54 protein-coding genes, 1 tRNA gene and 1 pseudogene (1 of these 56 only partly in view) are annotated in these 55419 nt (G+C 65.5%); 30 read left to right on the top strand and 26 right to left on the bottom strand.

All coding sequences use genetic code 11. From position 1 onward, the window contains the following. A protein-coding gene (locus CI41S_RS30480; protein ID WP_139862883.1) for a hypothetical protein crosses the window boundary here: on the bottom strand, window positions 1-638 show its 5' portion. Its footprint begins 40 nt before the window's first position; 638 of the gene's 678 nt are visible here — the first part of the coding sequence; it begins with the start codon at window positions 636-638; its stop codon lies off the left edge, out of view. Between the two features lie 27 nt (window positions 639-665). On the opposite strand from CI41S_RS30480, the gene CI41S_RS30475 reads away from it, so the two are divergent. The 5 genes and pseudogenes from CI41S_RS30475 (at window position 666) to CI41S_RS30455 (ending at window position 7868) form a co-directional block, all read left to right on the top strand. Beyond that, a complete protein-coding gene (locus CI41S_RS30475; protein WP_139862882.1) occupies window positions 666-899 on the top strand; it encodes a hypothetical protein in 234 nt (77 codons plus the stop codon). Window positions 900-976: 77 nt separating this feature from the next. After that, window positions 977-1339: a hypothetical protein gene (locus CI41S_RS30470; RefSeq protein WP_139862881.1), complete on the top strand. Its 363-nt coding sequence runs from the start codon at window positions 977-979 to the stop codon at window positions 1337-1339. Window positions 1340-1453: 114 nt separating this feature from the next. Then, window positions 1454-2674, top strand: coding sequence for an efflux RND transporter periplasmic adaptor subunit (locus CI41S_RS30465; RefSeq protein WP_139862880.1), 1221 nt, complete (start codon window positions 1454-1456; stop codon window positions 2672-2674). After that, entirely contained in the window at window positions 2667-5891 is a 3225-nt protein-coding gene (locus CI41S_RS30460; RefSeq protein WP_139862879.1) for an efflux RND transporter permease subunit, read from the top strand. The genes CI41S_RS30465 and CI41S_RS30460 overlap by 8 nt, the downstream gene beginning before the upstream one ends. A gap of 138 nt (window positions 5892-6029) precedes the next feature. Continuing rightward, window positions 6030-7868, top strand: a pseudogene (locus tag CI41S_RS30455) (alkaline phosphatase family protein). A 41-nt stretch (window positions 7869-7909) separates the two neighbouring features. Here the strand turns inward: CI41S_RS30455 and CI41S_RS30450 are convergent. Then, window positions 7910-8491, bottom strand: a complete 582-nt coding sequence (locus tag CI41S_RS30450; protein WP_139862878.1) for a hypothetical protein — start codon at window positions 8489-8491, stop codon at window positions 7910-7912. Between the two features lie 388 nt (window positions 8492-8879). Here CI41S_RS30450 and CI41S_RS30445 point away from each other — a divergent pair, with 388 nt between their 5' ends. After that, entirely contained in the window at window positions 8880-9539 is a 660-nt protein-coding gene (locus CI41S_RS30445; RefSeq protein ID WP_139862877.1) for a peroxiredoxin, read from the top strand. A gap of 33 nt (window positions 9540-9572) precedes the next feature. Here the strand turns inward: CI41S_RS30445 and CI41S_RS30440 are convergent, their stop codons facing one another. After that, complete coding sequence (locus tag CI41S_RS30440; RefSeq protein ID WP_139862876.1) at window positions 9573-10445, bottom strand: DMT family transporter; 873 nt, start codon at window positions 10443-10445, stop codon at window positions 9573-9575. Window positions 10446-10981: 536 nt separating this feature from the next. Here CI41S_RS30440 and CI41S_RS30435 point away from each other — a divergent pair. Then, window positions 10982-11809 (top strand): YkgJ family cysteine cluster protein, encoded by an 828-nt coding sequence (locus tag CI41S_RS30435; protein ID WP_139862875.1) that lies wholly within the window; start codon window positions 10982-10984, stop codon window positions 11807-11809. A gap of 104 nt (window positions 11810-11913) precedes the next feature. Here CI41S_RS30435 and CI41S_RS30430 read toward each other — a convergent pair whose 3' ends face one another. Beyond that, complete coding sequence (locus tag CI41S_RS30430) at window positions 11914-13584, bottom strand: L,D-transpeptidase (protein WP_139862874.1); 1671 nt, start codon at window positions 13582-13584, stop codon at window positions 11914-11916. A 361-nt stretch (window positions 13585-13945) separates the two neighbouring features. Here CI41S_RS30430 and CI41S_RS30425 point away from each other — a divergent pair, with 361 nt between their 5' ends. The 3 genes from CI41S_RS30425 (at window position 13946) to CI41S_RS30415 (ending at window position 14794) form a co-directional block, all read left to right on the top strand. Continuing rightward, window positions 13946-14170, top strand: coding sequence for a hypothetical protein (locus CI41S_RS30425; RefSeq protein ID WP_139484428.1), 225 nt, complete (start codon window positions 13946-13948; stop codon window positions 14168-14170). Between the two features lie 92 nt (window positions 14171-14262). Continuing rightward, entirely contained in the window at window positions 14263-14469 is a 207-nt protein-coding gene (locus tag CI41S_RS30420) for a hypothetical protein (protein WP_139484427.1), read from the top strand. Next, entirely contained in the window at window positions 14438-14794 is a 357-nt protein-coding gene (locus CI41S_RS30415; RefSeq protein WP_139862873.1) for a plasmid stabilization protein, read from the top strand. Before CI41S_RS30420 ends, CI41S_RS30415 begins: the two co-directional genes overlap by 32 nt. A 269-nt stretch (window positions 14795-15063) precedes the next feature. Here CI41S_RS30415 and CI41S_RS45070 read toward each other — a convergent pair whose 3' ends face one another. Then, window positions 15064-15186 (bottom strand): hypothetical protein, encoded by a 123-nt coding sequence (locus CI41S_RS45070; RefSeq protein ID WP_256436477.1) that lies wholly within the window; start codon window positions 15184-15186, stop codon window positions 15064-15066. A 253-nt stretch (window positions 15187-15439) separates the two neighbouring features. On the opposite strand from CI41S_RS45070, the gene CI41S_RS30410 reads away from it, so the two are divergent. After that, window positions 15440-17704, top strand: coding sequence for a cation:proton antiporter domain-containing protein (locus CI41S_RS30410; protein WP_139862872.1), 2265 nt, complete (start codon window positions 15440-15442; stop codon window positions 17702-17704). A 75-nt stretch (window positions 17705-17779) separates the two neighbouring features. Here CI41S_RS30410 and CI41S_RS30405 read toward each other — a convergent pair whose 3' ends face one another. Beyond that, entirely contained in the window at window positions 17780-18223 is a 444-nt protein-coding gene (locus CI41S_RS30405) for a hypothetical protein (RefSeq protein WP_139862871.1), read from the bottom strand. Between the two features lie 223 nt (window positions 18224-18446). Here CI41S_RS30405 and CI41S_RS30400 point away from each other — a divergent pair, with 223 nt between their 5' ends. The 3 genes from CI41S_RS30400 (at window position 18447) to CI41S_RS30390 (ending at window position 19421) form a co-directional block, all read left to right on the top strand. Next, window positions 18447-18731 carry a hypothetical protein gene (locus tag CI41S_RS30400; RefSeq protein WP_139862870.1) on the top strand — a complete coding sequence of 95 codons (285 nt, stop codon included), beginning with the start codon at window positions 18447-18449 and terminating at the stop codon, window positions 18729-18731. Between the two features lie 85 nt (window positions 18732-18816). Beyond that, window positions 18817-18893 (top strand) — tRNA-Arg (locus CI41S_RS30395). Window positions 18894-19178: 285 nt separating this feature from the next. Beyond that, window positions 19179-19421 carry a hypothetical protein gene (locus CI41S_RS30390; RefSeq protein WP_139484422.1) on the top strand — a complete coding sequence of 81 codons (243 nt, stop codon included), beginning with the start codon at window positions 19179-19181 and terminating at the stop codon, window positions 19419-19421. A gap of 119 nt (window positions 19422-19540) precedes the next feature. Here CI41S_RS30390 and CI41S_RS30385 read toward each other — a convergent pair whose 3' ends face one another. Continuing rightward, window positions 19541-20551 (bottom strand): AraC family transcriptional regulator, encoded by a 1011-nt coding sequence (locus tag CI41S_RS30385; RefSeq protein ID WP_139862869.1) that lies wholly within the window; start codon window positions 20549-20551, stop codon window positions 19541-19543. A gap of 147 nt (window positions 20552-20698) precedes the next feature. Between CI41S_RS30385 and CI41S_RS30380 the strand changes: the two genes are divergently transcribed. The 4 genes from CI41S_RS30380 to CI41S_RS30365 all read left to right on the top strand — a co-directional run bounded on the left by CI41S_RS30380 (window position 20699) and on the right by CI41S_RS30365 (window position 24355). Beyond that, a complete protein-coding gene (locus CI41S_RS30380) occupies window positions 20699-21892 on the top strand; it encodes an alkane 1-monooxygenase (protein ID WP_139862868.1) in 1194 nt (397 codons plus the stop codon). A gap of 323 nt (window positions 21893-22215) precedes the next feature. Continuing rightward, window positions 22216-22689, top strand: coding sequence for a hypothetical protein (locus CI41S_RS30375; RefSeq protein WP_139484420.1), 474 nt, complete (start codon window positions 22216-22218; stop codon window positions 22687-22689). A 197-nt stretch (window positions 22690-22886) separates the two neighbouring features. After that, a complete protein-coding gene (locus tag CI41S_RS30370; protein WP_244622343.1) occupies window positions 22887-23423 on the top strand; it encodes a TetR/AcrR family transcriptional regulator in 537 nt (178 codons plus the stop codon). A 71-nt stretch (window positions 23424-23494) separates the two neighbouring features. Further along, the gene (locus CI41S_RS30365) at window positions 23495-24355 is read left to right on the top strand and encodes a DMT family transporter (RefSeq protein ID WP_139862867.1); all 861 of its coding nucleotides are present in this window, start codon (window positions 23495-23497) and stop codon (window positions 24353-24355) included. A 26-nt stretch (window positions 24356-24381) separates the two neighbouring features. Here the strand turns inward: CI41S_RS30365 and CI41S_RS30360 are convergent, their stop codons facing one another. The 3 genes from CI41S_RS30360 to CI41S_RS30350 form a co-directional block, all read right to left on the bottom strand. After that, window positions 24382-24762: an SANT/Myb-like DNA-binding domain-containing protein gene (locus CI41S_RS30360; RefSeq protein WP_139484418.1), complete on the bottom strand. Its 381-nt coding sequence runs from the start codon at window positions 24760-24762 to the stop codon at window positions 24382-24384. Window positions 24763-25558: 796 nt separating this feature from the next. Next, entirely contained in the window at window positions 25559-25852 is a 294-nt protein-coding gene (locus CI41S_RS30355; RefSeq protein ID WP_139484417.1) for a hypothetical protein, read from the bottom strand. Between the two features lie 284 nt (window positions 25853-26136). Further along, window positions 26137-26583, bottom strand: a complete 447-nt coding sequence (locus CI41S_RS30350) for a MaoC/PaaZ C-terminal domain-containing protein (protein WP_139862866.1) — start codon at window positions 26581-26583, stop codon at window positions 26137-26139. Between the two features lie 294 nt (window positions 26584-26877). On the opposite strand from CI41S_RS30350, the gene CI41S_RS30345 reads away from it, so the two are divergent. Next, window positions 26878-27285, top strand: coding sequence for a hypothetical protein (locus tag CI41S_RS30345; RefSeq protein ID WP_139862865.1), 408 nt, complete (start codon window positions 26878-26880; stop codon window positions 27283-27285). Between the two features lie 120 nt (window positions 27286-27405). Here the strand turns inward: CI41S_RS30345 and CI41S_RS30340 are convergent, their stop codons facing one another. After that, complete coding sequence (locus CI41S_RS30340; RefSeq protein WP_139484414.1) at window positions 27406-27942, bottom strand: hypothetical protein; 537 nt, start codon at window positions 27940-27942, stop codon at window positions 27406-27408. A gap of 211 nt (window positions 27943-28153) precedes the next feature. Then, entirely contained in the window at window positions 28154-29077 is a 924-nt protein-coding gene (locus CI41S_RS30335; RefSeq protein WP_139862864.1) for a hypothetical protein, read from the bottom strand. A 25-nt stretch (window positions 29078-29102) separates the two neighbouring features. Between CI41S_RS30335 and CI41S_RS30330 the strand changes: the two genes are divergently transcribed. Then, complete coding sequence (locus CI41S_RS30330; RefSeq protein ID WP_139484412.1) at window positions 29103-29486, top strand: VOC family protein; 384 nt, start codon at window positions 29103-29105, stop codon at window positions 29484-29486. Window positions 29487-29687: 201 nt separating this feature from the next. On the opposite strand, the gene CI41S_RS30325 is transcribed toward CI41S_RS30330, so the two are convergent. Beyond that, entirely contained in the window at window positions 29688-30128 is a 441-nt protein-coding gene (locus tag CI41S_RS30325) for a hypothetical protein (protein ID WP_229178135.1), read from the bottom strand. A 238-nt stretch (window positions 30129-30366) separates the two neighbouring features. Here CI41S_RS30325 and CI41S_RS30320 point away from each other — a divergent pair, with 238 nt between their 5' ends. Further along, on the top strand, window positions 30367-30717 hold the full coding sequence (locus tag CI41S_RS30320; protein ID WP_139484411.1) for a GrlR family regulatory protein: 351 nt from the start codon (window positions 30367-30369) through the stop codon (window positions 30715-30717). A gap of 219 nt (window positions 30718-30936) precedes the next feature. On the opposite strand, the gene CI41S_RS30315 is transcribed toward CI41S_RS30320, so the two are convergent. The 9 genes from CI41S_RS30315 to CI41S_RS30275 all read right to left on the bottom strand — a co-directional run bounded on the left by CI41S_RS30315 (window position 30937) and on the right by CI41S_RS30275 (window position 44515). Beyond that, the gene (locus CI41S_RS30315; RefSeq protein ID WP_139862863.1) at window positions 30937-33618 is read right to left on the bottom strand and encodes a PAS domain S-box protein; all 2682 of its coding nucleotides are present in this window, start codon (window positions 33616-33618) and stop codon (window positions 30937-30939) included. Window positions 33619-33923: 305 nt separating this feature from the next. Continuing rightward, complete coding sequence (locus tag CI41S_RS30310; RefSeq protein ID WP_172628246.1) at window positions 33924-34832, bottom strand: DMT family transporter; 909 nt, start codon at window positions 34830-34832, stop codon at window positions 33924-33926. Window positions 34833-35002: 170 nt separating this feature from the next. Continuing rightward, window positions 35003-35803, bottom strand: coding sequence for an NUDIX hydrolase (locus CI41S_RS30305; protein ID WP_139862862.1), 801 nt, complete (start codon window positions 35801-35803; stop codon window positions 35003-35005). Window positions 35804-35806: 3 nt separating this feature from the next. Then, window positions 35807-36763 carry a dihydrodipicolinate synthase family protein gene (locus CI41S_RS30300; RefSeq protein ID WP_139862861.1) on the bottom strand — a complete coding sequence of 319 codons (957 nt, stop codon included), beginning with the start codon at window positions 36761-36763 and terminating at the stop codon, window positions 35807-35809. A gap of 107 nt (window positions 36764-36870) precedes the next feature. Beyond that, window positions 36871-37752, bottom strand: coding sequence for an SDR family oxidoreductase (locus tag CI41S_RS30295; protein ID WP_139862860.1), 882 nt, complete (start codon window positions 37750-37752; stop codon window positions 36871-36873). Window positions 37753-37939: 187 nt separating this feature from the next. Further along, window positions 37940-38800, bottom strand: coding sequence for a MaoC family dehydratase (locus tag CI41S_RS30290; RefSeq protein WP_139862859.1), 861 nt, complete (start codon window positions 38798-38800; stop codon window positions 37940-37942). 205 nt (window positions 38801-39005) lie between these two features. Continuing rightward, on the bottom strand, window positions 39006-39395 hold the full coding sequence (locus tag CI41S_RS30285) for a Zn-ribbon domain-containing OB-fold protein (protein WP_139862858.1): 390 nt from the start codon (window positions 39393-39395) through the stop codon (window positions 39006-39008). Beyond that, entirely contained in the window at window positions 39395-40552 is a 1158-nt protein-coding gene (locus CI41S_RS30280; protein WP_139862857.1) for a thiolase domain-containing protein, read from the bottom strand. The genes CI41S_RS30285 and CI41S_RS30280 overlap by 1 nt, the downstream gene beginning before the upstream one ends. Before the next feature lie 468 nt (window positions 40553-41020). Continuing rightward, window positions 41021-44515 (bottom strand): indolepyruvate ferredoxin oxidoreductase family protein, encoded by a 3495-nt coding sequence (locus tag CI41S_RS30275; protein WP_139862856.1) that lies wholly within the window; start codon window positions 44513-44515, stop codon window positions 41021-41023. Between the two features lie 232 nt (window positions 44516-44747). Here CI41S_RS30275 and CI41S_RS30270 point away from each other — a divergent pair, with 232 nt between their 5' ends. Further along, complete coding sequence (locus CI41S_RS30270; RefSeq protein ID WP_139862855.1) at window positions 44748-45986, top strand: cytochrome c; 1239 nt, start codon at window positions 44748-44750, stop codon at window positions 45984-45986. 3 nt (window positions 45987-45989) lie between these two features. Here CI41S_RS30270 and CI41S_RS30265 read toward each other — a convergent pair whose 3' ends face one another. Further along, window positions 45990-46634: a trimeric intracellular cation channel family protein gene (locus CI41S_RS30265; RefSeq protein ID WP_139484400.1), complete on the bottom strand. Its 645-nt coding sequence runs from the start codon at window positions 46632-46634 to the stop codon at window positions 45990-45992. A 146-nt stretch (window positions 46635-46780) separates the two neighbouring features. On the opposite strand from CI41S_RS30265, the gene CI41S_RS30260 reads away from it, so the two are divergent. Then, window positions 46781-47176, top strand: a complete 396-nt coding sequence (locus CI41S_RS30260) for a hypothetical protein (protein ID WP_139484399.1) — start codon at window positions 46781-46783, stop codon at window positions 47174-47176. 60 nt (window positions 47177-47236) lie between these two features. Here the strand turns inward: CI41S_RS30260 and CI41S_RS30255 are convergent, their stop codons facing one another. Together CI41S_RS30255 and CI41S_RS30250 are read right to left on the bottom strand one after the other, a co-directional pair. Beyond that, window positions 47237-48049 (bottom strand): isocitrate lyase/PEP mutase family protein, encoded by an 813-nt coding sequence (locus tag CI41S_RS30255; RefSeq protein WP_139862854.1) that lies wholly within the window; start codon window positions 48047-48049, stop codon window positions 47237-47239. A gap of 116 nt (window positions 48050-48165) precedes the next feature. Beyond that, on the bottom strand, window positions 48166-48474 hold the full coding sequence (locus CI41S_RS30250; RefSeq protein ID WP_139862853.1) for an NIPSNAP family protein: 309 nt from the start codon (window positions 48472-48474) through the stop codon (window positions 48166-48168). A 127-nt stretch (window positions 48475-48601) separates the two neighbouring features. Between CI41S_RS30250 and CI41S_RS30245 the strand changes: the two genes are divergently transcribed. After that, a complete protein-coding gene (locus tag CI41S_RS30245) occupies window positions 48602-49297 on the top strand; it encodes an ArsR/SmtB family transcription factor (RefSeq protein ID WP_172628245.1) in 696 nt (231 codons plus the stop codon). 309 nt (window positions 49298-49606) lie between these two features. Next, on the top strand, window positions 49607-49876 hold the full coding sequence (locus CI41S_RS30240) for a GCG_CRPN prefix-to-repeats domain-containing protein (RefSeq protein ID WP_139484396.1): 270 nt from the start codon (window positions 49607-49609) through the stop codon (window positions 49874-49876). Window positions 49877-49962: 86 nt separating this feature from the next. On the opposite strand, the gene CI41S_RS30235 is transcribed toward CI41S_RS30240, so the two are convergent. Further along, window positions 49963-50259: a twin-arginine translocation signal domain-containing protein gene (locus tag CI41S_RS30235; protein WP_139862851.1), complete on the bottom strand. Its 297-nt coding sequence runs from the start codon at window positions 50257-50259 to the stop codon at window positions 49963-49965. Window positions 50260-50420: 161 nt separating this feature from the next. On the opposite strand from CI41S_RS30235, the gene CI41S_RS30230 reads away from it, so the two are divergent. From CI41S_RS30230 to CI41S_RS30210, 5 genes are all read left to right on the top strand, one after another. Further along, window positions 50421-51668 carry a glycerophosphodiester phosphodiesterase family protein gene (locus tag CI41S_RS30230; protein ID WP_139862850.1) on the top strand — a complete coding sequence of 416 codons (1248 nt, stop codon included), beginning with the start codon at window positions 50421-50423 and terminating at the stop codon, window positions 51666-51668. 146 nt (window positions 51669-51814) lie between these two features. Continuing rightward, window positions 51815-52165 (top strand): cupin domain-containing protein, encoded by a 351-nt coding sequence (locus CI41S_RS30225; RefSeq protein WP_139862849.1) that lies wholly within the window; start codon window positions 51815-51817, stop codon window positions 52163-52165. A gap of 542 nt (window positions 52166-52707) precedes the next feature. Further along, window positions 52708-53067: a cupin domain-containing protein gene (locus CI41S_RS30220; RefSeq protein ID WP_139862848.1), complete on the top strand. Its 360-nt coding sequence runs from the start codon at window positions 52708-52710 to the stop codon at window positions 53065-53067. 119 nt (window positions 53068-53186) lie between these two features. Next, a complete protein-coding gene (locus CI41S_RS30215) occupies window positions 53187-54764 on the top strand; it encodes a winged helix-turn-helix domain-containing tetratricopeptide repeat protein (protein WP_139862847.1) in 1578 nt (525 codons plus the stop codon). A gap of 85 nt (window positions 54765-54849) precedes the next feature. Continuing rightward, a partial coding sequence (locus CI41S_RS30210; protein WP_139862846.1) for a transposase occupies window positions 54850-55419 on the top strand: 570 nt, incomplete at its 3' end.

The following is a 55419-nucleotide window of genomic DNA, read 5'->3' as shown; positions in this document are numbered from 1 at the left end:
CTGCACTCGATCAGCGCGCCCTCGATGGTGAACTTCGAAAACGGGGAATGCGGCGTAGCGGCCTGGAGCGGCGCGAAGAATTGCGAGTCGCCGGGGCTCTTCAGGAAGAAGCGGATGTGGTTCGCCGACAGCGCATCCCGCGAGAGCCAGATGATCCCGGAGAACAATGCCACAAGGATCTGCGCGTATTCACCGGTGTCGGCAAGGCCGAGGTCATAGATCGGAGAGACGTTGACGAAGCGCACGTTCAAGGCCGGCGTTGGATATTTGCTCATCAACAGGCGCCTGACCTGGCAGACCGCGTGAACGCGCTGATCGTCGGCCAGATAGTACAGACCCTGATTGTCGCCTTCCTTGGCGGTCAGCGCATCGAACGCCGCGATGCCGCCGAAGCTGGCAAAATCCTCGCCGACGCCTTCAGCGTCCTTCTTCCACCGTGCCTTGATGTTTCTCCAGGACCGTTCGGGGTCCTTGATTGGCAGAAGCCGCATGGTTAACCGGAGGTTCGCGCGGGGGCAGGATCGCGACGACATTATGTCGGAGGCATTAAGCCTTTGCTTACGGCGGTAGCCGGGTGCGTTGTTTGCCTGGGCATGGTCGTATCGGTTGAAGAGGCGGTCACCGGCAAGCATGCTCACACAACACGATCGAGACCGGGCCACGCGATGGATGCACTGACGCTGTTCGGATTGTTCGCGGTGACGCTGATGCTGGTCTGCTATGCGGCCGAAGACCGCAGCCCGTGGTTCATCCTGGCGTTCGCCGTCGCCTGTGCGCTCGGCTCGGCCTACGGCTTCCTGCAGGGCGCCTGGCCATTCGGCCTCGTCGAGGCGGTCTGGGCCGTGGTCGCCGCGCGCAGATGGTGGCTGCGCCGCGCTGCCGACCGCGTAACGTTATAGCATTCGCATTGTGTTCCCGGCGAATCTGCCGCGGGCGCAAGCTTGAACGGGTGCGGATGCGGCGCTAACTAGGGCGCATGGAGACGTCATCAGCCACGATTCGATCTTCCCTGCGCGGGACGCGCCGCTGGCGCAGCCTGCTCGCGGGATTGATTTCGTTTGCGCTGGTGCTGTCCTTCTTCCACGGCTGGACCTTCGACGGCGATGACGACGCGGCTTCTGCCATCGCCATTGCGCAGTCGATCAACGACACCGGCGGCAAGGCCCCGGCGCATCCGGCCGCGCTCCACGGCGATCATTGCCTGACGCACGTTGCGTCGGTCGCGCCGCTCGTGGCCGCGTTCCCCGTCGCGTACTCACTGCATGCCTATGGCGACGCCAGCATGTACCTGCCGGGCTCGGCCGACCGCCTCTCTCCGTTCAAACCGCCACGCGCCTGATCCGGTCGGCATGACCGGCCGCGTCTCGCGGCCCTCGGGGCCGCGAGACGGATTCCGCACAGATCGATGTTGCGACAGCGCGAGCCCTTTGGCCTGCGCTGCGGAGAGGCGCAGATGAAACGGATTGTTCTATTTCTCGCCGGTGTCGCCGCCGGCATCGGATTGGTTGTTCTGGCGGCCGGATCGATGGGCTGGCCGGTCACGCTGCCGGCTGCACGGCAGGACACCGCGACAGCGGGCTCGAAAGCCGAGGCCAGGCACGAAGCGCCCGGACACATCGAGCTTGCCGACGACCAGGTTCGCGACGCCGGCATCACGCTGGCGCAGGCCAGCGGCGGCATGCTGAAGCGGCATTTCCTCGCGCCGGGGTCGCTGATCCCCGACGCCGACCATATCGGCCGCGTCTCGGTGCGCGTGCTGGGAACGGTCACCGAACTGCGCAAGCGTCTCGGCGACAGTGTCGCGAAGGGCGAGATCGTCGCCGCGATCGAGAGCCGCGAGGTGGCCGACGCCAAGAGCGGATACCTCGCTGCGCTCCTGACCAACGATCTGCAGCAGACGCTCTACGTCAGGCAGAAGACGCTGGTCGAGAGCCGCACCGTGTCGGAGAACGAGTTCCTGCGCACGCGCCTGACCGCGAACGACGCCCAGATCAAACTCGACGGCGCGCGGCAAAAGCTGTTTGCGCTGGGCCTTTCGGAGAGCGAGATCGCCGACCTGCCGAACCAGCCGCCGGAAAGCCTGCGCACCCAGTTCCTGCGGGCGCCGATCTCGGGCCGGGTCTCGGAGCGGCGCGTCGATCTCGGCGGCCTGATCGGCCGCGAGGGCCAGGAAAGCGAGCTCTACGTCATCGTCAATCTCGACGACATCTGGGTCGACCTCGCGGTCTCGCCCGAGGACATCGGCGCGGTCCGCGAAGGCGTCTCGGTCAAGATCCGCGCCATCGGCACCGAGGACGAAGCCGGCGCCGACGTGATCTTCGTCAGCCCCCTGCTCGACCGTGAAACCCGCAACGCGCGCGTGATCGCGACCCTGCCCAACAAGGAGCACCGCTGGAAGCCCGGCACCTTCGTCACCGCGGAAGTGCCGCTCGCCGGCGCGCCATCGAGGGTGATCGTCTCGAAGAAGGCGCTGCAGACCATCAAGGGTACGCCGACGGTGTTCGTGCGCGACGCCGACGGCTTTGAGGCGAGGTCCGTCCGCACCGGCCGCGAGGATGATGACGATATCGAGATCGTCGCCGGCCTCGCCGCCGGCGAGACCATCGCCGTGCAAAACACTTTTACGCTGAAGGCCGAGCTCGAGAAGGACGAGGCGGAGCACAGCCATGATTGAGCGCATCATCGGTCTTGCGATCCAGCGCCGCTGGGTCGTCGTGACGCTCGCCGCCATCCTGATGCTGCTCGGCGGCGTCGCGCTGACAAAACTGCCGATCGACGCGGTGCCCGACATCACCAACAAGCAGGTGCAGATCAATACCACGGCCCCCGCGCTGTCGCCGGCGGAAATCGAGAAGCAGATCACCTTCCCGATCGAAACCGCGCTGGCGGGCGCGCCGGGACTGGAGAGCACGCGGTCGCTGTCCCGCAACGGCTTTTCGCAGATCACCGCCGTGTTCAGCGAAGGCACCGACATCTATTTCGCCCGCCAGCAGATCGGTGAGCGCCTGACCGAGGTTCGCGCGCGCCTGCCGCAGGGCATCGAGCCACGGATCGGCCCGACCTCGACCGGGCTCGGCGAAATCTACATGTGGACCGTCCACTTCTCGGGCCAGCCGGTGCAGACCGACGGCGCGCCGGGCCTGCAGAGCGACGGCCGCTTTCTCACCGCCGACGGGCAGGTCCTGCACAGCGAGGTCGAGAAGGACGCCTATCTGCGCACGGTGCAGGACTGGATCATCAAGCCGCAGATCAAGATGGTGCCCGGCGTCGCCGGCGTCGATTCGATCGGTGGCTATCTGAAGCAGTACCAGGTGCATCCCGATGCGGCCAAGCTGATCGCGCTCGGACTCACCTTCGCCGACGTCGCCAAGGCGATCGAGAGCAACAATGTCAGCCGCGGCGCGCGCTATATCGAGCGCAACGGCGAAGGCTTTGTGGTGCGCTCCGGCGGCCGCCTCGAGACCATGGATGAGCTCGGCGCCGTCGTCGTCACCACGCGTGGTGGCGTGCCGGTCCGCATCCGCGACCTCGCAACCGTGTCGATCGGCGGCGAGACCCGCACCGGCAGCGCCAGCGAGAACGGCCGCGAGGTCGTGGTCGGCACCGCGCTGATGCTGATCGGCGCCAACAGCCGCACGGTGTCGTCGGCGGTCGACGCCAAGCTGCGCGCGATTGCGCCGTCGCTGCCGGCCGGCGTCGAGGTCACGACGGTGCTCGATCGCACGCAGCTGGTCGATGCGACCATCGGCACGGTGGCGCGCAACCTCTCTGAAGGCGCGCTGCTGGTGATCGCGGTGCTGTTCCTGCTGCTCGGCAATTTTCGCGCTGCATTGATCACCGCCCTGGTGATCCCGATCGCCATGCTGATGACCGCGATCGGGATGTGGCAGGGCCGGATCAGCGCCAACCTGATGAGCCTCGGCGCGCTGGATTTCGGCCTGATCGTCGACGGCGCCGTCATCATCACCGAGAACAGCCTGCGCCACCTCGCCGAGAAGCAGCAGGCGCTCGGCCGCGTCCTCAGCCGCGACGAGCGGCTGGCCACAGTGCGCGCCTCCGCCGTCGAGATGGTGCAGCCGAGCCTCTACGGCCAGGCCATCATCCTTTTGGTCTACGTGCCGCTGCTGACCTTCACCGGCGTCGAAGGCAAGATGTTCGAGCCGATGGCGCTGACCGTGATCCTCGCGCTCGCCGCGGCCTTCGTGCTGTCGCTGACGCTGGTTCCTGCGCTGATCGCAATCGCCATCACCGGCCGCGTGCAGGAGCAGGAGAACCGTCTCGTCGCCACCTTGAAGCGCTGGTACAGCCCGCTGCTGCGGCGCTCCGTTGCAACACCCGTGCCGGTCATTGCAGTGGCGGTCGTGCTGTTCGCAACTGCCCTGTTCGGCTTCTCGCGCCTCGGCCAGGAGTTCATCCCCTCGCTCGACGAGAAAAACATCGCGATGCACGCGCTCAGAATTCCGAGCACGGCGCTGTCGCAGTCGCAGGCGATGCAGCTGTCGGTCGAGAAGACGGTCAGCCGCTTTCCGCAGGTGTCGTTCGTGTTCTCCAAGACCGGCACCGCGGAGGTGGCGAGCGATCCGATGCCGCCGAACGCCTCCGACACCTTCATCATCCTCAAGCCGCGCGAACAGTGGCCGGATCCGTCGATGACCAAGGAGCGGCTGATCGAGGACATTGCGAAGGCGGTCGGGCGCTTACCCGGCAACGTCTACGAGTTCACCCAGCCGATCCAGATGCGCTTCAACGAGCTGCTCGCCGGCGTGCGCGGCGACATCGCCGTCAAAGTGTTCGGCGACGAGTTCGAGCCGATGCAGAAGGCGGCGAACCAGATTGCGGCGGCGCTGCGCAGCGTCCGCGGCGCGAGCGACGTCAAGGTCGAGCAGGCCGGCGGCCTGCCCGTGCTCGAGATCAAGGTCGACAAGGCGGCGATCGCCCGGCGCGGGCTGAGCGTCTCGGCGGTGCAGGACGTGATCGGCGCCGCGGTCGGCGGCCAGGACGCCGGCGTCGTCTATGAGGGCGACCGCAGCTTCGACATCGTGGTGCGGCTGCCGGAGAGCGTGCGCTCCGATCTGGAGGCGCTGAGCAATCTGCCGGTCGCGCTGCCGAAGGCGACGCCGAGCTCGCCGGTGCAGAGCCTGCCGCTGAATCGTGTGGCGCAGTTCTCCTTCACCGAGGGGCCGAACCAGATCAGCCGCGAGAACGGCAAGCGCCGCATCGTGGTGACCGCCAATGTCCGTGGCCGCGATCTCGGCTCGGTGGTCGAGGAAGCCCAGGCCAAGGTCGCGCAAGCGGTCAAGCTGCCGCCCGGCTACTGGATGACCTGGGGCGGCCAATCCGAGAATCTCGCCGCCGCGCGCCAGCGCCTTGCGATCGTGGTGCCGGCCTGTTTTGCCATGATCTTTCTGTTGCTGCTGGCGGCGATGGGCTCGGCGCGCGATGCGCTTTTGGTGTTCAGCGCGGTGCCGCTGGCGCTCACCGGCGGCATCGCCGCGCTCTGGCTGCGCGGCATGCCGTTCTCGATCTCCGCCGCGGTCGGCTTCATCGCGCTGTCGGGCGTGGCGGTGCTGAACGGGCTCGTGATGCTGAGCTTCATCCGTCAGCTGCGCGATCGCGGCGTGCCGATGCGCGCGGCGATCGAGCAAGGCGCCCTCACCCGCTTCCGCCCGGTGGTGATGACGGCGCTGGTCGCCTCGCTCGGCTTCGTGCCGATGGCGTTTGCCACCGGCACCGGCGCCGAGGTGCAGAAGCCGCTCGCCACCGTCGTGATCGGCGGCCTGATCAGCGCAACGCTGCTGACGCTCGCCGTGCTGCCTGCGCTGTATGCGCGGTACGGCCATGCGGGCCGCGCCGCGCGTAATGAGAGAACGGCGATTCAGCCGGCGGAATGATGGGGTTTGCGCCGGCGCTTCGTTGGAGAAACTAAACTGTTGTCGCGGCGTGAGGACGCTGTAACAATTCTGTCATGTGGCAAAACTAAACGAAGACGGCGGCGATCTGCCGCGGGCTTGATCAGGGGGAATGAACACATGCGCCGTGCCATTACATTGCTGTCCGCGAGCATGATCGCGCTTTCTGCCGGCGCTGCGTCGGCGCAGAATGCAAAGCCCCGCAACCTCATTCTGTTCGTGCCGGACGGCCTGCGCGGTGGCATCGTGACGGCCGAGACGGCGCCGGCGATGGCCGAGATCCGCGACAAGGGCGTCAACTTCAAGAATTCGCATTCGCTGTTCCCGACCTTCACCATGGCGAACAGCTCGGCGCTGTCGACCGGCCATTACCTCGGCGACACCGGCACCTTCTCCAATACGATCTACACCGGCTACAGCTCGGCGCCGGCCGGCGATACCGTGGTGCCCTTCATCGAGAACGACGCCGTGCTCGCCGACGTCGACGACCATTTCAACGGCGACTAGCTCAACGAGGAGACGCTGCTGAAGATGGCCCGCGGCCAGGGGTTTAGCACCGCCGCCATCGGCAAGGTCGGCCCCACCCTGCTGTTCGACCACACCGATCGCGGCAAGAACACGATCGTGATCGACGATTCCACCGGCGGCAAGACCGGCGTGCCGCTCTCCGACGAGATGAAGGACGCCTTGACCAAGGCCGGCCTGCCGCTCGCCACCCCGAGCCGCGGCGACAACGCCAAGGCCGGCGATGCCAAGACCCCCGGCACCACCGTCGCCAATGTCGCGCAGCAGGTCTACATGGCCGATGTCGCGACCAAGGTGGTGCTGCCGATGTTCAAGGCGCGCAACAAGCCGTTCGTGCTGGTGTTCTGGTCGCGCGATCCCGACGGCAGCCAGCACAACACCGGCGACAGCCTCAACACCATCACCCCCGGTATCAACGGCCCGACCTCGATGGCCGGCATCAAGAACGCCGACAACAACCTCGCCCAGCTCCGCAAGGCGCTCGGCGACCTCGGCCTCGCCGACAGCACCAACATCATCGTCTCCTCCGACCACGGTTTTTCGACGATCTCGAAGGAGAGCAAGACCAGCCCGTCGGCCAAGATCGCCTACGACGACACGCCGAAGGACTTCCTGCCGATGGGTTTTCTGGCGATCGATCTCGCCAAGGCGCTGAACCTGCCGCTCTACGACCCCAACGACAAGAACGCCAAGGTCGCCGACAACGCCCACCCCAAAGCCGGCAACGGCGTGCTCGGCCAGGACCCGGCCAAGCCCGACGTCGTGATCGCGACCAATGGCGGCTCGGACCTGATCTACCTGCCGAACAAGGACAAAAAGCTTGCCGACCGCATCGTCAAGGCGCTGCTCGAGCAGGACTATGTCAGTGGCCTGTTCGTCGACGACAAGCTCGGCAAGTTTGCCGGCACGCTGCCGATGTCGAACCTCAATCTGAAGGGCAAGGCGGTGACGCCGAACCCGTCGATCGTGGTCAACTTCCGCTCCTGGTCGAGCGGCTGCGAGATCCCGACCAACTGCTCGGTCCAGATCGCCGACACCGTGCTGCGCCAGGGCCAGGGCATGCATGGCAGCTTCAGCCGTGGCGACACTTTCAACTTCACCGCGGCGATCGGCCCCGACTTCAAGTCGGGCTATGTCGACGCGCTGCCGGTCAGCAACGCCGACGTCGGCATGACCGCGGCGCAACTGCTCGGCCTGCGCGCGCCCAACAATGGCGGGCTAATCGGCCGGGTGATGTCGGAAGCGCTGCCCAACGGCATCGTGCCGAAGATGGCCGACGGCACCATCTCGTCGAAGCCGGCCGCCAACGGGCTGCGCACGGTGCTGAAATTCCAGCGCGTGCTTTCGACCCGCTATTTCGACGTCGCCGGATTCCCGGGGCGGACGCTCGGGCTCGAGGCCGAGGGCGGCAAACAGAAAACGGCGGGGAAGTGATCCCCGCCGCTCTCGAAAACCCCCAATCGGGATGATGGCCTTTACATCATCCCGATATCGAGCACGATGGGCAGCTGCGCCGCCAGCGGCAGCGCGGTAGCGCCGACCAGCGTGGCCACCAGCGCCGCCAGCGCACGGCCGGCGCGGCGCTTGCCGCGCATCTGGCCGGCGATCCATTCCAAAACCTTGGTGTCGATCTTGGCGCCCTGGGTCGGCGCCCAGCCCTCGATGTCGGTATCCGGCGACAATGCCACGGTGCGCGGCGGCACCGGCAGGCCGGACTCGGAGGCGGCATGATGGGCAATCGCCTTGGCGAGCAGGTCGTCGAATCTGCCGTCGTCCGAACGCTCGGCGGCGGCCTCGTTGATCGCGAACAGCGCCTCGATCTCGGCCCGGCTGACCGGCTGATGCTCGACAGCGGTCGCCGTCAGGATGCGCGCGCACCAGGCAGCGTCATCGGCATCGAGCGAGCGGGAGAAATGGATGCGGCCCCTGGTGGTCGGGCCTTCGCCGGTGATGACGCCGTCGCGTACAATGGTCAGCGCATGGGCGGCGGTCTTGCGGCAGGACGGTTGCAACGCACCGCTGAGAAACTCAGCGGTCTTGGTACTTGGGGCAGACATTGTTGGAGCTTTCAATTCCTATTCTGGAGCCAGCTTTTCCATGCGGGCGTAAACGAGTGGTTAATGATTCGGAACTTGCGTTCCGAGATTTTTAGATGGTTGCCATTTGGTCGCCGTGACCCCTGTCACGGTTCGGTCGTATAACAACCAGGGGCGGCGTGATGGCGGCGATAAGCGGCATTATCTGGGCATACCGAAGCTTTTCGTGCCGCCGGGGCTATTTCGCCGCACGCGCACGGATCAAAAGAAGGTGTTATGAGTTCCGCCTCTGAGAGAAGAATTTCACCTTTTTCATCAGCTAGTTCACTTGAGCCTTTGCGCGCCGTATACTGGCGCGGACGCCTCTAAAACGAATTCATCAGCAACTTCAATGAGATGAGGTAAGATCATGGCACTCCCGATTGGCACCGTTGCACCCGATTTCGAAGCTGAGACCACGGAAGGTAAAATCCGGTTCCACGACTGGATCGGCAACAGCTGGGCCCTCCTGTTCTCCCATCCGAAGGATTTCACCCCGGTCTGCACCACCGAGCTCGGCGCACTGGCGAAGCTGAAGCCCGAATTCGACAAGCGCGGCGTCAAGCTCATGGGCCTGTCGGTCGATCCGGTCGACCGCCACGCCAAATGGTCCGAGGACATCAAGGAAACCCAGGGTGCCGCGCCGAACTATCCGATGATCGGCGACACCGACTTCAACGTCTCCAAGCTCTACGAGATGCTGCCGGCCTCGACCTCCGGCGATCCCCTCACCCGCACGCCGGCCGACAACCAGACCGTCCGCAACGTGTTCGTGATCGGGCCGGACAAGAAGATCAAGCTGGTGATGGTCTATCCGATGACCACCGGCCGCAATTTCCAGGAGATCCTGCGCTCGATCGACTCGCTGCAGATGACCGCCAAGCACCGCGTCGCCACCCCCGCCGACTGGAAGCAGGGCGAGGACGTGATCATCGCGGGCTCGGTCACTGACGACGAGGCCAAGACGATCTATCCGCAGGGCTGGAAGTCGCCGAAGCCGTATATCCGCATCGTGCCGCAGCCGAAGTAACCGCCCGCGATTGCGCAGGGCGCGTGAGCGAGCCTATCCGCGGCGGTTGACCAGCAGCACCGCCGCGGCACAGGCCGCCATACCCATGATCGCGACGGTGTCGAGCCGCTCGTTGAACAGCACATAGGCCATCAGCGCGGTCACCGCCGGCACCAGATAGAAAAGGCTTGCGACCGAAGTCGCGGCATGATGGCGGATCAGCCAGTACAACAGCCCGATCGAGCCGACCGACAGCGCGAACACCAGCCAGGCCAGCGCCAGCACGAATTCGGCGTTCCAATGCACGACGTTGGTCTCGAACATATAGGCGCCGATGCCGAAGAAGATCGTCACCGCGACGTACTGCACGAGATTGCCGGCGCGCCAGTCGATCCGGTTGCAGTAGCGCCGCTGATAGAGCGTGCCGAGCGTGATTGATATCAGCGAGACGATCGAGGCGAGCCAGCCCCAGCCGGCCTCGCCGGTCAGCGGCCGGTCGTGCAGGATCAGCACGACGCCGGCGAGCCCGAGCACCAAGCCGCCCCATTGCAGCGGCGTGACGCGCTCGCCGAGCCAGCGATTTGCAATCGTCGAGGTCAGGATCGGCTGCAGTCCGGGGATCAGCGCCGACAGCCCGGCCGGAATCGAATGCGCGATCGCAATCGCAGTGCCGCCGAGATAGAAGCCGTGCACCAGAATGCCGGCCACCGCGCTGTGGAAAACGCCGATGCGGTCCGGCCATGTCGGCCGCGCCACCGCGGCAATCACCGCCATCACCACCACTACGAACGCCATCCGGATCGCCAGATAGGTCAGCGGCTCCGCGTTGTTGATGACGTATTTGGTGCCGATAAATCCGGTGCTCCACAGCACGACAAAGATCGCCGGCGCCAGACGAGCGGCAGTTGCCTCGAAGCTCTTGTTCATTTGCGGCCGTCATTGCCCGAAGATGAGGCACTCGGCAATCGCGATTTTAGCAACCTTGCTGCGCGGGTGGTTTGCGCATGGTGCCTCTTGAACCGTCATCCTGAGGTGCGAGCGTTGCGGCGCAATTGCGCCGCTGAGCGAGCCTCGAAGGATGAATCGGCCAGGCTGGTGGCCGTCGATCCTTCGAGGCTCGCAAGAGCTCGCACCTCAGGATGACGGATCTGATAGCTCTTTCAGCGACGCGTGCCGGTGATCCAGTATTCCAGAGGCTGCAGTGATTGAGCCGAGAAGCCGCGGTGTACTGGATCGCCCGGTCGAGCCGGGCGATGACAATTGTGGGTGGGGACGCAGATCCGCATTCCCCTCTCCCCTCGTCGTCCCGGGTGCCCGCCCGGAACCCGGCCCGTTGCGGCACCTTGTTCGCGCCGATAGGCTTGTGTTATCGCCGGGTTCGGCTGCAGCAATTCCGAATACGAAGACGCGAGCGGTCGCAGGCGGAGGCCCGCGACCTCACACCAGGCACAGAAGCCAGGAAAATGGATCAGGTGAACTTGGTCGTCGTTCGGGCGCTCGAAAGCGGCGCGACGACGACAAAAGCGATTATCGACGCGACCGGCTTGTCCCGATTGAAGGTCGACCGCGCATTGAGCGCGCTGGAGAAGCAGAAGCTGGTGTTTCGCGAAAGCCAGGGCTCGTGGGCGCTCGGTATTCCGGTGGCACCGACGGTCCGGCAGTGCGGAACATGCACGCTGTGCTGCAAGGTGCTCGAGGTCACCGACCTCGGCAAGCCCGTGAACACGGCGTGCAAGCACATCATGTCCGGCGGCGGCTGCGAGATCTACGCGCAGCGGCCGCGGCAGTGCCGCACCTTCAGCTGCGCCTGGCTGCAAGGGCATTTCGACGACGACTGGTTTCCCGAGAAGTCGGGCATCGTGCCGCATTTCGGCATGGACACCCTGAACATCCAGGTCGATATCGAGAATCCCGATCGCTGGCGCGAGGAGCCCTACTACAGCAAGATCGTCGAGCTGTCGCTCAACGGCATCCGGATGACCGCGGCGCGCCCCTACGCGACGCTCGTGATCGTCGGCGACAACAAATACATGATGCTCGGCCGCACCATCGTCCCCGATCCGACGCTGTTCGGCACCGCGTTCGTGCCCCTCACGCTCGACACTTTCCAATACTGGAAGGCCAAATCGCTGGAGCATCTGCAGCGCCTCAACGAGCGCGTGATGGAGATCCAGCGCATCCAGCAGGAATTCGGCTATTGCGCGATTCCTGAGGACGACGATCCCCAGCCGCCCTATCGGCCCGCGCTGCTCGAATTGTCGAAGGCGCAGGCTGCGACCTCTGCGAAATAACCTCCTGCTCGCGGTGTGACCGCTGCGGCGCTCAGTGAGCCGTGAAGGACGCAAGTTCTTGCGCCCTATTCGCCTCTGCGGTCACGCCGCCAACACGCTTGCGCCTACTGCCAGCCCCAGCCCTGTTGCTGCGGCTGCTGGTAATAGCGCTGCTGGCCATAATAATACGGCTGACCGCCGCTGCTGCGCCGGCGCGTCGTCCCCGGCTGGGGGTAGTTCGCGCTGTTGCCCTGCTGGCCCCACCAATTGCTCCCGGAGGGAGAGTCCCAGCTATTGCCCGAGTTGTAATTATTGGCCTGCGGGGAGCGCTGCGAGAAGAAGCCAAAACCGTCGTCGTCCTCGCTGCCCCAACCGCCGGTCCGCGCGATGCGGTCCTCCATCGACGGCTTGCGGGTGATGAAGCCGCCCTGCGGCTGGTTGCTCAGCACCGCGACGAACTCGGTGCGATAGTTGGTCTCGCTGCTCAGCGGCTCGTCCGAGACGATGATCGAGGAGCGCGGCATGGCGGTCGGTGCGATGCGGTCGAGCACGTCCTGCGGGATGATGACACGGTCGAGCGCATCCTTGGCGTTGTCACCCTCGTCGATCGTCACAGCGGTCCAGCGCAGCCCGGAACCGCTGCGCGCCACCGCCGTGAAGATATGCGTGCCGATCGGCCGGTTCGGATCGCGGATGGTGACCGGAACCTCGATCGAGGAATCGAACACCTCGCCGCCGTCGGGCCACGCCTTGTGGGTGTTGCGCCGGACGTAGAGCTTCTGCGTCGAGCGGCTGATGTAGACCGAGACCGGCTCGAGCGCGAGCTTGGCCTCGGTCGCCGTCTTGGCAGTGTCGGCCTTCTTGGTCTCGGCCGCCTTGGCGGCGTCCTTTGCCGCGGCGGCGGCGTCGCGCTTCGCGGTCGCATCGGCCTTAGCGGCCTCGAGCTGGGTCGCGGCTTCCTCGGCCTTGGGAGCGGCCTTCTGCTTCAGCTCCTCGGCCTTCGCCTTGGCCTGGTCGTTCTTGGCGTTGGCAATCGCCTTGTCGGCGAAGGCGAGCTCGGCGGCGGTGCGGGCCTTCTGCTGCTCCAGCTTACGCAGCGCCGCCGTGAGTGATGTGAGGTCGCGCGCGGTGGTGGCGGCGGCCTTCTTCGCCTCCTCGGCCACGCGCGCGGCTTCCGCGGCCTCGCGGCTCGCAGCCTGGGCCCGGCCCGGAGCGGCCGCAATCGCATCCTTGTTCGGCACGAACAGCGCCGGGTGAGAAAATTCGACCGGCGCCGCGTCCTCCGGCGAGATGATCACCCGCATCCCGATATAGGCCTTGTCGAACAGCTTCTCCGCAAACTCGTAGGGCATCCGGATGCAGCCATGCGACGCTGCATAGCCGGGTAGCGGGCCGCCATGCAGCGCGACCCCGTTCCACGTGATGCGCTGCATGTTCGGCATCCAGGCATCGTCATAAAGCGTCGAGTGGTGATCCTTGTCCTTTTCGATCACGGCGAACACGCCGGCCGGGGTCTCGCGTCCCTTGACGCCGGTCGACACCGGCGCGCGGTAGATCCACCCCTCGGCGTCGTAGAACGTGACCTTCTGGCTCGCGATCGAGACGATCGCCATCAGCGGCTCGCCCGACTGGCGCGGCGCCGTCGCCTCGACGGTGGCCTCGCGGCGCTGCTGCTTCGCCCCGGCGCCACTGGCAGGCGCCGCAAGTGTGACCACCATCGCCAAAGTCACAATGGCGCGAGGTCCCCAACGCCGCATCGCCGCGGTGGTTTGCGCCGTTGTCGTTCGATTTGCCATGCCATGCCCCGGTTGCAATGCCAGTCCGCGGTTTGCGTCGATCACATCAGAGATTACGCGTCTTGGATTAACCAACTGCCGCCACCTTCACATCGTCCAATCCGATCCCCGGGACAAATCAGCACATTCCAGTGACAAATTTCATATATGACGGCGTGCCGCGGCGGAAGGGTGGCGCGGGCCGATCCGAAAGGCGGCAACCCTGGACCGACAATTGGTCGCACCTCACCACAGGGGGACTGGCCGATCGCCGGCTGCCTGGCGGCGGCCGCGCGCATTAGGAACGCCCGCCAGCGGCAAGCGTTTTCAGCATGACAGGCGGCACCCTCCGCGAACCGGCATTCCATCCGAAGGAAACGAAATGCCCTACGCGTTGTTCGATCGCGACAAACAAATCGACCGCGCTTTTCCGACGGAAAAGCAAGCGTGGGAACATGCATTGATCAGCGGGCTCGTCCTCGACGTTCCCGTCGCCGACGAGGCCGGCGGTCAGGTGCTGCCCGCAGGCTATCACATGAAGCAGATTCCCGGCGACGAGGTGTTTGAACCGGCGCCTGCGTGGAAGCTGCCGAAGGAGGTCTCGTGACCGGCACGACCAGCACGTCACGATGACGGCGCGCCAGCATGGCGCATCAGACAATTGCCCGACACTTTGGCGAAACACTTGGGGATGACGGCATGGAAACCGGCAAGAATTTGCTCGTTCGATGCATCGACAACACGCTGCAGCGGGACACGCTCTCGCTGGGGCGCGTCTACGAGGTGACGCGCGATCTCGAGCGCGACGGCTATTACGAGCTGAGCGGTCTGGGCCGCTTCAGCCGGACGCGGTTCGAGGTCGTGCAGCCCAACGATGACGACGCCGACGCACCGCAAGGGTCTTGACGATAGGAGTAGGAGAGCACAATGCCCCAGAGGCGACAAGTCCAGCTACACCGACAAGCAGAAGCGCCAGGCCGAGCATATCGAGGAAGGCTACGAGAAACGCGGCGTTTCCGAGCGCGAGGCCGAGCGCCGCGCATGGGCCACCGTCAATGCGGAGACCCATGGCGGCAAGAAGAGCGGCTCCGGCCGCGGCACGCGCGAAAACCATGCCCCGTCGCGCAAGGGTGGCAAGCTGGGCGGCAAGTCCGCCGCGAAACGGCCTGCCGCGGCGCGATCGCGCTCGGCGAAGAAGGCGGCGCGCACGCGCAAGCGCCGCGCGGCTTGATCTGCAACTGACCACGTCGATTGGCGCGCCTCAACGGCGCGCCAGCAGCACCCTGATCAGGAAGGCGCACGCAAGCGCCTGCAGCGCGGCCTCCGCGTAATCGCGCGAAGCCGTTGCAGGGGCGGACGGACGCGCTAGCCTTGCGGGCCGCAGGTCTCATTCAGTTCGGTCTCGTGATTGCCGGTCATCGTGCAGATCGCCTCTGAGGCGCGCACAATCCGCGCGTCGTCGATCGCGTCGGCGGTGGACTGCCCCGGACCCTGCATAACTTACCCGCCGCTCAGATGATGGGCGACGGCAAACAGCGCCAGCCCGCTCAGGATCATTGCCGACGCCGCGCCGGCGACGCTGCGCGCGAGTTCTGCTTTCGAAAGATTGGTTCTGGTCGCCATCATGGCCTCCCGTGCATGCGAGCAGGGCTCGCGATCGCACGCGGGCCAGGCTCATCAACGGTGGGACATTCGCATCATGGAGATGCAACGCATGCGGCTGGCCTCGGTTCCAGATCACCATGCACAGCGCCGGCCTGCCGCCGTGCGAAGGCGCAATGGATCGCTTTTGGAACCCGGGCGTTGATGGGCTGATCGGGGCCACAACGCGCGGGCCTGTTGTCCGCTCGGGCCCGGATCTGGAATCGGAGACGCGATGGTGATCCGCGGGCGGCGGCTGCAACCGGCGATCTGGGCGGTGATCATTCTGCTCGCGACCGCAACCGCGGCCGGCGCCGAGGCCGGCAAGGCGGCAAAACCTTCCGAGTTCATCCTGCTGGCGCAGATCGCGCTGTTGATCGCGGTCGGGCGCGGGCTCGGCGAACTGATGCAGCGGGTCGGCCAGCCCTCCGTGATCGGCGAACTGCTCGGCGGCCTGCTGCTCGGCCCCTCGCTGTTCGGCTGGCTGTGGCCTTCGGCGCAGGCCGCGATCTTTCCGACGTCCGGCGAGCAGAAGGCGCTAATCGACGGCATCGCGCAGTTCGGCATCCTGCTGCTGCTGTTGCTGACCGGCATGGAGACCGACCTCAAGCTGGTGCGCAAGGTCGGCCGCGCCGCGACCACGATCTCGATCGCGGGCATCGCGGTGCCGTTCGTCTGCGGCTTCGCGCTCGGCGAATTCCTGCCGCAATATCTGCTGCCTCATCCGGAAGCGCGGCTGATCGCAGCGCTGTTCCTCGGCACCGCGCTGTCGATCTCGTCGGTGAAGATCGTCGCCGTGGTGGTGCGCGAGATGAACTTCATGCGCCGCAATGTCGGCCAGATCATCGTCGCGAGCGCGATCATCGACGACACCATCGGCTGGATCATCATCGCGATGATCTTCAGCCTCGCCTCGCGCGGCACGCTCGACGTCATGTCGGTGGCGCAGGCGCTGCTCGGCACCCTCGCCTTCCTCGCGGTCAGTTTTACGATCGGCCGTCGCCTGGTGTTCCGGCTGATCCGCTGGGCCAATGACAATCTGATGAGCACCGCGGCCGTCATCACCGTCATCCTGCTGCTGATGAGCGTGATGGCGATGATCACGCATCTGATCGGCGTGCACACCGTGCTCGGCGCCTTCATCGCCGGCGTGCTGGTCGGCGAATCCCCGATCCTGACCCGGCAGATCGACGAACGGCTGCGCGGGCTGATCTCGAGCCTGTTCATGCCGGTGTTCTTCGGCCTCGCCGGCTTGAGCGCCGATCTGACCGTGCTGAAGGATCCGTCGCTCTTGGCGCTGACCGCGGCGCTGGTGCTGATCGCGAGCATCGGCAAATTCGGCGGCGCCTTCGCCGGCGGCGCGCTCGGCGGGCTGACGCGGCAGGAATCCTATGCGCTGGCGAGCGGCATGAATGCGCGCGGCTCGACCGAGGTGGTCATCGCCACCATCGGCCTGTCGATGGGCGTGTTGAGCCAGACCATGTTCTCGATGATCTTGACCATGGCGGTGCTGACCACGATTGCGATGCCGCCGATGCTGCGCGCGGCATTGTCAAAACTGCCGCTCGGCCAGGACGAGAAGGAGCGGCTGGAGCGCGAGGAATACGAGCAGCGCGGTTTCGTCGCCAATCTCGAGCGGCTGCTGCTCGCGGTCGACGACAGCCTCAACGCGACATTCGCCGCCCATCTCACAGGTCTATTGGCCGGCGGGCGCGGCCTGCCGATCACCGTGCTGCACGTCGGCGCCCATCCCGGGCTTGCGGAGCAGAACCGCGGCGACGAGCAAAGCCACGAGGCCGCCGTGATCAACGCCGCCAAAGAGAGCGCAAAGGCCGATGCCGACGGCGGCGGCAATGTCGACGTCCTCACCCGCGCGCCCGAGAAGGCGGCGGCGGAGGCGATCGCCGAGGAAGCCAAAAAGGGATTTGACCTGCTGGTCGTCGGCATCGACGATGTCGCCGACCGCGACGGCGGTTTCAACAAGGGGATCGACGAATTGACCGCGGGCTTCGACGGTCCGCTGGCGATCGTCGTCGCCAAGGGCGCGCATCAGCAGCACCCGACCGCGAACCCGCGAAAAATCCTGGTGCCGGTGTCGGGCAGCAATGTGTCGCGGCGCGGCGCCGAGGTCGCGATCGCGCTGGCACGCCTGTCCGCGCTGCCGCTGCAGGTAGTCTATGTCTCGACCACGCGCGACAAGGGCGCCCGCCGCAGCAGCACCAGCATGTCGCTGGCCCGCGAGGAAGCGATTTTGAAGGACATCGCCGCGGCCGCGGCGCGTTACGACGTCAACGTGGCGACGACGTTGCGCGCCAACACCGCGCCCGAGGTCGCGATCCTGCAGGAGATCGCCGCAAGCCGCGCCGATCTCGTCGTGCTCGGCACCGACCGCATCCAGGGCGACAGCCTGAATTTTGGCAGCGTCGCCGCTTCCGTGCTCGGCAAGTCCAAGGTCTCGGTGCTGCTGGTGTCGGACGGCGAGATCAGGCCGAAGAGCTAGAGCGTTTTCGAGCGAAGTGGAGGCCGGTTCGCGTAAAGAAAACGCGTCAAACAACAATGACCCGTGGGCCGGTTGCTACCACTCTTCAGGGCAGGGATCGACGATCTTCCAGAGCTCGATCCCGTTCTTGATCTTCTTCATCTCGGTGGTGAGCCCGCCGTTGCGGCGGATCCAGTCCTTCACCGTGTTGGGGTAGTACGACATCAGGTCGGAGGTGCCCTCGAGGCTGGTGACCTTGATGCCGAAGGTGAAGGCCTTGTCGTAATAGGCCTGGTGGAAGCCGAGGCTGGCCTTCGGCGTCACGCAGATCTTGTTCATCGGCACGATGCCGAACACCAGCGTGCAGGCCGAGTTGCAGATGCCGTCGATGATGACGCGCTCGCCGCGTTCCTTGATACGCTTGTACTTGGTCTTGTACTCCTCGACATAGCCGCCGTGGTCGCGCGTGATGTGCAGATCCGCCCGCGCCGGCGCGGCAGCCAGAACCAGGAGCAGCAAGGCAAGGGGCGTGATGCGCATGAAAGGTTTGAACCGAAAAAGCCTGGCCGGGAGGGGTCAGGCCGGATGGACCTGACCGCAAGACTCTGGCCGGACTGTGTTGGCAATCGGTTAAGCATCCGCAAAAAGGCAAAATTTGGCGCGCTGTGGCTGATTTCCCGCAGCTTTTCGCCCGATTCCGGGTTAAATGGAGCCCGGAGCGGCCGAAACTGCCGATTCCAGCGTGAATGCCCGGAGGCCGCCAATGACCAAGACCAAGCTGCTCGCCGCCCTAGCCCTGACCGTTTCCCTGGCCGTTCCGGCCCTGAGCACGGCGACCGCGGCCGATATGTCCCTCTACCCCCGCCACCGGCATCACCACCGCCACGCCCATTGGGGCCTGCCCTACCACATCAGCTATCTGCACAATTACGGCCCCGGCCCCACCCCGGGCACCTTCGCGTTCTACGACGGCCCCTCGACCAACAAGTGCTACCAGGGCTCCGCCGCCTATATCGGCCAGGACCACCGCCGCCACCCGTGCTTCTGAGGAATTGAGCTGACGGCCAGCACGCGGCACACGCATGCCGAGGTTGCTGGCCCTCCCCGGCCAAGTCTGGTAATCGACCCGCAACGCGCTCGTAGCTCAGCTGGATAGAGCATCGGATTTCGATTCCGAGGGTCGGAGGTTCGAATCCTTCCGAGCGCGCCACCCAACAGCACCCCCGCATAGTCGTTGAGTGAAGCGTCACCGTGATCGGTGTGTAGGGTGGGTAGAGCGCAGCGAAACCCATCGTCTCGCCGCGCCGATGCAATCGATGGGGTTTCGCTGCGCTCTTCCCCACCTTACGCTGCTGCGCAGCGGCTGCCCCGTAAAACCCACGCCTTGCGCTTCCTTGCCGGTTGCAGGACGCTGCATTCGCCGTACGCCTCTTGCACCCGGTCCATGTGAGGCGATCCGTCCATTGTCGAGCCTGGGCCGAAGGAAAGTCGTGAGATGGGCGATAACGACAATCTCGTTGAGCGCGTCGCGCATCTGGAGGGACAGGTCTCCCGCTTGCTGGCGGCACTTTGCTGCGCGCTCAGCGTCATCCTCGTGCTCATCTTCTATAACAGGGCACCGTTCTATTTCGACGGCCATTACGGCGACTTGTTCGTCAGATTGGCCGGAACCGTCGGGTCATCCTTCCTGGTGGGCTGGCCGATCGTGAAGTGGGTGGTTGGCAAAAAGCCGGAATAGCTCTGCTCGCAAGCCCCGCTACAGCGCGATGAGATTGGGCTGAATCGTCATCGCGCTTTTGCTCTTTGTTTGAGCATGATCTTTTCGGAAAACCGCTTCACACTTTTCCGGATCATGCTCTAGCCCCGCCCGCCCCTCTCCCCGAACCACCGCCGACAGGCGCGGCTGAAGCTCGTCGCGTCGGTGTAGCCGAGCGCGGCGGCCATCGCGTCGCGCGATTGCGTCCCCGACGCGAGCATGGCGCGGGCGCGCTCGCGCAGCACGGCGTCGAGCAACGGCCGGAAGGCGTGGCCGGTCTCGGCCAGCCGCCGCACCAGCGTGCGCCGCGAGGTGCCGAGCAGGCGCGCGGCTTCTTCCTCTGCCAGACGTTGCGGCAGGCGCGCCGCGATCAGGTTCTCGACGATCCGCGCCAACGCCTCGCCGTCCGGCCGCGGTTTTTCGACCGCCTGCAGCGCCTCGATCGCCCGGGCGTGCAATTCCGGATCGGCAAACGGCGACGGCCGCGCGCACAGCAGTTTCGGCACCTCGAAGCCGAAGGCGGCGGCGTCGAATTGCACGGCGCAGGAGAAATGCGGCGCCAGCCGCTCCGCGCCCGCCGGCGGCGGCCAGGGAAACTGCAGCGTCGCCTGGCCGATCGCATCCTCGAGCAGCTGCACATACACCGCGTGCACATTGAGGCCGACCGCGAGCGCGACGGCGCGCCACAGCGCATCGTCCATCGCCACCGTGGGCGAGATCTCGATCTGGATCGCCCGCGCGGTCTTGCGCAGCTGGTTGCGGATGAAGGGCGCGCGGGTCGATCCGAAGCGGGCGCCGATGGTCAAGGCATCCGCGATGGTCGGCGCGGTCCGGGTCGCGACGTCGAGCGCGCCCTGCAGCGATGTCGACCAGACTGCCGCGGCCGACAACGGCCACAGTTCGCCATTGCGGCGGGTGATGTTGGCGGCCAGCGCCACCAGCGCCGAGACCGGCATGTGCGCGCCCGGCTGCTCGAGCAGCGCAAGCTGCACACCGGTGCCGTTCAGCAGCTCGTCGCGCTCGCCCCGCGTCTTGCCGAAGGCCCGGACCAGGGCCCGCGCATAGCTCACGGTGACCGGCGCACGGAGAGCAACCGAGTCCGATCCCTGCATGGCGTCGGCGACCTCCCCTCGCGTAGGCTTGGCGCAAAATGCCACAAAATTGGCCTGTTGTGAACTGGCGGCGCAGCCCCGCCTCGCGGCATGCTGAGCGCAACAACGGCAAACGCCGCCTCGAAAAAGCGACGCTGGAGGATGACGATGATCTTCACGGGCACCAATGCTGCCGGCGAGACGATCACCTATCGGGACGGCAAACGCTATCTGTGGATGCTCTCCTTCATTCCGCCGCTGGTCCCGCTGCTGTCCTACCGGCTCTATCTCGAGACCCACAATCCGCTGGCGACGCTGATTCCGTTCGTCTTCATCTTCGGCCTGATCCCGCTGCTCGACATGCTGATCGGCGAGGACACCCACAATCCGCCGGCCGAGGTGGTCGGCGCGATGGAGGCCGATCCGTATTATCTCAGGCTGGCGCGCTTCACCGTGGTGTTTCCCTGGGTGAACTACGTTGCGCTGATCGCGTTCTTCGGCACCCAGGAGCTGCCGTGGTGGTCCTATGTCGCGCTGCTGCTCGGCGTCGGCACCATCAATGGCGGCGCGCTGCTGATCGGGCACGAGCTCGGCCACAAGCCGGACAAGCTCAACATCCTGTTCGGCACGCTCGCCAACTGCGCGGTCGGCTACGCGCATTTCCGCGTCGAGCACAATCGCGGCCACCACACCTGGGTCGCGACCCCCGAGGATCCCGCCAGCGCGCGGTTCGGTGAATCGATCTATGCGTTCGCGCTGCGCGAACTGCCCGGCGCATTCCGGCGCGGCTGGCGCAACGAGGCCGAACGGCTGACCAGGCGCGGCGAGCCGGTCTGGTCGGTCAACAACGAGATCCTGCAAGGCTTTGCGCTCACCTTCGTCGTCGCGGCCGCGCTGATTGCGCTGTTCGGCTGGAAGGTCGCGCCGTTCATCGTCGCGCATCATTTCCTCGGCTGGTATGCGCTGACCCAGGCCAACTATGTCGAGCATTACGGGCTGCTGCGCGAAAAACTGTCGAACGGCCGCTACCAGCCGGTCGAGCCGCGCCACTCCTGGAACACCAACCACATCGTCTCGAATTTGATGACCTTCCATCTGCAACGTCATTCCGATCACCACGCCAACCCGATGCGCCCCTACCAGTCGCTGCGCGACTTCGACGACATCCCGCGGCTGCCGAACGGCTACACCGGGATGTTCGGGCTGGCGGCCATCCCGCCGCTCTGGTTCCGTGTGATGGACCCGAAGACATTGGCGTGGGCCGGTGGCGACACAAGCAAGCTGAACTTGCGCGATCGGCCGCGCGGTGAGCCCAACGATCTCGCGTCCCGCGACGGAGGTTCGGCGACCACCGGCGCGTAGTGCCTCCACCGCAATTCGGCGGCGCGCGCCTTTGCGGCTCACCCCGCCAGAGCATCGGATTTCGATTCCGAGGGTCGGAGATTCAAATCCATTCGAGCGCGCTTCTATCAACGGGTTAGCCGCCATTTCGGACTTCGGTCGGCGAGCACCTGCCGCGCCCAAGCCTCACCCCAGGTCGGATATTCCGGATACGCGAGTGCGCCCCCCGCCGGATCGACAGGTTGTGATGGGTATAAATCTATACCTCTGATATACTCGTCCCGGACGTTTTTCAGAGTGCATTTCGCGCGGGCTTTTTCATCACCAACGTTGGACCCGGCATCGTGAGCGAAGGATCAGGCAAGACGACCTGGATTGCGGTGATCGTCGCCGTCTTGAGTTTGGCGACCGCCGTGGTCACCAGTTGGGACAAGCTGTTTCCCTCCGGCGCCAATGCCTCCAAGCTGTCGAGCCCGACGATGTACATGAATTGGCGATGGCAGGCATATACGCTTCCGCCAAAGATGACCGCCGACTACATCAAAAAGTGGAACGGCGACTGCGCAGCGGAGGGCCAGCGGCAACTTTTGTTGCATGGTTTCAGTATTTACGGTTTCAGCGAAATCGGCGTCGGTGGCGGCGCGATGTTTCCAAACTCGCAGGAACTTTTGATCCAGATTGCCTGTCAGGCCATGGATCAGCACTTGGCGTACAGCATCGTCGCCGTCGGCCCCTCCACCGACATCGCGACGGTCGACCGGCATATGAATGCGATCTTGGAAGGCATGATCCGGCCCGGCATGAGCTTCGGGCAATAGCCGATTCCACCGTGCCTTGTTCTCACCCTTGCCGTCATGGAACATGGCCGCGGCTGATATTTGCGACGCCGACACGTACTTGGCGCTTGCGATTTAAAGACCGATTGGTCTATATATCGGTCATGAATCAAGCTCCGGCACAGTTGCCCCGCGGCCGCCCCCGAAGTTTCGACGTCGACGGCGCCGTCGAACGGGCCATGCAGGTGTTCTGGTCGCGTGGCTATCACGCCACGGCGCTGCCCGATCTGCTTCGTGCGACGAAGCTCTCGCGCGGCAGCCTCTATGCTGCTTTCGGTGACAAGCACTCGCTGTTCCTGTGTGCGCTCGATCGCTACATCGCCGATGCGCTGGCACGGATGGATATCGAATTCGATCCGCGCAGAGATCCCGTCGACGGCCTGCGGAGTTACTTTGCCGGCTACGTCGACCGCACGAGCGGTGCGAAAGGCCGTCGCGGATGCCTGCTGGTGGCCACGACCATGGAACTGGCTGGCCAGGATGCCGACGTCAATCGTCGCGCCGCGGGCTTTTTCAAAGCCATGGAGACCAGGGTGGCGGCCGCACTTTCCCGCGCGAAGGCGGCCGGCAAGTTGGCCGACGGTGTCGAGCCTTCAAGTGCCGCGCGAATTCTCGTCTGTTTCGTCGAGGGGCTGCGCGTCATCGCCAAGACCGGCCCCACACCGATTACGTCGCAAGCCACCGCCGACGCTCTACTCGATCGTTTCGTCAGGTAAACAGCCCGTGGACAGCGCCGTGAATTCGCACGCCGATATTTGGACCGATCGGTCTTGAAAGGAAAGATGCCATGTCTGCCATCCAGATCGTCTGCGCGGTGGCCGTTCCCTTGCTCTGGGGTTATCAGTTCGTGGCCATCAAAGTGGGCGTTACGGAGTTTCCACCTCTCTTCTTCCTCGCGCTGCGGTTCATGGCCATCGCGCTGCTGCTTGTTCCGTTTGTCAAAAGGCCCACGCCTCAACAGTTCGGCCCTATCGCAGCTATTTCAATTTTCCTTGGTGGGCTGAACTTCGGGCTGTTCTATGTCGGCCTTGGGCTCGGCTCGGGAAGCATGTCGGCCGTCGCCTATCAACTCGCCCCGCCTTTCACCGTCCTGTTGGCCTGGCCGCTGCTCGCGGAGCGGCCGTCGCTCACCACATGCGCCGGCGTGGTGCTTGCATTCATCGGGGTGATCGTGCTGGCGACGGAGCCCGACCTGTCGGCAAATCCGCTTCCGCTGCTGCTCGTGGTCGGGGCAGCCTTCGCATTTGCGGTGTCCACCGTCCTGACCAAACGCTACGGCCCGTTCGATCCGCTGATGCTGATGGGGTGGTCGTCGCTGCTGACGGTGCCGCAGGTCATGTTGATGTCGTTGCTGCTCGAATATGGGCAACTGACGAGCCTTGTCGCGGCGGATGAGCGCGGCTGGCTGGCACTCGCCTACACCATTTTCATCGGAGGAATTGTCGGGTTCGGCCTTTGGTTCTGGCTGATCGGGCGCTGCTCCATGGGCCGCGTCGCCCCCTTCGGCCTGCTAATTCCGGTGTTCGCCCTGATATCGAGCGTGTTGTTCCTTGGCGACCGCATGACGCCAAAGCTGATCTTCGGTGGAGCGCTCGCGATCTCCGGCGTCGCCATCACACAGATAAGACCGAGCATGCGACCGATTTGAACAACGCGAGACCGAGCTGCGCCCGCTCAGCCGCCGCTCGGAATCTTGCGCCGCACCGCCTCGACGCCGACATCGGTGACGCGATATTTCCGCGCCGTCGTGCCCTCGGCGACGATCCAGCCCTTCTCGATCATTCCGGCGATGGTGCTCGGGCCGACGCCCGCGGGAAACGGGCGGCTACTCCCGATCGCGTCGATCGCCACCCGCTCGAGATGGGTCGCGACATGCGAGGGACGCGCGCGATAGGCTTTTGCAATGATGAGGACGGACAGCACTTCGGCGCGGCGGCGCACCGCGGAGGGGCTGCGGGTCAGCGCGTTGCTGATCTCGAGCGCATTCTTTCCGGCCCGGGCGAGCTCCCTGAGCGTCTCGTCCTCCTCGGAGGTCCAGCGCCGCACCATCCCCATCTGCCCCTCACCGCCTCGATATGCACCTGGAACCGATGCATAGGCAGGCGCGGCTGATTTGGGATGTGACTTTCGGCACCTCTTGGCGTGACCTTAGGGACTGTCGGCGATCACGAGGGCAAACGGCGCCGCCACCAGACCACTCGCCGGGCTTCCACCCCGAGGCATTTGCGCTGGCCGATCGGTGCCATCCGCTGTACAATCTCACCACGATTTCAGCAGTGAGGTATATTTATGCGTGTGAGCTCGATTTGTACGTTTGTCTTCGCCGTGGTGATTGGTCTGACGGCATTTGCGGGAGGAGCTGCGGCCGACAAAATCTGCGAGGGCATGGTGCCTTCGTGCCCGGACGGCTCTGCGCCATTCTGGGGCGGCAATGCCTGCACATGCGCGAGGCCAAAGAAATGCGCGCCGGAAAACTGGTTCTGCTCCTGGCAGCCGATCATCGGGGTATGGTCGTGCGCCTGCAACACGCCGGAGAATCCGCCACCCCCGTTCTGCCACGTCTGTCCTGACGGCAGCCCGGCTCGAGACGATGGACAGGGCAACTGCATCTGTGACGAATTCCTCCCGCCGCCCGCGAGCCGAGCGCCGCCGCGTCGCGCGTCGCCGATTCCAAAACGTCGCGAGCAGTGACGCGCAGACGCGCAAGCGCCGGCATCATGCTCGGATGGGAAGCGAAGGCGCGATGAACATGCGACGCGATCTCATCGCGCGTTGGCCGGCTGCGCTGCGGCTTGTGGCAGCCGCTCCGCAAGCGGCCGCCAGGGCCGTTCGCGGAGCGCTGCTGGCGCGATCAATGCTTGCTCGGCTCGAGCGTGATGAGCACACCGGTCGGCTCGGGCTCGTGTGGCCGAAGACTGGTGAGTTCCGGATCGCTCCATTCGGCGAGGCTGACCACTTCGCCGGTCTGCCCCTGCATGTCAGGGGCTTCGGCAGGTTCGAGAACTTTCAGGCCGCTGGTGTCGACGAAGAACGTGTGCTCGCCGAACACGCTGTTCAGTTGCGCGACCGCCGGGTGATCTTCTGGAAGCACCTGGGCGTTCATTTGCGTCATCGTCTGCTTGACCTGCGCGGAATTGAGCTTCATGCGCTTGCTCCTGTTCGTGGTTCCGGTTTTGGCTGGTTTCCCCTCCCCGCTCGCCCTCTGAGGGGGCCTCGAAGTCTCGAACCGATCCGGCACCGAAACGTTCCGCAGCCGCGACGCATTGACTGCGTTCCCCACAAGTTCCGTGTCTGTCGATGCGTGAAAGCGCGCAGCGGGCTCAGGCGGCGCCGGGCAGCACGACCTCGCCGAGAATGGCGTCATTGATGCGCCGTTGTTCCGCCGCCGGCCTGTCGTAATTGCCGCAGCACTGCGCGCAAGGTCGTCGATTACGCGATGTCCGCCGGCCGCATGCGGATCAGCACGTCGAGCACCACGACCAGAACCGGGCGACGCTCGTCGTCGACCAGCTCGGTCCGGAAGATCACGACGGCGTCGCGGCGCTCCGGCCGCATCGTGATCTTCTGGACCTGCGATTGGCCGGTGAGCGTGGCGCCGGGGCGGACCGGGCTGGGGATGCGAATCTCGAGGCTGCGCCCGACGATGCCGGCGACCTTGCTCCAGATCGCCTCCACCACGAGGCGCTGATAGATCGCAATGGTGTTGAAGCCGCTCGCGATGAGGCCGCCGAACGGGCCGGCGGCCGCCGCAACGGGATCGGTGTGGATCGGCACGGGATCATACTTCCCGGCGAACTCCAGGATCTCGGCTTCGCTGATCGTATAGCTGCCGAGCTGAAACGTCTGTCCCTCGGCGAGATCTTCCGCATACAGCATCGCGCGCCTCCCGTTTCAGACGGGACGATAGACCAACGCCGACGCCGTTCCATTCCCTCGGAGGTCATGAGCTTCGGCACGCGACCGGAATTGGCGATGCGGGACCGCTTCCCTTGACCCGGCCGCGGCGCGCCAAATCCCGCCCGGCGGGCCAATTTTGACGGTGGATCGGTTCCGGGGAGGTCCGCTGAGGGGTAGGATTTCCCCAAAACATGCGGTAAGTCACGGCAGCTGCCGGGCTTTTCGGATTCCCGGCGCCGCCTTCCCGGTCATCACCATTCGGACATTTTCGACATGAGACAGATCATCCTCGTGCTGGCGCTCCTGGTCCCGGCTGCCGCGCTTGCCCAAGGCACCGCCGCACCGCCCGCCACCGCCCCGGCCGCCGCGCAGCCGCCGATGGTCGGCGACAAGCCGCTGGTCCAGGTCGGCAAGAAGTCGGCCAAGTCGGCTGCCAAGAAGGGCGAGAAGGCCGAGCCGGCCGGCAAGCAGTCGGTCGCGCAGAAGCTGCAGGCCTGCCAGGACATCGACGACGCCACCAAGGAGCGGCTGAACTGCTACGACGAGATCTTCAAGCCGCAGCCAAAGCCGAAGGCCACTCCCGCCAAGGGCGTCAATGACTGCCGCTTTGTGAAGGAAGAGGACGAGCGGCTGGCCTGCTACAACGGCTTTGCCGACAAGATCCCGCGCCTGCCCCGCTAACCGCGTTTCGCCGGGATTTGGCCAAGGCGGTCGCGTGACCGCCCGTTCGGCCTGATGCGATTCAGACGAAAAAGCCGCCGCTGGCGTCTGCCGCGGCGGCCGGATCGTCGGCTGGGCTGATTACCAGTTGAAGAAGCCGAAGCGCTGCTGCTGCTGCGCGACGCGATATGGCTGGTACGGACCCGACTGGAACGGGCCGGGCTGCGCGAAGCGCTGCGGCTGCAGCTGGGTCGGCGGATGCGCGTGGCTGCGGGCGATCTTGCGCTTCTTGGGCGCCTGCGCCGGCTGGACCGGCTGCTCGACCGGCTTGGCCTCCGCCACCACCGGCTTGCTGGCTGCCTCGTTCTTCTCGCCCGGAACGAACTGGGCGAAGGTGTCGCGGACCCGGGACTGCGCCGAGCTGTCGCGGGCGGCTGCCGGCGCGGCCGCAGCCACGGCATTCACCTGCGACGGGACAATGGTCGGTAGATTGGTGTCATACACCACCAGCTCCGGCAATTTCTGGGTCGATTTGATGCGGACCGTGCTCTTGTCGATGCCGCCGGCCGACTGGATGGCGCTGCCGACCACGCTCTCCTTCGGCGTGAAGGCATCGAAGGCGAACAGCAGCGCGAGCAGAACTCCGCCAACGAACATGAAGTAACGCGCCACTGGCATCTTGCTGGCTCCCCCGCGCAGCGGGCGCGGTTCAACTCGTATGCGCACGATGACAGCCGCCATCGTGCGCCCGATCTCATCGGTTGCGCATGATCCCCCGGAAAGCCGGCATCGGCGTCGCCGAGTCATGTCCTAAACTGGTGATGTACTAGTTAGTTCCTCCCCGCCGATTTTGGTTCACCCGGGGTGCTCACTTTTTCGGGATAGGGGATTAAAGGCGGCTCGCGGTAACAACCGAGCATTTCGCCTTTGTTGCGTTGATATTGACGAATCCGACCAGCATCCGTGAATAGGTCTTGCGGGTCCGCGTCGCGATAGTGTCGGTGATCAGGCGCTTGCGCTGGGTCAGAGGGCTGCCGTCGCGGCGGGCGAAGGCGCAGGCGATCTCGATATCCTTGACCGCGAAATCGTTGCGATTGCGCAGCGTCAGCGTGACCAGCGCCTTCGAGCCGAGCCCGCCGCGCCGCCATGATTGCGAGGCAACGCGCAGGCCCTCGAGCGGCGATTTTTCGACGCCGGGCTCGGACGCGGCCGGCGACGCAGGCGCGATCCCCTCCGTGATCGGCTCGTTCGCCGGCACGATCGCGACCGCGGGCGGTGTCTCCTTGTTCGCGGCGGCCTGATCGGGCTGCGGCTCGGACGACGGAGTCTGCGCTGTCAGGATGATCGAGGATGGCGCCGGCGAGACGGCTTCATCGGCAGCGTCGCTGAGCTCCGGGAGCATCAGCCAGGCGGTGATCCCCGCGACGGCAATCAGCGGCAACAGCAGGCCCGCGAAGAACCTGCCTGCACCGAAACGCCCGACAGCAACGTTTTGAAACGGGTTTCGAAACGACGCCAAGCCGATCCGCATCGCCGTGCCCTCACCCCGGCGGCAACCTGCCGCCCATGCCCCGACAGGCACCGCTTCCGCACTGGTCCTGAGACGGCCGCAGGGTCGGGGCGCCACAGCCGAGACAATCGCCGGAGACCAAAATGGTTTCCTTCCGGGACGGTGATTTTGCGGCAGTCGCTTCAGCGCCGGCTTCTGTCGGCGCATAAGGCGCGCGCTGCCGCGGTTTTCGCGAGGGAAAACCGCTTCACAGCTTTCTGCATCGTCTCTAGATTTGCGCCGCCTCGGCAATGCGCGCCGCAAGCGCGTGAGAATCAAGGAGACCGCGATGCCTACCGTGACCTGGGACCATATCCACCTGCGCAGTCCCGATCCCGAGGCGACCGCCGCCTGGCTGCACGACATTCTCGGCGGCGAGATCATCCGCGGTCCCGGCCGCATCGACGTCGCGCTCGGCGGTGCCAAGGTGTTCATCGCGGAGGTCGCACCCGGCGACGGCGTCAACGCGCCGCCGGTGACGCCCTATCAGGGGCTCGACCATTTCGGACTGACGGTGAAGGACATCGACGCGGTCGCCGCCGAGATCAAGGCCAAGGGCGTCGAGTTCACCAAGGAGCCGACCACGATCCGTCCCGGCGTGCGCATCTGCTTCATCCGCGGCCCGCAGGGCATCTCGATCGAGCTTCTGGAGCGCGACCAGAAGTACGCGTGACACTGAAGCAGCGGACAAATTCAACCTGACCCGTCACCCTGAGGTGGCCGCTTCTTCAGCGGCCCTCGAAGGGTCGACGGCCACCGACGGGGCCGCGTCGATCCTTCGAGGCTCGCCGAAGAGGCTCGCACCTCCAGCGACAAAGGCGAAGCCTTTGCGCGGGGATGACGCGGAGCGGGATCTGCTCGTAAGCTCGCCCCGCTAGGTCATGCTGCCGGGCATGAAGCAGCGGATCGTGATGCCGGTGTTGTTGCGGATCGGCCAGACCATGGCGCGGCCGGCGCGGTTGGGCTCGGTGACCACGGCGTCGTCGGGGACGTCCATCCATTGGCCGTCGAGGCGCACCCGGTAGTGCCCGTCCTTGGACTCCCAATCGACGTCGCTGAGCGCGCTGCCGTCGGCGTCCGAGCAGCAAGGACCCTTGCCGCTGCGCAGACCGTCGAACCATTGCTTCAGCGGCGAATTGGCGTAGCGGCCGTCGGGATCGCGCGCCTCCGCGAGATGCGCAGCCGCCACCGACAGCAGCACCACCAGGCCGAGCCGCAGTGACACCGTCACCCCGACCGCGCGCCGGCGGGCCAGAGTTCCATGATCGCGAGACAGGCGCGCCAACCGGCCGCCGGCTTCCGTGCAGTCAGTCATGTATCGTGTGCTCCAGCACTCACCGGCCAGTGCAACCACAGTTATGCATTTCGTGGGCCAATTTGATTCGTGCAAGGCCCCGCCGTCATCGCGCTGTCACAGCATTGGCAGGAACCGAGGGTTCGCGCCAAGTCGGGACAACTCGGGATAACCGGCCGCGTTGCGCGAAGTTGCGTGCTTTGGCATAAAAAACCGATCGGCCTGCCGTGGGCGCGGCGGGCCGGCAAAGTGGGACGTCATGAACAACGGGCTGTACTCAATCCACGTCACCTTGCTGGACGGGCGCGTCGGCAAGGGCAGCGGCGTGATTCTCTTCCGCGACGGTCAGATCCTCGGCGGCGACGCCTATTTGTATTACACCGGCAGCTACACGGTGAAGGGCGACACCTTCAAGGGCGAGGTGCTGGTGCAGCGCCACACCACGCCGCGCGACACCGACAATCCGCTGTTCGGAGGCCCTGCCCCCGTCGGCATCGGGGTGACCGGCACCTTCACCGAAACGCGCGGCACCATGAGCGGCACCGCGCTGGTCGGCAAGGCGAGCCAGATCTTCGGCGCCACGCTGCACAAGCTTGCGGATGTCAATTAATGCTCTGCAGTCGCAGCTAGTCTAGGCCCGTCATTCCCGCGCAAAGGCTCCGCCTTTGCGCGGGGATGACGGAACTGGCAGTGAGCTGCTCTCTCGTCATTGCGAGCGAAGCGAAGCAATCCATCTATCCCCGAATTGAAACATGGATTGCTTCGCTTTGCTCGCAATGACGGGGTTAGAGCGAATGCACCATGCAGAAATAGCCGCGCAAGCAAACCCCTACTCCGCGGCCTGCTCCAGCGGGGCGGTGCGGGGCAGGATGATCTGGATGCGGGTGCCGCGGCCGGGCTCGGACTCCAGACTGAGCCGTCCGCCGAGCCGCGTGGTGACGATGCTGTAGACGATGTGCAGGCCGAGCCCGGTGCCGCCCTGATCGCGCCGCGTGGTGAAGAATGGATCGAAGGCGCGGCGGCGCACGTCGAGGCTCATGCCGCAGCCATTGTCGGAGAACACCACCTCGACATTGTCCTTGCCGCAGGCGTGCACCTGGATATCGACCTCGCCGGCCTTGCCGTCCGGAAACGCGTGCGCCACCGCGTTGAGGAACAGGTTGGTCAGCACCTGGCCATACGGCCCGGGATAGGAGTTCATGATCAGGTCCGGCTCGCAATCGACGTTGAGCGTCAGATTGTGCTTGCGCAGTCCGGGCCGCAGGCTCATCACCACCTGCTCGGTGAGATCGCCGAGGTCGAAGCTGCGCTGGTCCGAATAGTTGCGGTCGGCGGCGACCTGCTTGAACGACTGGATCAGCTCGGCGGCGCGGTTGAGATTGGCGACGAGCTGCGACGAGGCATCCCGCGTCGTGTTCAGGAATTCGTTGAGGCTGGAGCGGCGCAGTTCGCCGCGCTCGACTTGGGCAGCGAAGGTCGCGGTCTTGCGTTCGAGCGCGGACGCCACCGTCAGGCTGATGCCGACCGGGTTGTTGACCTCATGGGCGACGCCGGCGACCAGCCGCCCCAGCGCGGCGAGCTTCTCCGCCTCGATCAGCGAGTTCTGGGTCTCGCGCAGATTGCGCAGCGCGGCCTCGGCGGAGTCCCGCGCCTTGCGCATCTCCTGCTCGGAGCGCTTGCGCTCGCCGATGTCGAGCGCGACCGTGACGATGTTCTCGATCTCGCCCTGGGTGTCGAGGATCGGCAGCTTGTTGACCAGCCATTGCCGCATGTTGCCGGCGGAATCCTTGTATTCCTCCTCGTAGAAGCCGAGCTCGCGCCGCGCCGACAGCACGCGCTTGTCGTTTTCGTCGCTCTTGGCCGCGCCGTAGCGCGACATCAGATCGGCGGTGGTCCGGCCGATCGCGTCCTGCGGCTCGATGCCGAAGATGCCGGCCATGTAGCGGTTCATCAGCACATAGCGCAGCTCACTGTCCTTGACGTTGATCACGGCGGGCACGGTGTCGATGACCATCTGCAGCAGGCGGCGGCCTTCGGCGATGGCGTCTTCGGCGCGCTTCTGGTCGGTGATGTCGCGCACCGTGCCCTCGTAGCGGATCACCTCGCCGACATCGTTACGTACCACGGTGGCGGAGTCCGACAGCCACAGCGCGGAGCCGTCGCGCGCACGGACCTGGTACTCGTAGTCGCGCACCATGCCGTCGCGCTGCATCAGCTCCTGGTACCGTGCGCGCGCCGCCGGATCGACATAGACCGTGGAGGCGATGTCGTCGATGCCGTTGATCAGGTCCTGCGGCGTGGCATAGCCCATCATCCGCGCCAGCGCCGGGTTGGCGTTGAGCAGCGTACCGCCCGGCGTCGTCACATAGATGCCCTCGACCGAGGCCTCGAACAGCTTGTGATAGCTCTCCTCGGCGAGCCGCTGCTCGGCGAGCGCGCGCAGTGCGGCCTCGCGCGCGCTGTCGGCGTCGATCAGGGTCTGGCGAAACACCTCGGCGGCGCGCGCGATATCGCCGATCTCGTTGTCGAGATCGGCGCCCGGGATGAACGCGCTCTTCTCGCCGCCGGAGACCTTGCGGATCGAGCCGGCGATCTTGGCCAGCGGCCGCACGGTGCGGCGAACCACCAGCACCGCGGCGAACAGGCCGATCAGCACGCCGGCGGTGCCGAGCACGATGCTCTGCCACTTGGCCTCGGCCAGCGTGCGCGCGAAGTCCCGCGACAGCACATGGCCGCGGCGGGTGCTGAGCTCGCGCAGCAGCTCGGTGACGCGCTGGATCAGCCGGCCCTCCTCGCCGAGCACCTCGCGGTCGATGTCGGCAATCTGGCCCTCGCGCGTTGCGATCGCGCTGATCGCCTCGGCATAATTGTCGACCGCCGTCCGCAGCGCGGGATCGGCGATGGTCATCGCGCGCATGCTCTGCGCGGCCTGCTCGGCCGCCGAGGTGTTGTGCGCCAGCAGCGCGGTCGCGATGCGGCTCTGGGTCTGCGACAGCGCGGCCGCCAAGGCGGGCTCCGGGCTGTCGGCGACCGCCTTGTCGAAGGCATCGCGCAGCGGCGGCAGGCCCGCGACCAGCTCGGCACGGCGGCTCAGCAGCGTCGAAATCCGCTCGATGCCGCCGCGATAGGTCGCCAGCCGCTGGGTGACGCCGTCGATCATGTCCTGCTGCTCGGGGGCAAGCCGGATACGGGTCTTCTTCAGAATCTCGCTCAGCGACTGGGCCGCCTCGGCGACCTGAATCGACTGGCTGCCGGGCTCGGTGACGAAATCCCGCGCCGCCAGCCGCAGCTCGTTCATGCGGCGGTCGATATCCTCGGAGATGTCGCCGACGCTCTGCAGCCGCTGCAGCTCGGCAAAGGTCGTATCGATATGGCGGATCGCGATCACGCTGGCGGTGGATGTGATGATGATCACAGCCAGCACCAGCAGGAAGCTGCCGAAGGTGAGCTGGCCGATCGAGAGGGAAAATGCTCGCGGCGCTTGCGAATTCGGCGGCAGTTCAACGGTCATATGGTCAGGGCCGGGGTCCAATGGACGGCAATATACGGGAAATTACGGGCGTTGGGGAAATGCTGAAGCGCCGGAGCCAGTTAGGGTGTGATCCGCGTCACCCTGATGACGTGCCGTGCCCGAAATCGGCACAGGGCCGGCGTCAGTCCGGCGGGATTACCCGCCTCCCCTGACGGCCCTGGCCCGGGCCGCGAGGTCCAGCCTGATGACGTCGGCGAATCGCCGCAGCGGTGCGCTCCTGGCCCCGCAGCCGGCACCGTCAGCATCGTCCCGATTCCTGCCGGCTGGTTTCGGCAGACGAAACTTCAGGCGGCGGCAGTTTTCCGCGCCGGGATGGTCATCGCGGCAACCCCGATCACGACGCAGGCGAGCCCGAGCCACGCCGTCGGGCTCAGCCGCTCACCCAGAAAGCTGACGCTGAGCGCGACCCCGATCGGCACCCGCAGATAGGCCTGCGCCGTGGTGCCGACCGAGCCGAGGGTCTGGATCAGGCGGAAGTAGATCACGAAGGCGATCGCGGTCGAGAACACCGCGAGCGCCAGCAGCGCCGCGAGCGACGTCGTCGACGGCGCCAGCGTCCACGGCCGCTCGACGGCGAAGCTGAGCGGGATCAGGATCGCAGCGCCGGCGAGCAGCGAGCCCGCCGCCGGCGCCATCGGATCGAGGCCCTTGAAGCCGCGGCTGAAGATCGCCGCACAGGCATAGCAGATGGTCGCGGCGACGATGGCGACCTCGGCCACCAGGCCGGTGCCGAGATCGCGGAACGCGTCGACGCCGACGATCAGGCAGATGCCGGCCATGCCGGCCACCACGCCGAACAGTTTTCGCGGGCTCGCCGCCTCGTGGCGGGTGACCATCGCGGTGAACAGGAAGGTGAAGATCGGGGAGGCCGAATTGAGGATGGTGGCGAGCCCGGCATCGACGAAGCATTCGCCCCAGGCGATCAGCGTCCACGGGATCACGCTGTTGAGACAGCCCTGGAACATGAAGCGGCGCCAGGTCGCGCCGTCGGTCGGCATCGTCACGGCGCGCATCCGCATGATGACGAGCAGCAGTGCTCCAGCGATCGCCGTGCGCGCCGCGATCAGCGTGATCGGCGGGATGGTCTCGACCCCGAGCTTGATGAAGGTGTAGGAGCCGCCCCAGAGCGTGGCGAGCGCGAGCAACAGGGCCAGCTCGAAGGCCATGCCGGGCGGGCGCGATGCGGTGGTCATGGCGGGGATTCCGTCTCGTGGGTTTGAGACGGAAATTACATCGCCGGTGCAGCACGATACTTCGGTGCAGACCGAAGTGTGAGGGACGCGATTCTCTCTCCCCTCGTCGTCCCGGCGAATGTGCTGCGCCGCCTGTGAGTCACGCGCGCCCGATCGCTCGTGACAACAGGCTACCCCATCGCGCCGACGTCGAACACCTCGCCGTCGTAGCCGGCTTCCTTGGGGATGCGGAGCTGGCGGCCGGTGGCGGTCTTGGTCATCACCGGCATCACCGTGACGATCGACATGGCCTTGCTGTCTTCAAGCGCGGCCGCAACGTTCGGCTGCTTGCCGAGCCGGATCAGGTTGCGGGTGGTCGGGAACGGCAGCTTGAAGCGGCCGCTCTCGCCGCCCGCCAGCGCCTCGCGCGCCGACACCCAGATCGAGTCGGTGGATTCCTTGCCGTCATGGGCGCCGAGCTGCTCGGGCGGCGCTGCGGCGAGGAAGAACCAGGTGTCGAACCGCTTTGGCATGCCCTCCGGCGTGATCCAGTGCGCATAGGGCACCAGCGCGTCGAGCGCGAGCACCAGGCCGTTGTCGGTGAGAATGGTCTGGAAGGTGATCTTGCCTTCGTTCAGCGCGCTGCGGTGCGCGAGCGCGAGTGCGTCGGCGCGCTTGGCATCAACCAGCTCGGACGACCCCTTCGGCCGCGCCAGCAGGATGCCGCTCTCCTCGAAGGTTTCGCGGACGCCGGCGATGCGGAAGCCGAGCGCGTCGGCGTCGAGGCCTTCGCCGCCGGAATAGAGCGCGGGGTTAGCTGCTATCTCGTTGTCGTTCTTGTCGACGCTGCCGCCGGGAAACACCAGCGCGCCCGAGTTGAACTCGATCTGGTGATGGCGGACCATCATGAAGATTTCGATTTCAGCTGATGTCGTGCCGTCGCGCAGCAGCAGCACGGTGGACGCAGGACGGGTCGCAGCGATCTCGGTCATGGTTTAGCCCGCTGCGCTGGATTGCGGCTGCAGATTGGCGCGGCGGTCGACGCGCGCCACGCGCGACAGCAGATAGTCGACCTCCGCCCTCGCCTGCGGCGTGATCACCGCGCCCGGCTTGCGCTGCGCGCTGGAGGAGATAATGCCGCGCTTCTGCAGCACGTATTTGCGCACGGTGAGGCCGACGCCGGGCTGCTGCTCGTAGCGGATCAGCGGCAGATGCGCATCGAACAGATCGTGCGCGGCATCGCGTTTGCCCGCCTTGGAGAGATTGACGACGTCGATCAAAAGCTCCGGGAAGGCATAGCCGGTCATCGCGCCGTCGGCGCCGCGCTCCATCTCGAAGTCGAGGAACAGGCCGCCATTGCCGACCAGAATCGACAGCGGCCGCAGCGAGCCGTCCTTCTGGAAGTTGCGCAGCGTGGAGATCTTCTCCAACCCCGGCCAGTCCTCGTGCTTGAGCATCACGCAGGACGGCGAATCCATCACGATCTTGCGGATCACCGCGGGCGTGAACTGGACGGTCAGCGTCAGCGGATAGTCCTGCAGCACCCAGGGAATGTCGTCGCCGATCGCTTCCTGCGCCTGCTTGAAATAGCCGGTGATCTGGTCGTCGGTGCGCAGATGCGGCGGCGGCGCGATCATGACACCGGCAGCGCCCGCATCCATCGACTTCTTCGCCAGCGCGCGCATGGTGGCAAAGCCCGGCGCCGAGACCCCGACGATCACCTGCAGCTTCTTGGCCCGCTTGACGAAGCGCAGCGCCACCTGCTCGGCCTCGGCGGCATCGAGCTTCGGCGCCTCGCCCAGAATGCCCAGCACCGTGACGCCGTCGCAACCGACATCGGTGTAGAAATCGGTGAGACGGTCGATCGAGGCCTCGTCGATGCGGCCGTCGTCGTGGAACGGGGTCGGCGCGATGGCGAAGGTGCCGGCGGCCTGGGCGGTGAGTTTTGTCATGGATGCCTCGTTTGTTCCCGCTCTCTATACAGCGTCATTTCCCGATCCGCCATTGCGCATCGGGAATGCGCCGCCTGCCGCAGGCTCGTCCCGGGAATGGCGTTCCCCTACTTGAACCGCCGCGCCGACCTCTTGATCTCCTCTTCGGAGAAGAAGATCTCCTTGGCGTGGGTGACGATGTCCTCGGCCTTCCACCCCGTGAACGGCGGCGTCCAGCCCTCCATTTCCATCATCCGCATCTCGCGCACCCCGCGCGGGCCGGAGACGCCGAGCACCTTGCCGGTCTGGTCGCCGGAGAGGTCGCTGACCATGTAGAGCACGGCCGGCGCGATGCCGTCCGGCCCGAGCGCCGCGCCCGGGTTCTCCTTGTAGCGCGGCAGGTCCGCGGTCATGCGGGTCAGCGCGCCCGGCGCCAGGGTCCAGATCCGGATGTTGTACTTGCGGCCCTCGATCGCCAGCACGTTGGAGAGGCCCCAGATGCCGCCCTTGGCGGCGCCGTAATTGGTCTGCCCGAAATTGCCGATCAGCCCCGAGGTCGAGGACGTGTTGACAATGACGCCGCCGCCATTGTCGCGCATCCATTTGAACACCGGCTGGGTGCAGCAGAAGGTGCCCTTGAGATGCACCTTCAGCACCTTGTCCCAGTTGGCTTCCTTGGCCTTGTGAAAGGTCTCGTCGAGCAGGATGCCGGCATTGTTGACCAGGATGTCGGCGCGGCCGAAATGCTTGATGGCGTCGTCGAACACCGACTGGCCGCCGGCCAAGGTCGAGATGTCGGCGCCGTTGGCGACCGCACGGCCGCCCTCGGCCTTGATCGCGTCGACCACCTTCTGCGCCATCGACGTGTCGGCGCCGGAGCCGTCGCGCGGCCCGCCGAGATCGTTGACCACGACCGCCGCGCCCTCGCGCGCGAACAGCTTTGCGTAGGCCTCACCCAGTCCGCCGCCGGCGCCCGTGATCAGCGCCACCTTGCCGTCGAGTAATCCCATGGTTGTTTTCTCCCTTGTTGTTCTTTCTTCTTCACCTCTCCCCGCCTGCGGGGAGAGGTCGGATCGCCCTTGCGATCCGGGTGAGGGGGTACAGGTCTCACCACGGTCACTACGCGCGGTGAGAGCCCCTCACCCACCCTCTCCCCGCGACGAGCGGGGCGAGGGAGCCAACGGCCGTCGCGCATGGCTAAGCCAGCACCGTCTTGCCGTTGCGAATCACGGTGACGCCGCGCGACTTCACCTTGGCCTCGAACGACACGACATTGCCGTCCTTCCACAGCTCCATGGTCACGGTCTCGCCGGGAAACACCGGCGAGGAGAACCGCGCCACGTGTTGCTTGAACGCGGCGGGATCATAGTCGGCGTAGGTCTGCAGCACCCCGCGGCAGGTGATGCCGTAGGTGCACATGCCGTGCAGGATCGGCCGCGGGAAGCCGGCCTTTTTCGCGAACTCCGGATCGGAGTGCAGCGGATTGCGGTCACCGCAGAGCCGGTAGACCAGCGCCTGGTCGGGCCGCGTCGTGATGTCGACCACCTGGTCCGGCGCGCGCTCCGGCACCTTGTGCGGCTCGGGCTGGCCGTCCGACGGACCACCGAAACCGCCGTCGCCGCGGGCGAAGCGCGACGCGACCAGCGTGGCGAGCTTTTCGCCCTTCTCGTCCTTCAGCACGGTCTGATGACGGATCACCGCGCCCTTGTCTTTGCCCTTGTCGAAGACATCGAGGACCGTGGAGTCCGCGGTGATGTGGGCTGCGGTCGCAAACGGCTTGTGGAAGGTGACGTCGCGCTCGCCGTCGACCACCATCACGCGGTTGAGATTCATCTCGCCGGGGCCCGCGCCCCAGGCTGCGACGGAGGCGAAAGTGGGCACCACCTTGAGCGGCCGCGGCGTCAGCACGCCCTCATTGACGAAAGCGAGCTCCTTCTCGTCCATCGGATCGGCGCCCATGCCGATTCCGTAGGCGTACAGCATCACCTCGCGGTCGCTGTAGCTGTATTTCTGGCCAAGATTTTTCAGGGCCATCAGCTGTTCGTACACGATCGGCATTGTCGTTTCACCCCGAATTTTTCTCTCTGCGGCGCGGTGCCCGTTACAGCGCCCTCTCCCCTTGTGGGAGAGGGCTACACAGACAGCGCAACAAACTCACTTGGGTGAGGGGTTGCCTCCGCATACTCATCTCTCTCGCGGAGAGACACCCCTCATCCGGCAGCCTTCGGCTGCCACCTTCTCCCACAAGGGGAGAAGGTACTTCTTAGGCCGGCGTGAAGAACGGCAGCGGCGCGCCGTCGGTCGGCTTCCATACCAGCTTCACCTTCTGGCCGATCTTCACTTTCTCCAGATCGCAATCGACGATGTTGGTTTGCAGCGACGGGCCTTCCTTCAGCGTCACATAGGCGATCGCGTAAGGACCGGTCGGCGACTTCCGCATCAAGCTATAGGTATAAACCGTGGCCTCGCCGCTCGATTCCTCCCACACCGTCTTGTCGGAGAAGCAGAACGGGCAGATCGCGCGCGGGAAGTAGTGCGCCTCGCCGCAGGTGGTGCAGCGCTTGATCATGAACTTGCCCGCCTTGGCCGCTTCCCAGAACGGCGCGGTCTCCGGATTGGTCACCGGGGCATTGTACTTCTTCGCTTCAGACATCACGCACGCTCCAGAATACAGGTTGAGGCGGCGTGGCGAACGCCGAGCAGACCGCCGGTGCCGTGGGCGATCGCGAGGTCGCAGTTCTTCACCTGCACCTTCGGATGCGCTTCGCCGCGCAGCTGGCGCACGGCCTCGAGAATCTTGGTCATGCCGCCGCGGTTGACCGGATGGTTGCTGCATAGGCCGCCGCCATCGGTGTTGAACGGCAGCTTGCCGACGCCGGAGATCAGATTGCCGTCGGCGACGAACTTGCCGCCCTCGCCCTTCTTGCAGAAGCCGAGGTCCTCGAGCTGCATCAGCACCGTGATGGTGAAGCTGTCATAGATCGAGGCATACTTGATGTCCTTCGGTGTCACGCCCGCTTCCTCGAAGGCGCGCGGGCCGGACCACACGCCGGCGGAGTAAGTCAGGTCGATATCCTTGCCGCCGCGCGGCCCCTTCATCGCCTCGCCATGGCCGATCAGCCGCACCAGCGGCTTCTTCAGACTCTTCGCGATCTCCGGCGTGGTGACGATCATCGCGCCGCCGCCGTCGGTAACGACGCAACAATCCATCCGGTGCAGCGGGTCCGAGATCATCGGCGAGTTCAAGACGTCCTCGACCGTGACGACCTCCTTCAGCATCGCATGCGGATTGTACTGCGCGTGATGCGAGGCCGCGACCTTGATCCAGGCCAGCTGCTCGGAGGTGGTGCCGTAGTCGTGCATATGGCGCATGGCACACATGCCGTAGGCATTGTGGGTGGTTGCCCCGTAGGCGGACTCGAAATCGGCCTCGGCGCCGGCGGCGCGCGGCGGCATCGGGCCGGTGCGCGGCTTGCCCGCCAGCGTGACCAGCGCGACCGAGCACTTGCCGGCGGCGATCGCCTCGGCGGCGTGGCCGAGATGGATCAGATAGGAGCAGCCGCCGGTCTCGGTGGAATCGACGTGACGCAGCTTCTTGGTGTTGAGGCCGAGATAATCGACCATCGGCCACAGCCCGCCCGGCGCGTCGCCGGCGCAGAAATAGCCGTCGACGTCGTCCTTGGTCAGCCCGGCATCCTCGATCGCGCCCTTGGCGACCTCGGCATGTAGCTGCGCTGTTGATTTATCGGGTGCGTGCCGGGTGGGATGTTCGAATATCCCGGCAATGTAGGCCTTGCCCTTGATGGTCAAATCGCTCTCCGCTGGCGTTTCTTCATCTCCAGCGTTTTTCTGAACCGCCGCTGCGGCCTTGGCAAGCGCGGAAATATTCCGTCAGGCGAGACCACGCTGACGGCGACAGGGTGATACGATTACGATGGGCAATCGTATTGGATCGGTGGCGGTGAATCGTAGAGGGTGTGAAGCTTTGTCCTCACCCACCGCTGTCATCGCCCGGCTTGACCGGGCGATCCAGTACGCCGCGGCCTCTCGCTTCTATCACCGGCGTCTCTGGAATACTGGATCACCCGGTCAAGCCGGGTGATGACACCGAGCAAGCTGAGCAAACCAACACCGTCACACTGAGGAGCGCGAAGCGCGTCTCGAAGGTCGCCGGCCACCACTTCGTAGGGTGGGTTAGCGAAGCATAACCCACCATTCTTCGCCCATCCCGTGGCAATGGCGGGTTACGCCTTCGGCTAATCCACTCTACGCAACTCCCTACTCCGCCGCCAATTGCCTTGGCGCGGGCGGCGGGTTGGCGAGGTCGGCGGCGAGTTGCGCGTAGCGAACCTTGGCATCCGCGATCGCCTTCTCCTTCACGGGACCATAGCCGCGGATGCGATCCGGCAGCGACAGCAGTTCGACCGCGATGTCGTGGTTGAGCGGCGACAGCAGACCCAGCACCGTCGCGACGTCCTTCTCGTAGCCCGCGATCAGGTCGCGCTCGATCTTGCGGTCGGCGCTGTAGCCGAAGATGTCGAGCGGCGTGCCGCGCAGGAAGCGGAATTTCGCCATCACCCTGAAGGCCGACATCATCCACGAACCGAAGGCGCGCTTCTTCGGCCGGCCCTGCGCGTCGAGGCCGCCGCCGAGGATCGGCGGTGCGAGATTGAAGTTGAACTTGAAGTCGCCCTCGAACTGGTCGCGCAGCTGCTTCTCGAAGCGGCCGTCGCTGAACAGCCGCGCCACCTCATACTCGTCCTTGTAGGCGAGCAGCTTTGCGTAGTTGATCGCGACCGCACGCGGCAGCGCCTCGCCGTAGCCGCCCTTGCCGGCGGCGTCGCGGACCTGATCGACCAGCTTGCGATAGCGCTTTGCCAGGCGCGAGCTCTGGTAGTCGGTCAGCAGCGCCATGCGATGGGTGATGATCTCGTCGAGCGACATCGCATCCAGCGTCTTCGGCGCGGCGACGTCGTCATCCTGCCCCTTCATCATCGCAGCCAGCCGCGCCGGATCGACGGCGGCAAGGCGCCCGAGCCGAAACGCTTCGGTGTTCATCTTGATCGAGACGCCGTTGACCTCGATCGCCTTCTCGATCGCCTCGGCCGACAGCGGCAGCAGGCCGCGCTGGTAGGCAAATCCCATCATCATCATGTTGGTGGCGATGGAGTCGCCGAGCAGCGCCTCGGCCGGCTTGGTGAAGTCGAAGAAAGAAGAATCCTTGCGCAGCTCGGTCTCCAGCACGTGGTTGACCTTGCGGGTCTGGAAGTTGAAGTCGCGGTTCAGGATGAAATCCGCGGTCGGAATCACATGGCTGTTGATGATGCCGACCGTGCGGCTCGCATCACAGAGCGTAATCGTGTCCTTGGAGACCGCCACCACCTCGTCGGCCGCGAGCACGAGATCGGCCGTGCCGGTCACGATGCGCGAGCAGGTCACGTCGGCGGTGTGCTCGGAGAGCCGGACGTGGCTCAGCACCGCGCCGCCCTTCTGCGCGAGGCCCGACATGTCGAGGATCATCGAGGCCTTGCCTTCGATATGCGCGGCCATGCCGAGCAGCGCGCCGATCGTCAGCACGCCGGTGCCGCCGACGCCGCCGATCGCGATGTTGTAGGGACGGTCGAGCGCGGGCTTCGCGGCCGGCTCCGGCAAGGCGCCGATATCGCCAAGCTCGGCGGGCGCGCGCTGCCGCAGCTTGCCGCCGTCGACGGTGACGAAGGACGGGCAAAAGCCCTTTACGCAGGAATAGTCCTTGTTGCAGGTCGACTGGTTGATGGTGCGCTTGCGCCCGAGCTCGGTCTCCAGCGGCTCGACCGAGATGCAGTTCGACTGCACCGAGCAGTCGCCGCAGCCTTCGCACACCGCGGGATTGATCAGCACGCGGCGCTGCGGATCCTCCATCAGGCCGCGCTTGCGGCGGCGGCGCTTCTCGGCGGCGCAGGTCTGCACGAACACGATCGCCGACGTGCCCTTGGTCTCGCGGCACAGTTTTTGGACGTTCTCGAGTTCGTCGCGATGGTAGAGCTTGACGCCCGGCGCGATGGTGTCGGCCGGATAGGCATCCGGATTCTCCGAGACCAGATAGATCTCGCGGATGCCTTCGGCGTGAAGCTGGAAGGTGATCTGCTGCGGCGAGAGATCGCCGTCATGGCGCTGGCCGCCGGTCATCGCGACGGCGTCGTTGTACAGGATCTTGTAGGTGATGTTGGCTTTCGAGGCGATCGACTGGCGGATCGCGAGAATACCGGAGTGGAAATAGGTGCCGTCGCCGAGATTGGCGAAGATGTGGTTCTCGTTGGTGAACGGCGAGATGCCGACCCACGGCACGCCCTCGCCGCCCATATGGGTGAAGGTCTCGGTCGAGCGGTTCATCCACAGCGCCATGAAGTGGCAGCCGATGCCGCCCATGGCGCGGCTACCCTCCGGCACCTTGGTCGAGGTGTTGTGCGGACAGCCCGAGCAGAAATACGGCGTGCGGCTGATCGGCGCCGTCGCCTGCATCTGCGTCGACTGCCGGCCGTTGAACCAGTCGGCCTTCGCGCGCAGCATCTCGGCGATTTCAGGATTGAGATTAAGTCGAAGCAGCCGCTCCGTCAGCGAGCTCGCCAGCGAGGCAACGCTGAGCTCGGCGGCGAAGGTCAGGAAGCGCTTGTCGTGATCGTCCATCTTGCCGACGATGCGCGGACGCACGTCGTCGCGCCAGTTGAACAGTTCCTGCTTGACCTGGTTCTCGACGATCTCGCGCCGTTCCTCGACGATGAAGATCTCCTCGAGGCCGACGGCGAAATTGCGGACGCCTTCCGGCTCCAGCGGCCACGGCATGCCGATCTTGTAGAGGCGGATGCCGATCTTGGCGGCGATCTCAGGCGTGATGCCGAGCTCGCGCAGCGCCTGGCGGATGTCCTCATAGCTCTTACCCGAGGCCATGATGCCGTAGCGCGCGTTCGGCGAATCCATGGTGACGCGGTTGACCTTGTTGGCGCGGGCAAAGGCGATCGCGGCAAAGCCCTTGTAGTCCTGCAGCCGGCGGTCCTGCTCGAAGCGGTCGTCGGGCCAGCGGATGTTGAGCCCGCCCGGCGGCAGCTCGAAATCCGGCGGGATGATGAACGGCGTCATCTCGTCGGTGAGGTCGATTTCGGCCGTGGTCTCCACCGTCTCGGTGATCACCTTCATGCCGACCCAGCAGCCCGAGTAGCGCGACATCGCGATACCCAAAAGGCCCATCTCGATCATTTCATGGATGCTGGAGGGGTAGAGGTAGGGCATCAGCGCGGAGATGAAGGCGTGGTCGGACTGATGCGGGACGGTGGAAGACTTTGCGCCGTGGTCGTCGCCGGCCAGACAAAGTACGCCGCCATGCTTGGCGGAGCCGGCGGCATTGCCGTGCCGGAATACGTCGCCGCAGCGGTCGACGCCGGGGCCCTTGCCGTACCAGATGCCGACCACGCCGTCGTATTTGGCGCCGGGCGACAGCCCGAGCTGCTGCGAGCCCCAGATCGCGGTGGCCGCCAGGTCCTCGTTCACGCCGGGCTGGAATTTGACGTTGTATTGCTCGAGATGTTTTCTGGCCGCGAACAGCTGCTGGTCGTAGCCGCCGAGCGGGGAACCGCGATAGCCGGAGGCGAAGCCTGCCGTGTTGAGGCCTGCGGCGCGGTCGCGTCTGATCTGCGCCATCGGCAGGCGGACCAGGGCCTGGATGCCGGTCAGAAAGACGTGGCCGGTGCCTTGGGTATACTTCTGGTCGAGACTGATAGGACCCTGGTTGATTCCCATTTAGCCCTCTTCTTGCTGGTCGCGACGACTGATTTAGCTAGTCATCCGAGCTTGTTAGAACCAGTCTATGTCGGATTTTTCGCTGCGCGCAGCACAATTCTGAGCCATGAAGCCGCTTGCTCGAAAATCGCAACTTCGTGCCGGGAATATCGCGAGCGCGTTTCGGTTTCTGTCGCAGGACGGGCCTGCGGCGAAATGGCGTAACGCGCCGTGCGGGCCGGACGGTGGACGAATGACGCGACGAGGTCGAGCAACGGCAACGATTCTGGCCACCGCCCTGTTGTGCGCTGCGTTCGCGGCCCGCGAATGCGCGGCCGCGCCGGCCGACGAGATCATCGCCCGCGGCAAGGCGCTGACCATCGCGGGTGATTGCGCGAGCTGCCACACCGCCGATCCGGCCAAGCCGTTTGCCGGCGGCAAGCGGATCGATACGCCGTTCGGCGCGGTGTTCTCGCCGAACCTGACGCCCGACCGCGATACCGGCATCGGTGGCTGGAGCGACGAGGATTTTGTCCGCGCCCTGCGTACCGGCGTCTCGCCGGCGGGGGCGCGCTATTACCCCGCCTTCCCCTACCCCAATTTCACAAAACTGATCCGCGACGACATTTTGGCGATCCGCGCCTATCTCGCGACGCTCAGCCCGGTCAGCAACCAAGCGCCGCCGCCGGAGCTGCTCTGGCCGCTGAACTATCGCGGGCTGATGCGGGCGTGGAACGCCCTGTTCCTGACGCCAGGCATCATCCAGCCGGACCAGGGTAGGAGCGCGGAATGGAATCGCGGCCGCTATCTGGTCGAGGGTCTCGCCCATTGCGGCGCCTGCCATACGCCCAAGAATATCTTCGGCGCCGACAAGCGCGACCAGGCCTTCGGCGGCAATGTGGTTCAAGGCATGTTCGCGCCAAGGCTCGATGGCGCCGCGCGCAGCGGGTTGAAATCGTGGAGCGTGGACGACATCGTCGAGTATCTGCAGAGCGGCCGCAATGCGCGCAGCCATGCCGGTCCCTTGATGTCCGAGGTGGTGCTCAATTCGACGTCGAAGATGAGCGATGCCGACGTGCGGGCGATCGCGGTCTATCTGAAGAGCCTGCCGGCCGGCGCGCCGGAGCCCGCGGTCACGGCGCCCTCCCCGGCGCAGATGAGCAACGGCGAGCGGATCTACCGCGGCGCCTGCGTCGCCTGCCACGAGCTCGACGGCTCCAGCGCGCCGCGGATCTATCCGCCGCTGCCCGGCAACGCCAATCTGCAATCGGCCGATCCCGCGAGCACGCTGCGCATCATCCTCGATGGCGCACAGAGCATGACGACGCCACGGGCGCCGAACACCGGCTCGATGCCGGCTTATCCGAAGCTGACGGATCAGGAGATCGCCGATGTCGCGACCTACATCCGCAATGCCTGGGGCAATGCGGCGCCCGCGGTCACCGCCGACGAGGTCGCAAAGGCGCGCAAGGGAAATAGCACGACGAGATAGCGCTCAGCGCTCCTCGCCGCTGAACACGAATTTCGGCATCTCCCATTTGTAGCGGATCGCGAGCAGCCGGAAGGTCAGGCCGAGCACGAAGGTCAGCAGCACCGCCCAAAGCGTGTCGTTCAGCTGCAGGCGGAGGGCGGCGGCGTAGAACAGCCCGGTGACCACGGAGACGCTGGCGTACAGCTCGCTGCGAAACAGCAGCGGCACCTCGTTACACAGGATGTCGCGCAGCACGCCGCCGGCGCAGCCCGTGATCATGCCGGAGACGATCACGATCGCCACGGGAACGCCGACCTGCCAGGCGACGTCGCAGCCGGCCATCGTGAACACCACGAGCCCGATCGCATCGAGCACGAGGAAGGCGAGATTGAGCCTCACCACCAGCCGCGCCAGCGCAATGGTGACCAGCGCCGCCACCCCCGCAATCACGAGATAGATCGGATGTGCGACCCAGACCAGCGGGTAATGCCCGAGCAGCACGTCGCGGATGGTGCCGCCGCCGAGCGCGGTGATCGCCCCGAGCATGCAGACGCCGGCCCAGTCCATGCTGCGCTTTCCCGCCGCAAGCGCCGCCGTCATCGACTGCGCCGCAACCGCGATGAACGAAAGCACGTGCAGCACCGAATCGGTGGGCGGCAGGGTCCACATTGCGAAGGCCTCATGGAACGGGCATGGAACTCCGGGAATCGCCGGTTCCATGATGAAGAGGTTGCAACATTGGCGCGGAACATCCTCCGGCGCCAGCCATTGTCCCCTGCGTTTAGCTTTTGGGGTGCTAACGGAGGAACCTTGAAATGACGAACCACCCTGACGATCCGTATCGCGCCAACCTGACCGATGACGAAATCCGCCGTCAGGCGCGCTTCAACAGTCTGGACAATGAGCTGCAGCCAGATCCCGAACTCGCGGAGGGGCCGGCCAGCGGCACCAAGATCGCGATGTTCGCCGTTGCGGTGGCGGTGGTGCTCGGCGCCCTGTTCTACGGGCTGAACAACACCTCGGTGAAGGAGGCCGGCACGACCCCGTCGAGTCAGACCGCGCAGACCCAACCCGCCAATCCGGCCGGGGCGCCTCCGGGCATGCGTGACGTGACGCCGAAACCGAACAGCCAGCCCGGCACGACGACCGGCGCGGCGCCGGCACAGCCCGCGAGCCCGCCGTCGGATGCGACCGGCGACAAGAACAAGTAACCTCACACGTGGGAACGGCCGGAGCAGCGGGCCTGATCGGCCCGCTGCTTTCATATTCGGTTATTTGAACATCTTGTTGAGCTCGCCGCCGGAATAGCCGTTGGCGAATTCGGCGAAGGTGCCCTGCTCGGCCATCTCCTTTGCGGCCTTCATGAACCCCACCCAGGCCATCCGCGCCAGCGACCCGCCGACGCTGATCCGGCGCACGCCGAGATCGGCGACCTCCTGCAGCGACAGGCCCGGCCCGCCGATCAAGAGGTTGACCGGCTTCGGGGCCACCGCCTTCACCACCGCGGTGATGTCTTCCTTGGTCTTGATGCCCGGCGAATACAGTACGTCGGCACCGGCGTCGGAATAGGCCTGCAGCCGCTCGATCACCAGCTTGATGTCCTGTTTGCCCCACAGAAAGGCCTCGCAGCGGCCGGTGAGCAGCACGCCAGAGCTGTCGGCGTCGATCGCCTTGCGCGCCGCCTTGATGCGCTCCACCGCGAGCTTGTGCTCGTACAGCGGATTGGTCGCGTCACCGGTGGAGTCCTCGATCGAGAGCCCGGCGACGCCGGTCTTGACGCCGCGCGCGACGTTGACAGCGACCTTGTCGGGCTCGACGGCGAAGCCGCCCTCATAGTCGGCGTTGACGGGAATATCGACCGCCGCGCACACCGCGGTCAGATGATTGCAGACGTCGTCGACGGTGACGCGGTTGTCGGCCTTGGCGATGGTCCAGGCAAAGCCCGCGCTGGTCGAGGCCAGCGCCTTGAAGCCGAGATGCTGGAGCGCAACCGCGCTGCCGACATCGAACGGGTTTGGAATGATGAAGCATCCGCTCTCGTGCAGCTTCTTGAAGGTGGCGCGTTTGTCAGCAGTTGGCAGCATGACTCTCTCCCGGAGTTTGGTTGGCCGCGCTGAGATAGGCGCGTGCGCTCGCGCTCGCTAGTGCTTCGGCGCGGATTGGATCAGAACCGAACGCTCGCTCGCGTGTCGCGCAGTGACTATAGCTCGACCTTGCGCAGAAATGTCCGTTCCTCCGCCAGGATGAAGCGGTTTTCTTCGGCGAAGGTGAAGTTCGCCACGCCCTCTTCGTCCTGGCGCAGCCGCGCCCGGTACGCCTCGTAGGCGGCGAGGTTCTGGAACGAGATCAGCGCGAAGGCGATGTTGTTGGTGCCCTCATGCGGCATCCAGTAGCCGATCAGATCGCCGCCGCAGCGCGGGATGATCGAGAGCCAGTTTTTCGAGTACTGCTCGAACATCGCGCGCTTGAACGGATCGAGCTGGTAGCGAATGAAGACGGTGACGGTCATTGCAACTCCCTCTTTGTTTGCCGTCAATGCGAGCGCCAGCGAAGCAATCCATCGATCCGCTCGCAATGACGCGATGGTGAGAGACTATCAGCTTGCCCGACGTCGATGCTTCGGCTATCATCGAACTATGAAAGCAGGACCCGACATCTCCCGGGTCGCCGCCCTGGTCGGTGATCCCGCCCGCTGCAACATGCTGACCGCGCTGATGACCGGCCGCGCGCTGACCGCGAGCGAGCTGGCGCAGGAGGCCGGCATCACGCCGCAGACCGCGAGCTCGCATCTCGCCAAGCTCGAGGCCGGCGGGCTGATCGAGCCGGAGAAACAGGGCCGCCACCGCTACTACCGCCTCACCGACCCCGACGTCGCCGGCGTGCTCGAGGGCCTGCAGGGCATTGCCGCCCGCGCCGGCCACATGCGGGTGCGCACCGGGCCGAAGGATCCGGCGCTGCGCCGCGCCCGGATCTGCTACGACCATCTCGCCGGCGATCTCGGCGTGCAGATGCTCGACAGCATGCGGCGGCAGCGGCTGGTGCGCCAGAGCAAGCAGGCGATCGAGCTCACCGGCGAAGGCAAGCGCTTCATGGCCGAGGAGTTGCAGATCGACGCCGATGCGCTGACGCATCCGCGCCGTCCGGTGTGCAAGGCCTGCCTCGACTGGAGCGAGCGGCGGCACCATCTCGCCGGCACCCTCGGTGCGGCGCTGATGGACCGTTTCACCGAACTGAAATGGGCGGCGCGGGACACTGCGCCGGGCAGCCGCGTGGTCAATTTCTCGCGCAACGGCGAGAAGCGGTTCGCGGCGCTGTTCGGGGCCGGCGAATAGAGCATGATCCGGAAAAGCGTGAAGCGGTTTTCCGAAAAGATCATGCTCAAACAGAGAGCTAAAGCGCGATGACGATTCAACCCAATCTGATCGCGCTTTAGCGGCGGTTCATCATTTTGGTTTGACTGACCTGCATATCCTTAGGGTTGCGTCGCCCTGACGCAGCCCTGCAACATTCATGTCGCATTCAGCCCGCAACATTATGGTCGGCGACACAAGGCACGGCTTCTGCAATGATCCGGCCGGGCGAATCGGTGAGTGAATGTTTGTTGCGGTGCCGCAGTGCGGCCCAAATCAAAGGGAGAACACATGAAGTATCTTTTTGCAGCGGCAGTTTTGGTGACGACCGCGTTCGCCGGAATGAGTGCAGCGGAAGCAGCCGGCGGTTGCGGCCCCGGCTGGCATCGCGGCCCCTATGGCGGCTGCGTCAGAAACCGTGGCCCGGTCGTGGTCGCCCCCGGCCCTGCCGTCGTCGTCAGGCCCCCGGTCGTGGTTGAGCGCCCCGTCGTGGTGGCGCCCCGCGTGCGCGCCTGCCCCTATGGATTCGCCTGGCGCTACGGCCGCTGCCGCCCGATCTGATCGCGGCTTGAACCGAGTAAACAAAACCCCGCCTCGCGCGGGGTTTTTCTTTGTGTGCGGAAGCCCGCGGCTGCACCGCGTGCGCCTCACCAATAGCGGCGACGCCAGTGACGACGCCAATGCCGGCGGTGCCAGCGCCGCCGCCAGCCCCAGTGGCGATGGCGCCAACCCCAGTGACGATGATGCCAGCGCACCTCTTCCGGCTTGAGGCGCGCAGCTTCCGCATCCGAAGTCACCGCGGGCTGGGCCTGCGCGCCGCCCGGCAGCTTTGCATCTTCATTGAGCGGATGCGGTGCGAGCGGCGCGGCCTGCGCGGTGGCGGCGAAGGCTGCGGCGCCCGCGGCGGCACCGCAGGCGATCTTGAGAAAATCCCGGCGTTCCATGACAGATTTCCTTTCCCGATGTTGCTTGAGGTCACGCAGCCAAGTCTCGTCGCGCCGATCTGAACGCCGGCTGAACCGCGCACGGGACCGCCGTCGCATACGGCCCTCACATGCGCCATGATAGAGCGCCTGACGACAACGCTTCCCGAGGGGGACCACCCATGCCTGCCCGATACCGCGTCGCCTTGCTCCCGATCCTCCTCATGCTCGGCGCCGCCCTGCCCGCTGCGGCCGATGACATCGCGCTGCCGCGCGAGGCGCAGCTCGGGCCGCGGCCGTTCTATCTGGTCGACAAGATGAAGGACGGGCCGCTGAAGCAGCAGCTCGCACAGTGCATCGGCCCGTTCCACAGATCGGATTTCTCGATCGGCCACCGCGGCGCCGCGCTGCAATTCCCCGAGCACAGCCGGGAGGCCTATCTCGCCGCCGCGCGGATGGGCGCCGGCGTGATCGAATGCGACGTCACCTTCACAAAGAACCGCCAGCTGGTCTGCCGCCACTCGCAATGCGACCTGCACACCACGACCAACATTTTGACGGTGCCCGACCTCGCTGCGAAGTGCACGCAAGGATTTTCCCCGGCCGATCCCGCCGCCGGCAGGAAGGCGTCGGCGAAATGCTGCACCTCGGACATCACGCTCGCCGAGTTCAAGCGGCTCACCGCGAAGATGGACGGCTTCAATCCGGCAGCCACGACGGTGGAGGAATTCCTGAGCGGCACGCCGCGCTGGCGCACCGATCTCTACGCCACATCAGGCACGCTGATGACCCATGACGAGAGCATCGCGCTGATCAAGAGCCTGGGCGCCAAATTCACGCCGGAGCTGAAGGCGGCGGAAGTGCCGATGCCGTTCGACGGCGATTACACCCAGGAAAAATATGCGACGCAAATGCTCGCCGCCTACAAGGCCGCCGGGATTCCGGCGAGCGACGTGTTCGCACAAAGCTTTAGCCTCAAGGACATCGTTTATTGGGTGAAGACCGAGCCGGATTTTGCAAAGCAGGCAGTGTTTCTCGAGGAGCGCTACGAGAAGGACGGCCTCGATCCGAACAGACCGGAGACCTGGAAGCCCTCGATGCAGGAGCTGAAAGCGTCGGGCGTCGCGATCCTGGGACCGCCGATCTACGCGATGCTGGCGCTGAACGACAAGGGCGAGATCGTGCCGTCGGCCTACGCCAAGGCAGCAAAGGCCGCCGGCCTCGAGCTGATCGGCTGGTCGCTGGAGCGCGACGGCCCGCTGCACAAGGGCGGCGGCTTCTACCACCGCTCGGTGAAGGCGGCGATCGACCGCGACGGCGACACGCTGACCGTGCTCGACGTGCTGGCAAAACAGGTCGGCGTCCGCGCAATGTTCTCCGACTGGCCGGCGACCACGACATTCTATGCCAACTGCATGGGGATGAAGTGAGGCCAGTGCTCTCTCCACGCGTCGTCCCGGCGAAGGCCGGGACGACGGGGGATAGAGTCGACGCAGCGCGGATGGTTTCGCAACCCGCCGAACCGGACTAGCATGCCCCCTCTCCCGCACACGGGAGCAACGACAGGGAGGCCGCCATGAAGCAGGGACAACCGATCAAGGACGCCAGCCATCTCTACGAAGTCGAGCGCCGCGCCCAGCACGCCGCCCGCCCCGGCTTCCGCATCCAGGAGCTGCAACTCTCGCCGACCCAGAAGGTGCCGTGGCACACCCACAGCAACATCTCCGACACCTTCTACGTCCTGGAAGGCCAGATGCGGCTGTTCTTGCAGGAGCCGAAGGAGGAAGTGAACCTGAAGCCCGGCGAAGTCTACGCCGTGCGGCCGACCCGCCCGCACCTCGTCACCAATGCCGGCACGACGTCGCTGACCTTCCTGATCCTGCAAGGCGTCGGCGAATACGACTACGTGCCGCTGGCGTCGGATTAGGTTGGCGCGCAATTATCAGTCCCGTCATCCCAAAGGCGAAGCCTTTGTCGCTCGAGGTGCGAGGTCTTGCGAGCCTCGAAGGATGCACGGCCACCGACCGGGCCGTCGATCCTTCGAGGGCCGCTGAAGAAGCGGCCACCTCAGGATGACGGGATTGCGTCCTGATTCAACCATCAAACAACCGGTGTCATCACCCGCGCAGGCGGGTGATCCAGTATTCCAGAGACGACGGTGATTGAATCGAGAGGCCGCGGCGTACTGGATCGCCCGGTCAAGCCGGGCGATGACAGCGTGGGCCGGGGACGGAGCTGCGCAATTCTGCGGCATGTTTGTCCTTCTCTCTCCTTGATCATGCCCCTCGGGTTGATTTGTCGCAGGTCCGGCACCGGACCGGGGTTGTAACTTTGGCCTGGCGACGACTGCGAGGTTCGACATTGCGAACCTCGGCCAATTTATTTGATTGATCATTCCAAGGAGGATTTCGAATGTAGCTCGCTGATATTTTGACGCCACTTGCGCTGATCGCAACCGTCGCGTTTTGCATGCCGAATACGGTTATGCACGCGCAAGAAGCTCCCAAGCTGAAGATCACGCCGCTGCAAAAGGAGCCGCTGACAGGACAACCGGACAAGGAGGTTGTCGCGCTGATCGTCGAGTGGCCGCCGGGGTCCGGCACCGGCCTTCACACCCACCCCGGCGACGAATACACGACCGTGCTTGAGGGCGAAGTGGTCGGCAGAAAGGAAGGCAGCGAAGCGAAAACCTACACCGCAGGGCAGTCCTATCACAACGAGCCCGGCGTCGTTCACGAAGCGAACAACAAGGCAAGCACGCCCGCAAAGACCTTCAACGTGTTCGTGGTCGAAAAGGGCAAACCGGTCAGCGAGCCGGTGAAGCGGTAGATTTGTCGCAGGCGTTGTTGCCGGCAGGCTGGTCGGCTTACATTTCGCTTGCGGGCGGCTTATTCTGTGCGCCAGAGCCACCTCCCTGCGATGGGGAGACTGCCCGAGGGATTGGCAGCTTGCGCTATCAATTCGAGGAGTTCGCACTCGACACCGACCGGCGCGAGCTGCAGCGCGGGTCGGATGTCGTTTCCATTGCGCCGCAGGTGTTCGACCTGCTCGAACATCTGATCCGCAACCGCGAGCGGGTCGTCAGCAAGGACGATCTCATCAAGGCGGTCTGGAACGGCCGCATCGTCTCCGAGGCCGCGCTGACCACGCGGCTGAACGCCGTGCGCGCCGCGATCGGCGATAGCGGCGAGGCGCAGCGCCTGATCAAGACGTTGCCGCGGAAGGGTTTTCGTTTCGTCGGCCCGGTGCGGGAGCTACCGATGTCCGCGGGCGCGGCCATCACCGACAGGCCGGCCGAGCCGCCCAGACCCGCCGCCCTCACCCTGCCGGATCGTCCCTCGATCGCCGTGCTGCCGTTTACCAGTCTCAGCTCCGATCCGGAGCAGGACTATTTTGCCGACGGCGTCGTCGAGGACATCACGACCGCGCTGTCGCGCTTTCGCTGGCTGTTCGTGATCGCCCGCAATTCGAGCTTTTCCTACAAGGGCCGGCCCGTCGACGTGAAGCAGGTCGGCCGCGAGCTCGGCGTGCGCTACGTGCTGCAGGGCAGCGTGCGCAAGGGCGGACACCGCATGCGGATCGCGGGACAGTTGATCGATGCCGACACCGGCGTCCATCTCTGGGCGGATCATTTCGAGGGGCCGATCGAGGACATGTTCGATCTGCAGGACAACCTGGCGTCCAGCGTCGTCGGCGCCATCGCCCCGAAGCTGCAGCGTGAGGCGATCAAGCGGGCCAGGCGCAAGCCGACCGAAAGTCTCGACGCCTACGACCATTACCTGCGCGGCCTGACCAAGGCGCGCTGGTCCGACAACGCCGCAAATAGCGAGGCGCTGCGGCTGTTCACCAAGGCGATCGAGCTCGACCGCAGTCTCGCCTGCGCCTACGGCATGGCCGCCTGGTGCTACGTCCGGCGCAAGGCCAATGGCTGGATCGACGATCACGCGCGCGAACGTGCCGAGGCGACGCGGCTGGCGCGCAAGGCCGTCGATCTCGGTGCGGATGATCCGGCTGCGCTCTATGTCGGTGCATATGCCCTCGCCTTCATCGCCGAGGAGTTCGACGACGCCGCGGCCTTCATCGATAGGGCCCTGGCCATCAATCCAAACTTTGCGCAGGCCTGGGGCACCAGTGCCTGGCTGCGGGTCTGGAGGGGCGAGCCGGACCTCGTGTTCGAGCACGCGGCGCACGCCATGCGACTCAATCCGCTCGATCCCTCCACCCAGCACGAGGCGCACGGAGCCATGGCATATGCGCATTTTCTGGCCGGCCGCCATGATGCCGCGGCCTCGTGCGCCGAAAACGCGCTGCGCGACCACCCCGCCTACCTGCTCTCGCTGTGCGTTTTCGCGGCCGGCAGCGCGCTGGCGGGGCGGCTCGGGCCGGCACGCGGCGCAGTCCTGCAGGCGCGGCAATGCAACCCCAATCTGCGCGCTGCCACCTTGAGAGAGCTGACGCCATTTCGCCGCACTGAGGATTTTGCGACGTTCGCGAACGCGCTGCGTGATGCCGGCCTGCCGGAGTGACTGCGATGATGTAGATCCTATGGGGTGACAGGTGGTCAGGAGGTAAGCTGAGTTTCCAACCACCAACTCACCCCGAGGATCAACGATGCAAGCTGATCACACTGACACACCTGTCGGAAGCGAGTATGCCACGGTTTACGTTGCTTTCGAACTGAGCAAATCGAGCTGGAAGCTGGGCGTGATGACGCCCGGCGCCGAGAAGATGAGCCGTTACCAGATCGAGGGCGGGGACCTGGCGGCGCTGTCGAGTATTCTGGCGAAGACGCGAGCGAAGGCGGAGCAGCTGGGCAAGCCGGTTTGCATCCTGTCCTGCTATGAGGCTGGGTTTGAAGGTCATTGGCTTGATCGCTGGCTGAGCAATAACGGGGTCGTCAATCACGAGATCGATCCCGCAAGCATCGCGGTAAACCGACGGGCGCGACGGGCCAAGACCGATCGGATCGATCTGGCGCAGCTGATGCGTTCATTTCTGGCTCATCTGCGCGGCGAGCCGGGCGTCTGCAGTATTGTTCGCGTTCCCACGCCTGAGGACGAGGATCGCAAGCGGCGCACGCGCGAACGCGATCGGCTGTGCAAGGAGCGCACCATGCACACCAACCGGATCAGCGGGTTGCTGCACGCTCAAGGCATCCGCGATGCCATGCCGTTGAAGCCG

The sequence above is a fragment of the Bradyrhizobium ivorense genome (assembly GCF_900696085.1).
GTDB lineage: Bacteria > Pseudomonadota > Alphaproteobacteria > Rhizobiales > Xanthobacteraceae > Bradyrhizobium > Bradyrhizobium ivorense.
The sequence above is the reverse complement of the archived record's forward strand: the minus strand, read 5'-3'. Positions and strand labels throughout refer to the sequence as shown.

Excerpts from the sequence above, each read along its gene's own strand:
- CI41S_RS30405 (WP_139862871.1), bottom strand. The coding sequence starts at position 18,223 with ATGCGCATCACGCCCCTTGCCTTGCTGCTCCTGGTTCTGGCTGCCGCG.
- CI41S_RS30310 (WP_172628246.1), bottom strand. The coding sequence starts at position 34,832 with ATGACCACCGCATCGCGCCCGCCCGGCATGGCCTTCGAGCTGGCCCTG.
- CI41S_RS30415 (WP_139862873.1), top strand. The coding sequence starts at position 14,438 with ATGACGACGCCGACGCACCGCAAGGGTCTTGACGATAGGAGTAGGAGA.
- CI41S_RS30340 (WP_139484414.1), bottom strand. The coding sequence starts at position 27,942 with ATGCCAGTGGCGCGTTACTTCATGTTCGTTGGCGGAGTTCTGCTCGCG.
- CI41S_RS30250 (WP_139862853.1), bottom strand. The coding sequence starts at position 48,474 with ATGACCGTCACCGTCTTCATTCGCTACCAGCTCGATCCGTTCAAGCGC.
- CI41S_RS45070 (WP_256436477.1), bottom strand. The coding sequence starts at position 15,186 with ATGGCGACCAGAACCAATCTTTCGAAAGCAGAACTCGCGCGCAGCGTC.
- CI41S_RS30400 (WP_139862870.1), top strand. The coding sequence starts at position 18,447 with ATGACCAAGACCAAGCTGCTCGCCGCCCTAGCCCTGACCGTTTCCCTG.
- CI41S_RS30365 (WP_139862867.1), top strand. The coding sequence starts at position 23,495 with ATGTCTGCCATCCAGATCGTCTGCGCGGTGGCCGTTCCCTTGCTCTGG.
- CI41S_RS30435 (WP_139862875.1), top strand. The coding sequence starts at position 10,982 with ATGGATCAGGTGAACTTGGTCGTCGTTCGGGCGCTCGAAAGCGGCGCG.
- CI41S_RS30315 (WP_139862863.1), bottom strand. The coding sequence starts at position 33,618 with ATGACCGTTGAACTGCCGCCGAATTCGCAAGCGCCGCGAGCATTTTCC.
- CI41S_RS30300 (WP_139862861.1), bottom strand. The coding sequence starts at position 36,763 with ATGACAAAACTCACCGCCCAGGCCGCCGGCACCTTCGCCATCGCGCCG.
- CI41S_RS30470 (WP_139862881.1), top strand. The coding sequence starts at position 977 with ATGGAGACGTCATCAGCCACGATTCGATCTTCCCTGCGCGGGACGCGC.
- CI41S_RS30260 (WP_139484399.1), top strand. The coding sequence starts at position 46,781 with ATGACGAACCACCCTGACGATCCGTATCGCGCCAACCTGACCGATGAC.
- CI41S_RS30290 (WP_139862859.1), bottom strand. The coding sequence starts at position 38,800 with ATGCCGATCGTGTACGAACAGCTGATGGCCCTGAAAAATCTTGGCCAG.
- CI41S_RS30275 (WP_139862856.1), bottom strand. The coding sequence starts at position 44,515 with ATGGGAATCAACCAGGGTCCTATCAGTCTCGACCAGAAGTATACCCAA.
- CI41S_RS30265 (WP_139484400.1), bottom strand. The coding sequence starts at position 46,634 with ATGTGGACCCTGCCGCCCACCGATTCGGTGCTGCACGTGCTTTCGTTC.
- CI41S_RS30220 (WP_139862848.1), top strand. The coding sequence starts at position 52,708 with ATGCCGAATACGGTTATGCACGCGCAAGAAGCTCCCAAGCTGAAGATC.
- CI41S_RS30440 (WP_139862876.1), bottom strand. The coding sequence starts at position 10,445 with ATGAACAAGAGCTTCGAGGCAACTGCCGCTCGTCTGGCGCCGGCGATC.
- CI41S_RS30380 (WP_139862868.1), top strand. The coding sequence starts at position 20,699 with ATGATCTTCACGGGCACCAATGCTGCCGGCGAGACGATCACCTATCGG.
- CI41S_RS30245 (WP_172628245.1), top strand. The coding sequence starts at position 48,602 with ATGAAAGCAGGACCCGACATCTCCCGGGTCGCCGCCCTGGTCGGTGAT.
- CI41S_RS30320 (WP_139484411.1), top strand. The coding sequence starts at position 30,367 with ATGAACAACGGGCTGTACTCAATCCACGTCACCTTGCTGGACGGGCGC.
- CI41S_RS30225 (WP_139862849.1), top strand. The coding sequence starts at position 51,815 with ATGAAGCAGGGACAACCGATCAAGGACGCCAGCCATCTCTACGAAGTC.
- CI41S_RS30240 (WP_139484396.1), top strand. The coding sequence starts at position 49,607 with ATGAAGTATCTTTTTGCAGCGGCAGTTTTGGTGACGACCGCGTTCGCC.
- CI41S_RS30450 (WP_139862878.1), bottom strand. The coding sequence starts at position 8,491 with ATGTCTGCCCCAAGTACCAAGACCGCTGAGTTTCTCAGCGGTGCGTTG.
- CI41S_RS30360 (WP_139484418.1), bottom strand. The coding sequence starts at position 24,762 with ATGGGGATGGTGCGGCGCTGGACCTCCGAGGAGGACGAGACGCTCAGG.
- CI41S_RS30460 (WP_139862879.1), top strand. The coding sequence starts at position 2,667 with ATGATTGAGCGCATCATCGGTCTTGCGATCCAGCGCCGCTGGGTCGTC.
- CI41S_RS30235 (WP_139862851.1), bottom strand. The coding sequence starts at position 50,259 with ATGGAACGCCGGGATTTTCTCAAGATCGCCTGCGGTGCCGCCGCGGGC.
- CI41S_RS30230 (WP_139862850.1), top strand. The coding sequence starts at position 50,421 with ATGCCTGCCCGATACCGCGTCGCCTTGCTCCCGATCCTCCTCATGCTC.
- CI41S_RS30410 (WP_139862872.1), top strand. The coding sequence starts at position 15,440 with ATGGTGATCCGCGGGCGGCGGCTGCAACCGGCGATCTGGGCGGTGATC.
- CI41S_RS30385 (WP_139862869.1), bottom strand. The coding sequence starts at position 20,551 with ATGCAGGGATCGGACTCGGTTGCTCTCCGTGCGCCGGTCACCGTGAGC.
- CI41S_RS30425 (WP_139484428.1), top strand. The coding sequence starts at position 13,946 with ATGCCCTACGCGTTGTTCGATCGCGACAAACAAATCGACCGCGCTTTT.
- CI41S_RS30445 (WP_139862877.1), top strand. The coding sequence starts at position 8,880 with ATGGCACTCCCGATTGGCACCGTTGCACCCGATTTCGAAGCTGAGACC.
- CI41S_RS30465 (WP_139862880.1), top strand. The coding sequence starts at position 1,454 with ATGAAACGGATTGTTCTATTTCTCGCCGGTGTCGCCGCCGGCATCGGA.
- CI41S_RS30305 (WP_139862862.1), bottom strand. The coding sequence starts at position 35,803 with ATGACCGAGATCGCTGCGACCCGTCCTGCGTCCACCGTGCTGCTGCTG.
- CI41S_RS30355 (WP_139484417.1), bottom strand. The coding sequence starts at position 25,852 with ATGAAGCTCAATTCCGCGCAGGTCAAGCAGACGATGACGCAAATGAAC.
- CI41S_RS30430 (WP_139862874.1), bottom strand. The coding sequence starts at position 13,584 with ATGGCAAATCGAACGACAACGGCGCAAACCACCGCGGCGATGCGGCGT.
- CI41S_RS30295 (WP_139862860.1), bottom strand. The coding sequence starts at position 37,752 with ATGGGATTACTCGACGGCAAGGTGGCGCTGATCACGGGCGCCGGCGGC.
- CI41S_RS30420 (WP_139484427.1), top strand. The coding sequence starts at position 14,263 with ATGGAAACCGGCAAGAATTTGCTCGTTCGATGCATCGACAACACGCTG.
- CI41S_RS30345 (WP_139862865.1), top strand. The coding sequence starts at position 26,878 with ATGAGACAGATCATCCTCGTGCTGGCGCTCCTGGTCCCGGCTGCCGCG.
- CI41S_RS30370 (WP_244622343.1), top strand. The coding sequence starts at position 22,887 with ATGCAGGTGTTCTGGTCGCGTGGCTATCACGCCACGGCGCTGCCCGAT.
- CI41S_RS30325 (WP_229178135.1), bottom strand. The coding sequence starts at position 30,128 with ATGACTGACTGCACGGAAGCCGGCGGCCGGTTGGCGCGCCTGTCTCGC.
- CI41S_RS30330 (WP_139484412.1), top strand. The coding sequence starts at position 29,103 with ATGCCTACCGTGACCTGGGACCATATCCACCTGCGCAGTCCCGATCCC.
- CI41S_RS30285 (WP_139862858.1), bottom strand. The coding sequence starts at position 39,395 with ATGTCTGAAGCGAAGAAGTACAATGCCCCGGTGACCAATCCGGAGACC.
- CI41S_RS30350 (WP_139862866.1), bottom strand. The coding sequence starts at position 26,583 with ATGCTGTATGCGGAAGATCTCGCCGAGGGACAGACGTTTCAGCTCGGC.
- CI41S_RS30390 (WP_139484422.1), top strand. The coding sequence starts at position 19,179 with ATGGGCGATAACGACAATCTCGTTGAGCGCGTCGCGCATCTGGAGGGA.
- CI41S_RS30475 (WP_139862882.1), top strand. The coding sequence starts at position 666 with ATGGATGCACTGACGCTGTTCGGATTGTTCGCGGTGACGCTGATGCTG.
- CI41S_RS30270 (WP_139862855.1), top strand. The coding sequence starts at position 44,748 with ATGACGCGACGAGGTCGAGCAACGGCAACGATTCTGGCCACCGCCCTG.
- CI41S_RS30255 (WP_139862854.1), bottom strand. The coding sequence starts at position 48,049 with ATGCTGCCAACTGCTGACAAACGCGCCACCTTCAAGAAGCTGCACGAG.